Source organism: Paenirhodobacter enshiensis (assembly GCF_000740785.1).
Classification (GTDB): domain Bacteria; phylum Pseudomonadota; class Alphaproteobacteria; order Rhodobacterales; family Rhodobacteraceae; genus Rhodobacter; species Rhodobacter enshiensis.
The window spans coordinates 1-56541 of record NZ_JFZB01000025.1 but is presented as its reverse complement, the minus strand read 5'-3'; the positions used below and the strand labels follow the sequence as shown (position 1 = coordinate 56541).

General features: G+C 69.0%; 53 protein-coding genes and 1 riboswitch (1 of these 54 only partly in view). Of the genes, 20 read left to right on the top strand and 33 right to left on the bottom strand.

The features are described from left to right. The 6 genes from CG50_RS11920 to CG50_RS11895 form a co-directional block, all read right to left on the bottom strand. Positions 1-1375 carry the 5' portion of an ABC transporter substrate-binding protein gene (locus CG50_RS11920; RefSeq protein ID WP_036638653.1) on the bottom strand. Its footprint begins 227 nt before the window's first position, so 1375 of the gene's 1602 nt are visible here — the first part of the coding sequence; it begins with the start codon at positions 1373-1375; its stop codon lies beyond the left edge, outside the window. A 303-nt stretch (positions 1376-1678) separates the two neighbouring features. Continuing rightward, positions 1679-2833: an enolase C-terminal domain-like protein gene (locus tag CG50_RS11915; RefSeq protein ID WP_051909945.1), complete on the bottom strand. Its 1155-nt coding sequence runs from the start codon at positions 2831-2833 to the stop codon at positions 1679-1681. Between the two features lie 75 nt (positions 2834-2908). Continuing rightward, positions 2909-3748, bottom strand: a complete 840-nt coding sequence (locus CG50_RS11910) for a transporter substrate-binding domain-containing protein (protein ID WP_036638651.1) — start codon at positions 3746-3748, stop codon at positions 2909-2911. 197 nt (positions 3749-3945) lie between these two features. Further along, on the bottom strand, positions 3946-4704 hold the full coding sequence (locus CG50_RS11905) for an SDR family NAD(P)-dependent oxidoreductase (RefSeq protein WP_036638649.1): 759 nt from the start codon (positions 4702-4704) through the stop codon (positions 3946-3948). Further along, entirely contained in the window at positions 4701-5486 is a 786-nt protein-coding gene (locus CG50_RS11900; RefSeq protein WP_036638647.1) for an amino acid ABC transporter ATP-binding protein, read from the bottom strand. The genes CG50_RS11905 and CG50_RS11900 overlap by 4 nt, the downstream gene beginning before the upstream one ends. A gap of 19 nt (positions 5487-5505) precedes the next feature. Continuing rightward, positions 5506-6165 carry an amino acid ABC transporter permease gene (locus tag CG50_RS11895; RefSeq protein ID WP_036638645.1) on the bottom strand — a complete coding sequence of 220 codons (660 nt, stop codon included), beginning with the start codon at positions 6163-6165 and terminating at the stop codon, positions 5506-5508. Positions 6166-6369: 204 nt separating this feature from the next. On the opposite strand from CG50_RS11895, the gene CG50_RS11890 reads away from it, so the two are divergent. Beyond that, positions 6370-7371, top strand: coding sequence for an Ldh family oxidoreductase (locus CG50_RS11890; protein ID WP_245615708.1), 1002 nt, complete (start codon positions 6370-6372; stop codon positions 7369-7371). 74 nt (positions 7372-7445) lie between these two features. Here the strand turns inward: CG50_RS11890 and CG50_RS11885 are convergent, their stop codons facing one another. The 4 genes from CG50_RS11885 to CG50_RS11870 form a co-directional block, all read right to left on the bottom strand. After that, the gene (locus CG50_RS11885; protein ID WP_036638642.1) at positions 7446-8882 is read right to left on the bottom strand and encodes an NAD-dependent succinate-semialdehyde dehydrogenase; all 1437 of its coding nucleotides are present in this window, start codon (positions 8880-8882) and stop codon (positions 7446-7448) included. A 1-nt stretch (position 8883) separates the two neighbouring features. Next, complete coding sequence (locus tag CG50_RS16610) at positions 8884-10479, bottom strand: tartrate dehydrogenase (RefSeq protein ID WP_081880407.1); 1596 nt, start codon at positions 10477-10479, stop codon at positions 8884-8886. A 16-nt stretch (positions 10480-10495) separates the two neighbouring features. Next, on the bottom strand, positions 10496-11329 hold the full coding sequence (locus CG50_RS11875) for a GNAT family N-acetyltransferase (protein WP_036638639.1): 834 nt from the start codon (positions 11327-11329) through the stop codon (positions 10496-10498). Between the two features lie 135 nt (positions 11330-11464). Beyond that, on the bottom strand, positions 11465-11818 hold the full coding sequence (locus CG50_RS11870; RefSeq protein WP_036638636.1) for a cupin domain-containing protein: 354 nt from the start codon (positions 11816-11818) through the stop codon (positions 11465-11467). Between the two features lie 247 nt (positions 11819-12065). Here CG50_RS11870 and CG50_RS11865 point away from each other — a divergent pair, with 247 nt between their 5' ends. Together CG50_RS11865 and CG50_RS11860 are read left to right on the top strand one after the other, a co-directional pair. Continuing rightward, complete coding sequence (locus tag CG50_RS11865) at positions 12066-12731, top strand: haloacid dehalogenase type II (protein ID WP_036638634.1); 666 nt, start codon at positions 12066-12068, stop codon at positions 12729-12731. Between the two features lie 39 nt (positions 12732-12770). Further along, entirely contained in the window at positions 12771-14048 is a 1278-nt protein-coding gene (locus CG50_RS11860) for an NAD(P)/FAD-dependent oxidoreductase (protein WP_036638631.1), read from the top strand. Between the two features lie 46 nt (positions 14049-14094). Here the strand turns inward: CG50_RS11860 and cobF are convergent, their stop codons facing one another. From cobF to CG50_RS11835, 5 genes are read right to left on the bottom strand one after another with little or no spacing between them, the layout of a single operon-like run. Then, positions 14095-14847, bottom strand: a complete 753-nt coding sequence (gene cobF / locus CG50_RS11855; protein ID WP_036638628.1) for a precorrin-6A synthase (deacetylating) — start codon at positions 14845-14847, stop codon at positions 14095-14097. Further along, positions 14844-16163 carry a cobyrinate a,c-diamide synthase gene (locus tag CG50_RS11850; RefSeq protein WP_036638625.1) on the bottom strand — a complete coding sequence of 440 codons (1320 nt, stop codon included), beginning with the start codon at positions 16161-16163 and terminating at the stop codon, positions 14844-14846. The genes cobF and CG50_RS11850 overlap by 4 nt, the downstream gene beginning before the upstream one ends. Beyond that, on the bottom strand, positions 16160-16945 hold the full coding sequence (gene cobM, locus CG50_RS11845) for a precorrin-4 C(11)-methyltransferase (protein ID WP_036638622.1): 786 nt from the start codon (positions 16943-16945) through the stop codon (positions 16160-16162). The genes CG50_RS11850 and cobM overlap by 4 nt, the downstream gene beginning before the upstream one ends. Then, on the bottom strand, positions 16942-17316 hold the full coding sequence (locus CG50_RS11840) for a cobalamin biosynthesis protein (protein WP_036638620.1): 375 nt from the start codon (positions 17314-17316) through the stop codon (positions 16942-16944). The genes cobM and CG50_RS11840 overlap by 4 nt, the downstream gene beginning before the upstream one ends. Next, on the bottom strand, positions 17313-18500 hold the full coding sequence (locus CG50_RS11835; protein ID WP_036638618.1) for a bifunctional cobalt-precorrin-7 (C(5))-methyltransferase/cobalt-precorrin-6B (C(15))-methyltransferase: 1188 nt from the start codon (positions 18498-18500) through the stop codon (positions 17313-17315). Before CG50_RS11835 ends, CG50_RS11840 begins: the two co-directional genes overlap by 4 nt. On the opposite strand from CG50_RS11835, the gene CG50_RS11830 reads away from it, so the two are divergent. Continuing rightward, a complete protein-coding gene (locus tag CG50_RS11830) occupies positions 18499-19254 on the top strand; it encodes a cobalt-precorrin-6A reductase (protein ID WP_036638615.1) in 756 nt (251 codons plus the stop codon). The genes CG50_RS11835 and CG50_RS11830 overlap by 2 nt on opposite strands. Here the strand turns inward: CG50_RS11830 and cobJ are convergent. The 7 genes from cobJ to CG50_RS11795 are packed head-to-tail and all read right to left on the bottom strand — an operon-like array spanning position 19224 to position 27238. Next, positions 19224-19979, bottom strand: coding sequence for a precorrin-3B C(17)-methyltransferase (gene cobJ / locus CG50_RS11825; protein ID WP_036638613.1), 756 nt, complete (start codon positions 19977-19979; stop codon positions 19224-19226). The genes CG50_RS11830 and cobJ overlap by 31 nt on opposite strands. Continuing rightward, entirely contained in the window at positions 19976-20689 is a 714-nt protein-coding gene (locus CG50_RS11820) for a precorrin-2 C(20)-methyltransferase (RefSeq protein WP_036638610.1), read from the bottom strand. Before CG50_RS11820 ends, cobJ begins: the two co-directional genes overlap by 4 nt. A gap of 4 nt (positions 20690-20693) precedes the next feature. Then, positions 20694-21323 carry a precorrin-8X methylmutase gene (locus CG50_RS11815; protein WP_036638608.1) on the bottom strand — a complete coding sequence of 210 codons (630 nt, stop codon included), beginning with the start codon at positions 21321-21323 and terminating at the stop codon, positions 20694-20696. A 25-nt stretch (positions 21324-21348) separates the two neighbouring features. After that, entirely contained in the window at positions 21349-22527 is a 1179-nt protein-coding gene (locus CG50_RS11810; protein WP_036638606.1) for a precorrin-3B synthase, read from the bottom strand. Beyond that, complete coding sequence (cobN, locus tag CG50_RS11805) at positions 22524-25784, bottom strand: cobaltochelatase subunit CobN (RefSeq protein ID WP_036638604.1); 3261 nt, start codon at positions 25782-25784, stop codon at positions 22524-22526. The genes CG50_RS11810 and cobN overlap by 4 nt, the downstream gene beginning before the upstream one ends. Positions 25785-25793: 9 nt before the next feature. Further along, a complete protein-coding gene (cobW, locus tag CG50_RS11800; protein WP_036638601.1) occupies positions 25794-26828 on the bottom strand; it encodes a cobalamin biosynthesis protein CobW in 1035 nt (344 codons plus the stop codon). 35 nt (positions 26829-26863) lie between these two features. Next, the gene (locus CG50_RS11795) at positions 26864-27238 is read right to left on the bottom strand and encodes a DUF1636 family protein (protein ID WP_036638599.1); all 375 of its coding nucleotides are present in this window, start codon (positions 27236-27238) and stop codon (positions 26864-26866) included. A gap of 102 nt (positions 27239-27340) precedes the next feature. Further along, positions 27341-27549, bottom strand: a riboswitch (cobalamin riboswitch). A 65-nt stretch (positions 27550-27614) separates the two neighbouring features. Between CG50_RS11795 and cobO the strand changes: the two genes are divergently transcribed. Together cobO and CG50_RS11785 are read left to right on the top strand one after the other, a co-directional pair. After that, complete coding sequence (gene cobO, locus CG50_RS11790) at positions 27615-28235, top strand: cob(I)yrinic acid a,c-diamide adenosyltransferase (protein WP_036638596.1); 621 nt, start codon at positions 27615-27617, stop codon at positions 28233-28235. A 302-nt stretch (positions 28236-28537) separates the two neighbouring features. Then, the gene (locus tag CG50_RS11785) at positions 28538-29203 is read left to right on the top strand and encodes an energy-coupling factor ABC transporter permease (protein WP_036638594.1); all 666 of its coding nucleotides are present in this window, start codon (positions 28538-28540) and stop codon (positions 29201-29203) included. A gap of 60 nt (positions 29204-29263) precedes the next feature. Here the strand turns inward: CG50_RS11785 and CG50_RS11780 are convergent, their stop codons facing one another. Next, positions 29264-30706, bottom strand: coding sequence for a cobyric acid synthase (locus CG50_RS11780; RefSeq protein ID WP_036638593.1), 1443 nt, complete (start codon positions 30704-30706; stop codon positions 29264-29266). Between the two features lie 125 nt (positions 30707-30831). Between CG50_RS11780 and CG50_RS11775 the strand changes: the two genes are divergently transcribed. Continuing rightward, on the top strand, positions 30832-32067 hold the full coding sequence (locus tag CG50_RS11775) for an amidohydrolase family protein (RefSeq protein ID WP_036638591.1): 1236 nt from the start codon (positions 30832-30834) through the stop codon (positions 32065-32067). Positions 32068-32243: 176 nt separating this feature from the next. Here CG50_RS11775 and CG50_RS11770 read toward each other — a convergent pair whose 3' ends face one another. Beyond that, positions 32244-33134 (bottom strand): LysR family transcriptional regulator, encoded by an 891-nt coding sequence (locus CG50_RS11770; protein ID WP_036638589.1) that lies wholly within the window; start codon positions 33132-33134, stop codon positions 32244-32246. A gap of 140 nt (positions 33135-33274) precedes the next feature. Here CG50_RS11770 and lhgO point away from each other — a divergent pair, with 140 nt between their 5' ends. After that, positions 33275-34483: an L-2-hydroxyglutarate oxidase gene (lhgO, locus tag CG50_RS11765; RefSeq protein ID WP_036638587.1), complete on the top strand. Its 1209-nt coding sequence runs from the start codon at positions 33275-33277 to the stop codon at positions 34481-34483. 33 nt (positions 34484-34516) lie between these two features. Further along, complete coding sequence (locus tag CG50_RS11760; RefSeq protein ID WP_036638584.1) at positions 34517-35830, top strand: MFS transporter; 1314 nt, start codon at positions 34517-34519, stop codon at positions 35828-35830. Between the two features lie 67 nt (positions 35831-35897). On the opposite strand, the gene CG50_RS11755 is transcribed toward CG50_RS11760, so the two are convergent. The 9 genes from CG50_RS11755 to CG50_RS11715 form a co-directional block, all read right to left on the bottom strand. Further along, complete coding sequence (locus tag CG50_RS11755; protein WP_036638581.1) at positions 35898-36581, bottom strand: phosphoribosyltransferase; 684 nt, start codon at positions 36579-36581, stop codon at positions 35898-35900. Between the two features lies 1 nt (position 36582). After that, on the bottom strand, positions 36583-37776 hold the full coding sequence (locus CG50_RS11750; protein ID WP_036638579.1) for an amidohydrolase: 1194 nt from the start codon (positions 37774-37776) through the stop codon (positions 36583-36585). Between the two features lie 8 nt (positions 37777-37784). Then, on the bottom strand, positions 37785-39593 hold the full coding sequence (locus CG50_RS11745; RefSeq protein WP_036638577.1) for an adenine deaminase: 1809 nt from the start codon (positions 39591-39593) through the stop codon (positions 37785-37787). Beyond that, positions 39590-40516 carry a nucleoside hydrolase gene (locus CG50_RS11740; RefSeq protein ID WP_036638576.1) on the bottom strand — a complete coding sequence of 309 codons (927 nt, stop codon included), beginning with the start codon at positions 40514-40516 and terminating at the stop codon, positions 39590-39592. Before CG50_RS11740 ends, CG50_RS11745 begins: the two co-directional genes overlap by 4 nt. A gap of 1 nt (position 40517) precedes the next feature. Beyond that, positions 40518-41543 (bottom strand): ABC transporter ATP-binding protein, encoded by a 1026-nt coding sequence (locus CG50_RS11735; RefSeq protein WP_036638573.1) that lies wholly within the window; start codon positions 41541-41543, stop codon positions 40518-40520. Continuing rightward, positions 41536-42315 carry an ABC transporter permease gene (locus tag CG50_RS11730; protein WP_036638570.1) on the bottom strand — a complete coding sequence of 260 codons (780 nt, stop codon included), beginning with the start codon at positions 42313-42315 and terminating at the stop codon, positions 41536-41538. Before CG50_RS11730 ends, CG50_RS11735 begins: the two co-directional genes overlap by 8 nt. Then, a complete protein-coding gene (locus CG50_RS11725) occupies positions 42312-43139 on the bottom strand; it encodes an ABC transporter permease (RefSeq protein WP_036638568.1) in 828 nt (275 codons plus the stop codon). The genes CG50_RS11730 and CG50_RS11725 overlap by 4 nt, the downstream gene beginning before the upstream one ends. Positions 43140-43346: 207 nt before the next feature. Continuing rightward, positions 43347-44375: an ABC transporter substrate-binding protein gene (locus tag CG50_RS11720; protein ID WP_036638566.1), complete on the bottom strand. Its 1029-nt coding sequence runs from the start codon at positions 44373-44375 to the stop codon at positions 43347-43349. Then, entirely contained in the window at positions 44372-45442 is a 1071-nt protein-coding gene (locus CG50_RS11715) for a LacI family DNA-binding transcriptional regulator (protein WP_036638563.1), read from the bottom strand. Before CG50_RS11715 ends, CG50_RS11720 begins: the two co-directional genes overlap by 4 nt. Positions 45443-45727: 285 nt before the next feature. Between CG50_RS11715 and CG50_RS11710 the strand changes: the two genes are divergently transcribed. The 11 genes from CG50_RS11710 to CG50_RS11660 form a co-directional block, all read left to right on the top strand. Beyond that, complete coding sequence (locus CG50_RS11710; protein WP_036638560.1) at positions 45728-46537, top strand: ABC transporter substrate-binding protein; 810 nt, start codon at positions 45728-45730, stop codon at positions 46535-46537. A gap of 69 nt (positions 46538-46606) precedes the next feature. Then, complete coding sequence (locus CG50_RS11705; RefSeq protein WP_036638558.1) at positions 46607-47272, top strand: amino acid ABC transporter permease; 666 nt, start codon at positions 46607-46609, stop codon at positions 47270-47272. 10 nt (positions 47273-47282) lie between these two features. Further along, positions 47283-47936: an amino acid ABC transporter permease gene (locus tag CG50_RS11700; protein WP_036638556.1), complete on the top strand. Its 654-nt coding sequence runs from the start codon at positions 47283-47285 to the stop codon at positions 47934-47936. Next, positions 47929-48651: an amino acid ABC transporter ATP-binding protein gene (locus CG50_RS11695; RefSeq protein ID WP_036638554.1), complete on the top strand. Its 723-nt coding sequence runs from the start codon at positions 47929-47931 to the stop codon at positions 48649-48651. The genes CG50_RS11700 and CG50_RS11695 overlap by 8 nt, the downstream gene beginning before the upstream one ends. Further along, on the top strand, positions 48648-50372 hold the full coding sequence (gene lhpI, locus CG50_RS11690) for a cis-3-hydroxy-L-proline dehydratase (protein ID WP_051909939.1): 1725 nt from the start codon (positions 48648-48650) through the stop codon (positions 50370-50372). The genes CG50_RS11695 and lhpI overlap by 4 nt, the downstream gene beginning before the upstream one ends. A 124-nt stretch (positions 50373-50496) precedes the next feature. Next, positions 50497-51213 (top strand): GntR family transcriptional regulator, encoded by a 717-nt coding sequence (locus CG50_RS11685; protein ID WP_036638552.1) that lies wholly within the window; start codon positions 50497-50499, stop codon positions 51211-51213. Positions 51214-51352: 139 nt separating this feature from the next. Beyond that, on the top strand, positions 51353-52315 hold the full coding sequence (locus tag CG50_RS11680; protein WP_036638541.1) for a dihydrodipicolinate synthase family protein: 963 nt from the start codon (positions 51353-51355) through the stop codon (positions 52313-52315). 25 nt (positions 52316-52340) lie between these two features. Beyond that, positions 52341-53849: an aldehyde dehydrogenase (NADP(+)) gene (locus tag CG50_RS11675; RefSeq protein WP_036638538.1), complete on the top strand. Its 1509-nt coding sequence runs from the start codon at positions 52341-52343 to the stop codon at positions 53847-53849. Continuing rightward, the gene (locus tag CG50_RS11670; protein WP_036638533.1) at positions 53846-55096 is read left to right on the top strand and encodes an NAD(P)/FAD-dependent oxidoreductase; all 1251 of its coding nucleotides are present in this window, start codon (positions 53846-53848) and stop codon (positions 55094-55096) included. Before CG50_RS11675 ends, CG50_RS11670 begins: the two co-directional genes overlap by 4 nt. A 66-nt stretch (positions 55097-55162) precedes the next feature. After that, a complete protein-coding gene (locus tag CG50_RS11665; protein ID WP_036638531.1) occupies positions 55163-56164 on the top strand; it encodes a 4-hydroxyproline epimerase in 1002 nt (333 codons plus the stop codon). 229 nt (positions 56165-56393) lie between these two features. Next, positions 56394-56541 (top strand): transposase (locus CG50_RS11660; RefSeq protein WP_036638525.1); only part of this gene is annotated, 148 nt, incomplete at its 3' end.

Sequence of the window (56541 nt, the reverse complement as noted above, 5' to 3'; positions counted from 1 at the left end):
GACCCCAGTTGCTGGAAACCGGGGCCTTGTTCTTCGAATGGAAGAACTTCGCCAGCCAGCTCGGATCCGAGGTCGCGAAGGAGACGTTGATCGCGTTCGCCCCCATCGTCGGCGCGCTGCCCGGCGCATTGCGCAGCGCCACCAGCAGCGTGCCCCATTCCGTGGTCTCAAGGTCGATGTCGATCCCCACCTCGGCCAGATTCTGCTGGATGAATTCGTTCATCTGCACCGGCTGCATCTGCCCCGACCCCGAGGTCGAGGTCAGGATCTTCGCCTTGAGCGGATGATCGGGGCCATAGCCGGCCTCTTTCAGCAGCGCGCGCGCCTTGTCGGGATCGTAGGTATAATCGTTCTTCGGATGGCCGAACAGCGGATGGTCCGGGGTATACCAGCCCTTTGCCGGGATCGCCGTGCCGTTGAGCATCTGCACCAGACCGTCGCGGTCGATGGCATAATTCGCCGCCTGCCGCACCCGCACGTCATGGAAGGGCGAGCCCTCGGACACGTCCCATTCCCAGGGCCAGTCATGCGGATAGACGCCGGTGACCACGTTGAACCCGGCCGATTTCAGGCTGGGGATCGCGTCGGGGGGCGGCACCTCGATCCAGTCGACCTGACCGGAGCGCAGCGCGGCCAGACGCGTCGTCGCCTCCGGCATCGGCAGCAGCACCACCTTGTCGAGCTTCGGCACGCGCGCGGGGTTCCAGTAGGCGTCGTTGCGCGCGAGTTCCACCGAGACCCGCGGCGTCACCTTGGTGATCCTGAACGGCCCGGTCCCGGCCGGAGCCTGGGCGAATTTCGCCCAGTCGTTGCCGGCGGCGGCAAAGGCTGCGGGGCTTGCAATCAGCGTGTAGCAGATGATGTAGGGGAAGTAGGAGGCCGGATATTTGGTGTCGATCTCGACGGTATAGTCGTCGATCTTCTTCCAGCTCTTCATCAGCGGGTTGCGCCCGCGGGTGATCGCCGAGCCGTTCGCGTCGAACTGCGGCGACTTGTCGTCGAAGAAGCGGTCGAGGTTCCAGATCACCGCATCGGCATTGAAATCCGACCCGTCATGGAACTTCACGCCCTTGCGCAGATGAAAGGTCCAGCGGGTCTGATCGGCCGGGTCCACCTCCCAGCTTTCGGCCAGACCGGGGCGCAGATCGGCGGGTTTGCTCGGGTCGCTCAGATCCCAGTCGATCAGCGGCTCGAATACGGTATAGCCGAGGAAGCGCATCCCCTCGAAGCCGTTGTTGGGCATCCCCGTCGTGGTGGGCACATCCGCCGCCGTCATCGCGATGCGCAGCGTCCCCCCATCGGCCCAGGCCCCGCCCGAGCCGAGCATCGTCCCCAGCAGAAGCCCTGCCACCGCGCCTTTCAAGCTGAATTTCATCTGTTCGGTCCCTGTCCGGTGAGTGTTCTGCCTCAAGTGAGCGGCATCGCCGGCGGGACTGTCAAAGGTCCGGACCAAATGGATTTATGATTTGCGGCCAATGTCTGTTTTTTTGACGCGCCGCCTGCCGGATCGCGGGAATTTTAGTCGAAACACGTCGTTGTGATGGCGAATCAGGGGGTATCCGAAGCCTGAACCGGTGCGGGGCATGTCTGGAAAGGCCGCAATACGGCCTTGAAATCAAAGGAAAAGGGGCGGTCTCGTCCCTTTTCGGGGCCGCCGGGGCGGCGGTGACGATCCGTCTCAGGCGGTGGCAAGCACCCGCGCGTTGTCACGCACCGACTGCTCCGTGACAGAGATGCCGAGGCCCGGGCCCTGCGGCACGATCACATGACCGGCCTGGTTCGGGATGCGCTGTTCCAGAACGTCCTCGGTCAGCACATGGTGCGGCATGTAGAACTCGCAGCCGAGCGACATGTTCGGCATCGCCGCGATGAACTGCGTGCCGGCGGCAAGCGCGATCCCGCCCTCCCACAGCGTGCCGCCATAGCCCGGAATCCGCGCGGTCGCGGCGATGGCCAGCAGGCCCTGCGCCTTGAGCAGTCCGCCCGCCTTCATCAGCTTGACCGAGATCGCATCGGCCGCCCCCAGCCGGATCAGCTCCATCAGGTCATGGGCGTCGAAACAGCTCTCGTCGGCGAGGATCGGCACGCCGAGCGCGGTGCGGAACTCGGCAAGCGCGCGCAGCGCGTCGCGCGGCACCGGCTGTTCGATGAAGGTCGGTGCGAAGGCGGCGACATCGCGCAGCACCCTGAGCGCGCCGAACGGCTGCAACGCCTGATTGTAATCGAGCCGCAGGTCGATCGTATCGCCGAAACGCGCCCGCATCCGGCTCAGGTGATCCATGTCGGTGGCATGAGGCTTCACCCCGGTCTTCACCTTGAAGATCGTGTTGCCGGCGGGGACCATCTCCTCCATCCGGCGCATGTCGGCCTCGAAATCCGGATCGGCGATGGAGAAGCTCAGCGGGATGCGCTCGCGCACCCGCCCGCCCAGAAGCTCGGCCACCGACAGGTCCGAGCGCTTGCCGAGGATGTCGAACATCGCGGTCTCGACGGCGAGCTTCGCCTCGCCATGGCCGACCATGCGCCGGTCCATCGCCGCCATCGCGCCGCGGATGTTCGACAAGGGCCAGCCGATCGCCACCTCGCGCAGATAGATGTCGAGCGCGGCATAGGCCGCCTCGGCGGTGCCGGTGAAGACCTCCCACGGCGCCGCCTCGCCCCAGCCGGTCACGCCCTCGGCCGAGGTCAGTTGCAGCAGCACGCGCTTGACCGTGCCTTTCACGTCGCCCACGCCCTGCTGACGGGCCATCATGATCGGGCTTTCGATCAGCCAGATCTTCATCGCGGCGATGCGGTCGCCGCCGGGTGCCGTGGGGTCCACGGTGTCCGTCATCGCTGTCTCCGAAAGAAAGGCCCCGCCGTCCCGGGGAAGGCGGGGCGCAGATGTGTCACCCGGAATGCGCGCCGATCAGATGCTGAAGCCCGGCGGGAAGTCGCTTTCCTTCACGCCGACCAGCGCCATGTTGCGCACGATGGCCTCCTTGACGAAGCCGCTCTCGCGCTGCTTGCCGATCCAGTCGCTGACGAATTCCTGCCAGGACTTGTCGTCCTCGCGCCGGAAACCGGCGTTCGAGGTGGTGGCATCGAAGGGCGCGGGGATCACCAGATCGCCGATCGCCGGCACCTTGGCCTTCAGCGCCAGCGAAAGGATCAGCGCCAGACATTGCGCATCCGCCCGCCCGGCCTGAAGTGCGGTGGTGGCGTCGCTTTGCGTCTTCAGCCGGGTGATCGTCGCCTTCGGGCAGTTGCGCGTCGCCGCCGCATCGTTCGACGAGCCGGCATCGACCGAGATCCGGATTTCGGGCTTGTCGAAATCGGCCCAGGTGGTGCCCGTCAGGCCCTTGCGGGCGACCAGCGTGAAGGCGTTGTTGAACACCGGGACGGAGAAGTCGATGACCTCCTTGCGCGCGGGCGTCGGGTTCAGCCCGAAAAACACGTCGAGCTTGTTCGCCTGCAGATCCAGCACCGAGTTCCCCCAGGTGGTTTCCGCCAGCTCCATCTTCAGCCCGAGGTCGTCGGCGAGCTTCTGGCAGATGTCGACATAGAAGCCGCGCCATTTGCCGGTTGCCAGATCGCGCTGGTAATAGGGCACGCCGTCGGGCACGCCCGCGACGCGCAGCACGCCCGAGGCCTTGACCCGCTGAAGCGAGCTTTCCGCCGCGATGGCGGGCAGGCCGAGGCTGGCGGCGCCGACGGCGGCACCGGCCAGCGTGGCGAAGGTGCGGCGGGTGATCTTGCGGATGGTCATTCGTCTCTCCGTTGGAAGGGGCGGGCCGGCGAGGGTGCCGATCCCGGATCTGCCGGCCGTTTCGGCCTGTTTTTCATGGGTCTTCCCACCGTTTCGGGCAGGGATACGATGGAAAGGATGCGCTGCCTCCGGGGGAATGCAAACCGATGAAATGTGCCTCTCGCATGAATTTTCATCATGCCTGGGGCGGCGTTCCTTCAGGGCAGCATCAGCCCGCCGTCGACATGGATCACCTGCCCGGTGATGTGGCGCGCACCGGGCGAGAGCAGATGGCACACCGTGTCGGCGATATCCTCGGGCAGGCCGAGGCGGCGGTTCGGCGTGATCGCGGCCGAGCGTGCCATCGCCTCGGTCGAGGTCGCGGCATGGCCCTGCGCATCCTTGCGCACGAATCCGGGCGCCACGCAATTCACCGTCACGCCCTCGGGGCCCAGCTCGACGGCGAGCGATTTCGCCAGCGCCTCGAGCGCCGCCTTCGCCGCCGCGGTGGCCGGAAACAGCATGTCGTTCGTGCCGTAAAGATGCGCGACGAAGGAACTCAGCGCCACAACCCGCCCGCGGTCCGAGGCCCTCAGCGCCGGCAGCGCCGCCTGCGTCAGCCGGAAGAAGGCGAGCGGCATCAGCGCGAAGGCGCGGGTCAGATCCACGTCGGTCAGATCGGCATAAGCCGATTTCTGCGCCCGCCCGGCATTCGCGACGATCTGGTCGAGCCCGCCGAACCGCTCCCTCGTCGCCGCGATCAGCGCCGCGGGCACTGACGGATCGGTCAGATCGCCGAGGATCGTCTCGACCGTCGCGCCTTTCGCGCGCGCCTCGGCCGCGACGGCATCGAGCCCTTCGGCATTGCGCCCGGTGTGCAGCATGAGCGCATATCCGGGCGCGGCGAGGGCGCGCGCGATGGCCGCGCCGATGCCGCTTGCCGCGCCGGTGATCAGAACGATGGTATCGCGGCTCATGCGCCGGCTCCTGCGGCATGGTGAAAGTGGCTCAGGAAAGCGCGGGTGGCCTCTTCGGCGGGGTGGTCGATCACCTGCCGCGCCGGGCCGCTCTCGACGACATAGCCGTCGCGCATGAAGATCACCGTATCGGCGACTTCGCGGGCGAAGGCCATCTCGTGCGTGACCAGAAGCATGGTCATCCCCTCGGTCGCGAGCTGCTTCATCACCGCCAGAACCTCGGCCACGCGCTCCGGGTCGAGGGCCGAGGTCGCCTCGTCGAACAGCATCACATCGGGTTTCATGGCGAGCGCGCGGGCGATCGCCACGCGCTGCTTCTGCCCGCCCGACAGCTGCTCGGGCATCGCCTCCGCCCGGTCGGCAAGGCCCACCTTGGCCAGCAACTCGCGCGCGAGCGCCCGGGCCTCGGGCTTCTTCATGCGCTGAACGGTCACCGGCCCTTCCATCACATTCGCCTCGGCGCTCATGTGCGGGAACAGGTTGAAGTTCTGGAACACCATGCCGGTGCGGGCGCGAAACGCCGCAAGCTCGCGGTCGCGCGGCATCCGCTGCCCGGCGGTGAAGTCGATGCGGCTCGCGCCCACGCGGATATACCCGCTGTCGGGCAGCGTCAGCAGGTTGAGCGTGCGCAGCAGCGTCGACTTGCCGGACCCCGACGGCCCGATCAGCGCCACGACCCCGCCCTTCGGCACCTCGAGCGAGATGTCGCGCAACACCGCATGAGTGCCGAAGGATTTCTTCAGACCGACCACTTCGATCATCGTGGTGATGGAATTCGACATCTTACATCCTCCGGCCGGCTCAGCGGCTCATCCGCGCTTCGAGAAGCGCCGCGCCACGGGTCAGCGGCAGCAGCAAGATGAAATAGATCACCGCTACCATCGTGTAGGTTTCAAGCGGCCGATAGGTCGCCGAGGTGATCAGCTGGCCCTGATACAACAGATCGGGCACCGCCAGCACCGACAGAAGCGAGGTGTTCTTCAGCTGCAACACGGTCTGGTTGACCAGAGGCGGCACCATGCGCCGGAACGCCTGCGGCAGCACGATGCGCCGCATCAGCGCCCCGATCCGCATCCCGAGCGCGCGCCCCGCATCCCACTGCCCCGCGTCGATCGAGATGATGCCGCCGCGGATGATCTCGGCGTAGAACGATCCGCCATACATCGTCAGCGTGATGAAGGCCGCGACCGGCGGCGACAGGTTCACCCCGATCAGGATCGGCAGCGCGTAATAGCACCACACCAGCTGCACCAGAACCGGGGTGCAGCGAAACAGCTCGCTGATCGCCAGCAGCGGCCAGGCGAGCCAGCGGATCCCGCTCAGCCGCGCGAGCGCGATGATGCAGCCGACTGTCAGCCCGGACACCGCCGTCAGCACGGTGAACCCGAGCGTATACAGCGCGCCCTGCCAGATCAGCGTCTTGTATTCCAGCAAGAAGCTGAAATCCCACTGGTAGTTCACGGCACTCTCCTGTCGGTGCGCCCCTGCGGGCATTATTGTTGTATCGAGGATGACCGAAACCGGCCCCCGGGGACAATTCCGAAAACTGCGGACGGCATGAACGAAACTCATGGCGCGTGAAAACCGGGCGCGGGCGGGGCGATTTCCCCTCGCACTTCGGGTGCGAAAGGGGCAGGTCTTGGACAGATGCCGCAGGAGAGACCCGTGACCTATTCGCTCGATGACATTCGCCGCTGGACCACTGAAACCCTTATCTCGTCAAAGGTGCGGGCGGACAATGCCGCCTCGGTCGCCGAGGCGCTGGTCGCGGCCGAGGCCTCGGGGCAGGGCGGGCACGGGCTGCGCCGGATCCCGGCCTATACCGCGCAGGCGCGTGCCGGCAAGGTCGACGGTTTCGCCACGCCGGTGGCCGAGACGGTGCGTCCGGGCGTTCTGCGCATCGACGCGGGGCTTGGCTTCGCCTATCCGGCGCTCGATCTGGCGGTCGGGAAGCTGCCGGCGATGGCGCGCGAATATGGCATCGCCGCCGCCTCGATCTTCCGCTCGCATCACGCGGGCGTCATGGGGCTGACGGTCGAGCGGCTGGCCGATCAGGGGCTGGTCGCGCTGATGGTGGCCCATGCGCCCGCCTGCATGGCGCCGTGGGGCGGGCGCAAGCCGGTGTTCGGCACAAATCCCGTGGCCTTCGCCGCCCCGGTGATCGGCGAGGAGCCGATGGTGATCGACCTCGCGCTCTCGAAGGTCGCGCGCGGCAAGGTGATGGCGGCGCGCCAGAAGGGCGAGGCGATCCCGGACGACTGGGCGCTCGACATCGACGGGCAGCCGACGACGGATGCGGCGCGCGCGATGGCGGGCACGATGATGCCGCTCGGCGGCGCGAAGGGCGCGGCGCTCGCGCTGATGGTCGAGACGATGGCGACGGCGATGACGGGGGCGAATTTCTCGACCGAGGCGTCTTCGCTCTTCGACGACAAGGGCCCGGCGCCGGCGCTCGGTCAGATGCTGATCGTGATCGACCCCGAGGCGACGGGCGGCGTGCGCGCGCTCTCTCGCATCGCGGCGCTCGCCCGCACCATCGAGGACGAGCCGGGCGCGCGTCTGCCCGGCCGCCGCGGTCAGGGCCTGCGCGCGAAGGCGCTGAAAGAGGGCATCGAGATCGCCCCCGAGGTTCTCGCGATGATCCGGCCCGAAACGGCGCAGGCCTGAGTTTCAGGCCCCCCCGAACGACGAAGGGCGCCCGCGAGGGCGCCCGTTTTTCTTTGCTCGATGGCGGCGAGAGCTTACAGCCCGCCGATGTGCATCGCCTTGGTTTCGAGATATTCCTCGATCCCTTCGAGGCCGCCTTCGCGACCGAGGCCCGAGGTCTTGACCCCGCCGAAGGGCGCGACTTCGGTCGACACGCCGCCGCTGTTCAGCCCGATCAGGCCGAATTCCAGCGCTTCGCCGACGCGGAAGGCGCGGGCGAGATCGCGGGTGTAGAAATACGCCGCCAGCCCGAAGGGCGTGCTGTTGGCGACCCCGATGGCCTCTTCCTCGGTCTCGAAGCGGAAGATCGGCGCGACCGGGCCGAAGGTCTCCTCGGAGGCGAGCTGCATCGCCACCGTCGCGCCGGTCAGCACCACCGGATCGGCATATTGCCCGTCGAGGTTGCGCGCCACGGTCGCCCGTTCGGCGCCCTTCGAGATCGCGTCATCGACATGGCGGTTGATCTTGTCGAGCGCGGCCATGTTGATCATCGGCCCGATGTCGGTGTCCGCTTCCGTGCCCGGCCCGACCTTCAGCGCATCGACGCGCGCGGCCAGACGCGCGACGAAAGCGTCATGGATGCCCGACTGAACCAGCAGACGGTTGGCGCACACGCAGGTCTGCCCGCCGTTGCGGAACTTCGACGCCATCGCGCCCTCGACCGCCTGATCCAGATCGGCATCGTCGAACACGATGAACGGCGCGTTGCCGCCGAGTTCCAGCGACAGCCGCTTCACCGTCGGCGCGCACTGACCCATCAGCAGCGCGCCGACGCGGGTCGAGCCGGTGAACGACAGCTTGCGCACCGCCGGCGAGGCGGTCAGCACGCCGCCGATTTCTTCGGGGCGGCCGGTCAGGATGTTGATGACGCCCGCCGGGATCCCGGCCTTTTCCGCCAGCACGCCGAGCGCGATGGCCGAATAGGGCGTGAAATCCGAGGGCTTGATGACCACGGTGCAGCCCGCCGCCAGCGCCGGGGCGACCTTGCGGGTGATCATCGCGTTCGGGAAGTTCCACGGCGTGATGATCGCGCACACGCCGACCGGCTGCTTCATCGTCAGGATGCGGCGGTCCGGGGTCGGCGAGGGGATGGTGCGGCCATAGATCCGGCGCGCTTCCTCGGCGAACCATTTGACGAAGCTCGCGCCATAGCGGATCTCGCCCACGGCTTCGGAGAGGGGCTTGCCCTGTTCCTCGGTCAGGATGGCGGCGAGGTCGGCCTCGTGCTCGACCATCAGGTCGAACCAGCGCATCAGCATCTGGGCGCGCTCGGCGTGGGTGCGCGCCTTCCAGGCGAGCATCGCGGTTTCCGCGGCGGCGATGGCGGCTTCGGTCTCGGCGGCGGTGCAATCGGGCATGTGGCCCATGATCGCGCCGGTCGCGGGATTGGTCACGCCCATGTCGGGGCGCGCGATCCACTGGCCGTCGATCAGAGCGGCCTCGCGGAACAGGGTGGGATCGGACAGTTTCATCTCAGGCCTCCAGCGCGGTCAGGACCGCGGTCGTGATGGCATCGGTGGAATGGCTGCCGGGGCGGGTGCCGACGCCGGTGGCGGTGGCGGCCTCGATCGCGGTCAGGATCGCTTCGGCGGCGGCTTTCTCGCCCAGATGGTCGAGCATCATCGCCACCGACCAGATCGCGGCGATCGGGTTGGCGATGTTCTTGCCCGCGATGTCGGGGGCGGAACCGTGCACCGGCTCGAACATCGAGGGCGCCGAGCGATCGGGGCAGATATTGGCCGAGGCCGCGAAGCCAAGCCCCCCCTGGATCGCCGCGCCGAGGTCGGTCAGGATGTCGCCGAACAGGTTCGAGGCGACGATCACGTCGAGGCTTTCGGGCGCCATCACCATCTTCGCGGCCATCGCGTCGATATGGGTGTGGGTCACCTCGACCTCGGGATATTCCTTCGCGAGCTGATCGGTCACCTCGTCCCAGAACACCATCGAATATTTCTGCGCGTTCGACTTGGTGACCGAGGTCAGCTTCCTGCGCCGGCGCATCGCGCTCTCGAAGCCGAAGCGCAGGATGCGCTCGACGCCCGCGCGGGTGAAGATCGCGGTCTCGACGGCGACTTCATCGGGCGTGCCCTGATGCACGCGGCCGCCGGCGCCGGAATATTCGCCCTCGGTGTTCTCGCGGATGCACAGGATGTCGAAGCCCCCGGCCTTCAGCGGGCCTTCGACGCCCTTGAGCAAGCGATGCGGGCGGATGTTGGCATATTGGCGGAACGCCTTGCGGATCGGCAGCAGCAGACCGTGCAGCGAGACCGAATCCGGCACCGTCTTCGGCCAGCCCACGGCGCCGAGGTAGATCGCATCGAACGGGCGCAGCTGCGCGATGCCGTCGGCGGGCATCATCTCGCCGGTCTTCAGGTAATAGTCGCACGACCAGGGGAATTCCGTCGTCTTCAGCGCGAAGCCGAAGCGCGCCGCGGCCGCATCGGCGACCCTGGCCTTCAGCTCGGCGACCGAGGCGGCGATGATCGCGGCCGGATCCTGGCCCACCGGGTTGCGGTAGACGTAATGCGACGAGATCTTGTGCTGCCAGTCGAACGGCACGCCGAAGCCGGTGTGAAAGCCCGGCAGCGCCGTCAGGCCCGAAGCGGCCGTGGTCGAACCGTGATAGCCTTCCTGCATCGAGATGAACTGATCGCGCTTCGGCTGGCCCTTCGCATACCAGTAGTAGCGCACGAAGCGGATCGAGCTGTCGACCGAATCCGACCCGCCGAGGGCGAAATACACATGGTTCAGATCGCCCGGGGCGCGCTCGGTCAGCGCGACGGCCAGACGGATCGGCGCCTCGGCGCCCATGTCGAAATACCCCGTCGCATAGGGCAGGGTGCGCATCTGCTCGGCCGCGGCCTGAACCACGCTCTCGTGACCGTAACCGGCGTTGACGCACCACAGGCCGGCGAAACCGTCGATCAGCTCCTTGCCGGTCGCGTCGACCACCGTCGCGCCTTTGGCCGATTTCAGGATCTTCACACCCCGGGCCTCGTGGCCGCGCCAGGACGACACGGGATGGACGAGGTGCGCCTTGTCCAGTTCTTGCAGCGAATTTGACAACATCTTTGTTCTCCGGATGTCAGCCCAGGGCCTGGGAGGTCAGGGCACAGGTCATGAACTCTTTCGCCGCGGGCCGCGCCGGTCCGCAGTGCATGGTGATCCCGCCGCCGACCGGGGAAAGCCCCATGGCGGTCAGGAAATCGCTCAGCCCGCAGTCGGGCCGGGTATCGAGGCGCAGGAACCCGCCCGTCGCGGCCGAGGCCGCGATCAGCCCCCGCGCCGTCATGGCGTCGCGCGCCACCACCGGCCCGACGGTGCGGCCGCGGCCGAAATCGCGCACCGCGGCAAAGCCGGTGTCGCAGATGCGGATCGTGGCGATGTCGAACAGATTGCCCAGCATCGCAGAACGATCGGCGCCGGATGCGTCACGATCCATCGCCACGATCGCGGCCAGATCGTCGCGGGTAGCGATGCGCGGCGTGGCGAAACCCTCGGGCAGTGCCGGCACCTCGGTGACGATGCCCTGATGCTGCACGACCTCGCCGGTCGCGCGAAAGCCGAGCTTTTCGTAAAGCGGCAGCCCGTCCGCGGTGGCGACGAGGCTCATGCCCCGCCCGTTCGCCGCCGCGATCACCCGATCCATCATCCGCCGGCCAAGCCCGCGACCGCGCATCGCGGCATCGACGATGATCATGTTGATGGTGCAGAAATCGCCGAATTCGGAACAGAAGGCGGTGGCGACCACCTCGCCGTTCTCGATCCCGACGAAGCCCTTCGAGACCGCCGCGGTGAAGGCCCAGTCCCCGGGCCGATGCGGCCAGCCCGCCTGTTGCGACAGCCGCACCGCGCCCGGCAGATACTGCTGCGCGAAGGCTTCGATCCGGAGGGTCTGGTCTTGAGTTCGTTCGGTCATGGGCGGTGGTTCCTTGTCTTGCGGAAACGCTAGGACCGGAGGGCCGGCATAATGCACCGCATCCCCGGTCCGCGCGCTATTTCGCCCTGCGCCGCGTCCTGCGCACCGCAGGAAGTTGCGCGGCAGGGGGCCGCCTCAGGCGACGATGACGAAGATCTTGCGCAGCGTCTCGACCGTGCGCCAGGTGCCGGTGAAGCCCGGCTTCATCACGAAACTGTCGCCCGCGCGAAAGGTCAGGGTCTCGCCGCCGTCTTCGGCGATCTCCGCAACCCCTTCGAGGATATGGCAGAATTCAAAGCTCTCGCCCTTGATCGAGCGGGTGGTGCCGGGCGTCGCGCTCCAGATGCCGGTGCGGACCTCGCCCTCGCGCGAAACGTCGAGATCCCAGGTCCGGAACGAGGGATCGCCGGCGATCAGCTTCTCGGGCGCGGCTTTCGATTCGCGCGGCGCGAAGGCGGGAAGGGTGTCGATGCGAAGGATATTGGCCATGGAACTCTCCTGTTCTGGGCGGTGTGGGGCCGGGGGACGGCAGATCGTGCCATCCTCGCCGCCGCGCCCGCGCCGCGGCGGCCGAATGCGGCCGGCTTCCGGCAGGGAGTGCCGCACATGCCGCGAGATACGCAATTTCATGCGTCCGGAACGCGAAACCCGGCAACGATCGTCGGCGACACGGGTTCAGGATGGACCCCGACACGACCCATTCGACCGGCGCCGCCGGCACCCTACGGAGACAGACATGACCTTTCGCCCGAAATTCGTGACCTTCGATTGCCACGGCACGCTCATCAACTACGACATGGCCGGCGCCGCGCGTCGGATCTATGGCGAGATGCTCGACGACGCGAAGATGACGCAGTTCATCAGGAACTTCGCCGCCTACCGCCTCGACGAGGTTCTGGGCGCCTGGAAACCCTATGCCGATGTGGTGGCGAATTCGCTCGAACGCACCTGCAAGGCGAATGGCGTGACCTTCCGCGAGGAAGACGCGCTGCGCATCTATGAAGAGGTGCCGACCTGGGGCCCGCATCCGGACGTGCCCGCCGGCCTTGCGAAGGTCGCGAAGGAAATCCCGCTGGTCATCTTGTCGAACGCGATGAACAGTCAGATCATGTCGAACGTCGAAAAGCTGGGCGCGCCGTTCTGCAAGGTCATCACCGCCGAGGAAACCGGCACCTACAAGCCGCAGATGAACGGGTTCGAATACATGCTCGACGTGCTCGGCTGCGGCCCCGAGGACATCACGCATTGCTCCTCGTCGTTCCGCTACGACCTGATGACCGCCTACGATCTGGGCATCAAGTCGAAGGTCTGGGTGAACCGCGGCCACGAGCCGGCGAATCCCTACTACGAATACACCGAAATCAAGGATATCGGTGGCCTCGCGGGGGTGTTCGGCCTGTAAGCCGGACCTGAAGCCAAGAACGCCTTGGAGGGCGGAACGATGGAATTCACCTCTTACTGGCACGCCACGTCGACCCCCTTCGCGCATGGCGCCGAAGGCCCGGTCGAGGGCGCGTTCGATATCGCCATCGTCGGCGGCGGGTTCACCGGGCTGTCGGCGGCGCGGGTGCTGGCGAAGGCCGGCGCAAAGGTCGCGCTGCTCGAGGCCGAGACCGTGGGCTTCGGCGGCTCGGGTCGCAACGGGGGGCATCTGAACAACGGCCTCGCCCACAGCTACGGCGAGGCGAAGGCGCATCTGGGCGAAGAGATGGCGCGCCGGCTGTATCGCGCGCTCGACGATGCCGTCGACACGGTCGAGCAGATCGTGACCGAGGAAGGGATCGACTGCTCGTTCCGCCGCGCGGGCAAGCTGAAACTCGCCTCGAAACCCGGCCATGTCGCCGCTCTGCGCGCGAATTACGAGCTGGTGCATCGCGAGGTCGACCCCGACACCGCCTTCCTCGACCCCGAGGAGCTGCGCGCCGAGGTCGGCGAGGCGACGTTCCACGGCGCCATGCTGTCGAAGAAGGCCGGCATGATGCACATGGGCCGCTATGTGAACGGGCTGGCCGAGGCGGGTCACCGCTACGGCGCGACGATCTGGGAGCACGCCCCGGTCACCGGCCGGCACCGCGACGGGCAGGGCTGGCGCCTGACGACGCCGCGCGGCTCGCTCAAGGCGAAACAGGTCATTCTGGCGACCGGCGCCTATACCGCGGGCCCGTTCAGCTGGTTTCGCCGCCGTATCCTGTCGGTCGGCTCGTTCATCGTCGCAACCCGCCCCCTGACCGAGGCCGAGATCGCGATGACCATGCCGGGCAACCGCACCTGCGTGACCACGATGAACATCGGCAATTACTTCCGCCTCGCGCCCGACAACCGGCTGATCTGGGGCGGGCGGGCGCGGTTCTCGGCGAGTTCCGACCAGCGTTCGGACGCGAAATCGGGCGCGATCCTGCGCCGGTCGCTGGCGCAGACCTTCCCGCATCTCGCCGATGTGCCGCTGGATTACTGCTGGGGCGGCCTCGTCGACATGACCAAGGACCGCTATCCGCGCGCCGGCAGCCATGACGGGATGCTGTATTCCATGGGCTATTCCGGCCATGGCGCGCAGATGGCGAACCACATGGGGGTGATCCTCGCGAAGATGGCGATGGGCGATCAGAAGGCGAACCCGCTCGCCGGGCTCGACTGGCCGTCGATCCCGCTTTACTCGGGCAAGCCCTGGTTCCTGCCGATGGTGGGGATGTATTTCGAGCTCAAGGACATGGTGTCCTGACGGGCTCTCGGAACCGCCCCCCGGAGCCCGGGGGCGGTTCCCGCTTTCAGGCAGCGTCGCGGCGCAACAGATAGATGTCCATGATCCAGCCGTGGCGCGCGCGGGCCTCGGCGCGGGTGGCGACGATGCGCGGAGCGGTCTCGGAGAGCGGGCCGGAGAGGCGGATCTCCCCTTCCATGCCGGCGAAGGCCGACCACCAGATGCTTACCCCCTCGGGCGCGATGGCGCGAAAGGCGCAATCGCCGTCGAGCATGACGACCACGGTTTCCGCCCCCTCGGGCCAGCCGTCTTCGCGCAGCCGCCGCCCGGTGGTGACGGTGAAGGACCCGCCGACGGTGTTCAGCGCGATGCCATGGCCCGCGGTCAGCGCGGCGATGGCGGTGATGCCGGGGATCACCCGCACCGAGACCGGGCCGGGCAGCCGGCGCGCGATGCGCAGCGTGGAATCGTAAAGCGCGGGATCGCCCCAGACCAGAAACCCGGCCTTGCCGCCGCCGGGCAGGGCATCCGTCAGCACCCGTTGCCAGCACAGGGCGATGGCGTCGTGCCAGGCCTCGACGCCCGCACGGTAATCGGGCGCGGCGGCATCGCGCACCGGCAGGTCGAATTCGACGATGCGGGTTTCGGTCCCGCGCAGATGCTCGGCGCAGATCGCGCGGCGCAGCTCGGCCAGATCGTCCTTCGCGGCGCCCTTGCGCGGGATCGCGATCACGTCCTGCGCCCGCATCGCGTCGATCGCCTGCAAGCTCAGCGCCCGCGGGTTCCCCGGTCCGATGCCGATCAGGCTGAGTTCGATCATCGCATGTCCTCCGCGATCAGGTGAAAGAAGGTGCCGCTGGCTCGGCCGCGCACCGATCCGGTTTCGGCGACCGTCCGGCCCCCGGCGTCGGTGACCCGGGCGAGGGGGGCATCGGGTTGTTCGATGACGGTCGAGTAATGGAATTCGTGGCCGCGCAGCGCCGATCCCGCCGCCAGCCCCGGCATCGGGCTCAGCAGGTCGGCCACGCGATACCCGAGGTGCATCCGGCGCGCGGCGTAGGATGTGACCAGTCCAAGGAGCCCCGCCATCTCGTGCGCCACGCCCTCGGCGTCGATCAGCGCCGCGCCCATCGCCATATAGCCGCCGCATTCGCCATGCACCGGGCGGGTCTCGGCGAAATGGCGCAGGCCGGCCCTGAACCGCCCGGCCGCGGCAAGACGACCGGCGTGCAGCTCGGGATAGCCGCCGGGCAGCCAGCAGGCATCGGCGGCCGGGTCGGGCGCCTCGTCGGCCAAGGGCGAGAACGGCACGATCTCGGCCCCCGCGGCGCGCCAGCCGGCAAGGACATGCGGATAGGCGAAGGAAAACGCCGCGTCCTGCGCCAGCGCCACCCGCTGGCCGGGCGGTGGAAGCGCGCGGTGCGGGGTGTCGCCCGCCCGCGTCGGCCCGGCGGCCGCGACGAGCGCGTCGAGGTCCAGATGTTCGGCGATGAAATCGCCCGCCTCGCGGATCAGCGCCGCGATCTCGCTGTGTTCGCCCGCCTGAACGAGGCCAAGGTGCCGCTCGGGCAGCGCAATCCCGGCGCGGCGCGGCAGCGCGCCCAGAACCGGGATGCCGGCCTCGCTCATGCCGGCGCGCAACAGCGCCTCGTGCCGGGGCGAGGCGACGCGGTTCAGCACCACGCCCGCGATCGTCACCCCGGGCCGCAGGCGCGCGAAGCCAAGCGCCACCGCCGCCGCCGATTGCGCCTGCCCGCGGGTGTCGAGGACCAGAACCACCGGCCAGCCGAAGCGCGCGGCGATCTCGGCACTCGCGCCGGTGCCGGTGGCGCCGGGCCGCGCCACCCCGTCGAACAGCCCCATCGAGCCCTCGGCGAGCACCAGATCCGCGCCCGCGGCACCCCGCACCAGCGCGTCGAGCTGCCCCCCCGCCATCGCCCAGCCGTCGAGATTGACCGACGCCCGCCCCGAGGCCGCCAGATGAAACCCCGGGTCGATGTAATCCGGCCCGCATTTGAACGGCTGCACCGCGATCCCCCGCCGCCCGAGCGCATCGAGAAGACCGAGCATCACCGTGGTCTTGCCGCTGCCCGAAGCCGGGGCGGAGATCACCAGACCGGGGGGCAGCGCGCTCATTCGGTGCCTGCCGGGAAGCGCGGATCGGTGCCGACCGGGCGGAACCGGCGGTCGTAATCGCCGGCATACAGGCGGCTTTCGTCGAACCCCTCGGCGGCGAGCGCGCGGCCCACCACGATCAGCGCGGTGCGGCCGCGCTCGGCCCCGCAGGCCCCGGCGATGGTGTCGAGGGTGGCGCGCACCACGCGCTGATCGGGCCAGCTCGCGCGCCAGACCACCGCCACCGGGCAATCGCCGCCGAGGATCGGGGCGAGCCGCGCGACCACATCGTCGAGCACATGCACCGACAGATGCACCGCAAGCGTCGCCCCGGTCGCCGCGAAGGCTTCGAGCGTCTCGCCCCCGGGCATGGCGGAGGCCCGCCCGCCGGTGCGCGTCAGCACCAGCGATTGCGCGACGCCGGGCAAGGTCATCTCGGCCGCAAGCGCCGCACTCGCGGCGGCGAAGGCGGGCACGCCGGGCGTCACGTCGAAGGGGATCCCTTCGGCGCGCAGGCGGCGCAGCTGCTCTCCCATCGCCGACCAGACCGACAGATCGCCCGAATGCAGCCGCGCGACATCCTGACCGGCGGTATGCGCGGCGCGGATCTCGGCCACGATCTCGTCAAGCGACAGGGGCGCGGTGTTGACGATCCGCGCGCCCGGCGGGCAATGGGCGAGCAGCGCCTCGGGCACCAGCGATCCGGCGTAAAGGCAGACCGGCGAGGCCGCGATCAGGTCGCGCCCGCGCAGGGTGATGAGGTCGGCGGCGCCGGGGCCCGCACCGATGAAATGAACGGTCATGAGGGGTCTCCGATGGCGATGGCGGCGGTTGCGGTGCGGTCGGTCGAGGACAGGCGCGCGACGGTAAGCCGCGCGCCCGGGCCCGCGGCGGCAAGCGCCGCGGCCTCGGCGACCGATCCGGTGCCGTAGCGGGCTTCGACGCGGGGCGAGCGGGTGGGCGTGTCGATGCCGGCCAGCGCCGCGGCCGCCACCGCGATCAGCGGCAGGCCGAGGCTCGCGACCAGCGCGCGGATCTGCACCGCCTGCGCCTTGTCCGCGGGGGTGGCGAGCGCGTCGACCGACGCGCCGGCGGCGGCCTCGGCGCGCGTCAGAACCTCGGCCAGCGCGGCGATGGGGGCGAGGGCGCGAAATCCGATCCCGGCGACGATCATCGGGCGAGGCTCCATTGCACGATCGGGCGGGCGCGCTGCCAGCCGGTCAGCCGGCCGAGAGGGGCGGCCGAGGCGATCTCGATCCGCTCAAGCGTGCCGCCGTGGCGCAGATAGAGAGCACTCAGCAGCGCTTCGCTTTCGAGCGTCACGGCATTCGCGACAAGCCGCCCGCCCGGCCGCAGCCTGGCGAGCGCGGCGGCGATGGTCGCCTCGGACCCGCCGCCGCCGATGAACACGGCATCGGGATCGGGCAGATCCGCCAGCGCCTCGGGGGCGGTGCCGGCGACGGGCGCGATCCGGTCGCTCAGCCCGAATTTCGCGGCATTGCGGCGGATGAACCCGAGCCGCTCCGCCTTCGGTTCCAGCGCGATGGCCCGCGCGCCCGGTGCCATCCGCGCCCATTCGACGGCCACCGTGCCCGATCCCGCGCCGATGTCCCACAGGAGTTCGTTCGGCCGCGGCGCCAGCGCCGAAACGGTCAGCGCCCGCACCACGCGCTTGGTCATCGTGCCGTCGCTTTCGAACAGATCGTCGGCGAGGCCGGCAGAGGCGGGGATCGCCGCATGACCAGACAGCGCCACGGCAACCGCGACCGGGGCGGCGATGTCCCCGGGCAGGGGGGCATCGGCGCGCGCCTCGCGCAGGCGCTCGCGCGGGCCGCCAAGCGCCTCCATGATCCACAGGGTCGAGGCGCCGAAGCCCTGCGCGCTCAGCCAATGCGCAAGCTCCGCGGGCGCATGGCCGTCGCGCATCAGGCAGATCGCGCGCACCCCCCGGCCGAGATGCGGCAACAGACGCTCGAACGGAGCGGCATGAAGGCCGAGGCAGACGGTTTCCTCGATCCGCCAGCCAAGTCGCGCCGCCGCAAGGGAAAATGTCGAGACGGCCGGAAAGGCGCGCCATTCGCCGGGCGCCAGATGGCGCGCGAGCGAGCCGCCCGCCCCATGCCAGAACGGATCTCCCGAGGCCAGAACCGCCACCTTGCGGCCGCGCAGGGCCAGCACCGGCTGCACCGAGAACGGCACCGGCCAGTCGCGCCCGCGCGCGCCGACGGCCGCCAGCGCCAGATGCCGCGGCGCGCCGAACACCGTTTCCGCGGCGTCAAGCGCGGTACGGCTTGCGGCCGGCAGCCCGTTGGGGCCATCTTCGCCCAGACCGATGATCGACAACCAGGGATCAGCCATGACGCGCACCCTTCTTCTCGGCGGCACCAGCGAGGCAAGCCGCCTCGCCGAGGCGCTCGCCGCCCGCGGCGCAGATGCCGTATTCTCCTATGCGGGCCGCGTCGCCACCCCCGCGCCGCAGCCCCTGCCCACCCGCATCGGCGGTTTCGGCGGGGTCGAGGGGCTCGTCGATTACATCCGGCGCGAAGGCATCACCCGGATCGTCGACGCAACGCATCCGTTCGCCGCCTCGATCAGCCGCAACGCCATCGCGGCCGCAGCGCTGACCCATACGCCGCTGATCGGGCTGGAGCGCGCGCCCTGGGTGCCCGAGCCCGCCGATCTGTGGCTGAGTATGCCCGACCTCGCCGCGGCCGCCGCCTATCTGCCGCAGGCTTCGCAGCGGGTGTTTCTGGCGATCGGGCGCCAGCACCTCGACGCTTTCGCCGTCGCGCCGCAGCACAGCTATCTTCTGCGCCTCGTCGATCCGCCCGAAGGGCCCTTGCCGCTGGCCACTGCCGAAGCGGTGATCGCGCGCGGGCCGTTCACCCTCGAAGGCGACCGCGATCTGCTGATCCGCCACCGCATCGACTGGATCGTGACGAAGAACTCGGGCGGCGAGGGCGCGCGCGCGAAGCTGATGGCGGCGCGCGAATTGCGCCTGCCGGTGCTGATGGTGCAGCGCCCCGAGCTGCCGCCCCGCAAGGTTCTGGGCAGCGTGCGCGAGGTTCTCGACTGGCTCGATCATTCCGCCCCTCTCACACCCGGCACCTGACGCGGGGTGTAGACGAAGCGACCGACCTGCCGCGTCATCGAATTGCCGACGATCACCACGGTGCGCATGTCGGCCATCCCGGCCCGCGCCTCGGCGAGCGGCAGCGTCAGCAACTGCTCTCCGGGCTTCGAGACGTCGCGCGCGAAGGAGATCGGCCGTTCGCCCCCCAGTTCCTCACGCAGCACATCGAGGACGCGGCCGAAGCCCTCGGGGCGCGCGCGCGAGCGGGGATTGTAGAAAGCCATCGCGAAATCGCCGCGCGCCGCCATGCGAAGGCGATGCTCGATCACCGCCCAGGGCTTCAGATTGTCGCTCAGGTTGATCGCGCAGAAATCGTGACCGAGCGGCGCGCCGAGCCGCGCGGCCGCCGCCAGCATCGCCGTGATGCCGGGCAGGATGCGGATGTCGAGGTCGTGCCATTCGGCCGGCCCGTCCTCCAGTGCCTCGAACAGGGCCGAGGCCATGGCGAAGACCCCCGGATCGCCCGAGGACACCACCGCCACCTTGCGCCCCCGCGCCGCGAGGTCGAGCGCGAAGCTCGCCCGTTCGACCTCGACCCGGTTGTCGGAGCCATGCAGCCGCTGGCCCGCGCGCAGGGCCACGCGGGCGACATAGGGGCCGTAACCGACGATATCCGTCGCCTCGATCAGCGCCGCCGTCACCTCGGGGGTGATGAGTTCTTCCGCGCCGGGGCCGAGGCCCGCGACGACAAGCTGCCCGCTCATGGCCGCCGCCCCTGGCCGTGGATCACGGCGGTCGAGAAATAGGGGGCCTCGCTCACCTCGGCGAGGCGGTGGATCTGCTGCTCGGGCATGGTGCCGCGCACGATCAGCCAGGCGGCATCGAGCTTGCCGGCCGCCGCCAGCGCGCGTTTCAGCTTCGCCAGATTGCGGCCGATCTTCATCACCACCAGCGCATCGGTATCGCGCGCGCGCCGGGTCAGCTCGTCCTCGGTCAGCGTCGCGGGCAGCACGGTCAGCACGTCGTCCCCCCAGGTGATCGGCGTGCCCGTCGCGGTCCAGCACCCCGACATGCCGGAGATGCCGGGGATCACCTCGACCTCGGCGCGCCCGTTCAGCCGGCTGTGCAGGTGCATGAAAGAGCCGTAGAGGAAGGGGTCGCCCTCGCACAGCACGGCGACATCCTCGGTCTCGGCGAGGGTGGCGAGGCGGTCGCTCCACGCGTCGTAGAACTGCGCCAGAAGCCGGGAATATTCCGGGTCGGACAGCGGGATCTCGGTCGTGACGGGGTATTCCATCGGGTATTCGGCGGCGCCCTCGGCAAGCAACCCCTCGACGATGCGGCGCGCATTGCCACGCGCGCCGCGCTTGCAGAAATAGGCGACGTGGCGCGTGCGGCCAAGCGTGCGCCAGGCCTCGACGCTCATCAGCCGCGGATCGCCGGGCCCGAGGCCGACGCAGATCACCCTGGCCATCGTCTCACTCCTTCCGGCTGGCAAGCGCGTTGATCGCCGCCACCGTGATCGCAGAACCGCCGAGCCGCCCTTTGACGATCAGCGACGGCGCGGGCAGCGCGGCGATCAGCGCATCCTTCGATTCCGCCGCACCGACGAAGCCGACCGGGCAACCGACGATCGCCGCCGGGCGCGGGCAGGCCGGGTCTTCGAGCATTTCAAGGAGGTGAAACAGCGCCGTCGGCGCATTGCCGATGGCGACCACGGCACCTTCGAGGTCGGGGCGCCACAGCTCCAGCGCGGCGGCCGAGCGCGTGGTGCCAAGCCGCGCGGCCAGCGCCGGAACCCCGGGATCGGACAGCGTGCAGATCACCCGGTTGCCGGCGGGCAGGCGGGCGCGGGTGATGCCCTCGGACACCATGCGCGCATCGCACAGCACCGGGGCGCCGGCGATCAGCGCGCCGCGCGCCGCCGCCGCCATGCCCGGCGAGAAGACGATATCGCGCTCCAGCCCGACCATCCCGGCGGCATGGATCATCCGCACCGCGACGGGTTCCTCGTCCGGCGAGAACCGGCCGAGATCGGCCTCGGCGCGGATCGTGGCGAAGCTCTGCCGGTAGATCGCGGCGCCGTCCTTTTCATAATCGTAGGGCATCGAAGGGGCTTTCACTCAACAGGAGTCAGAAATGGGTCAACAGGCGCGGATCGGCGAGAAGCGCGGCGGGGCTGAGCCCGCGGCGGAGCGGCGGGTCCGCGGCGCGGCCCCCGGCGATCAGATCGAAGCGGTCGGGCGCGGTGGCGGTCAGCGTCAGCGCCTCGGGCGCGGGATGGGCGCAACCCTTGGCGCAGCCCGAGACATGCAGCCCCCGCCCGGCCGGGACCATCGGCGCCAGCGCGCGGGCGAGGTCTCGGGTCGCGGCGCGGGCCTGCGGGCATTCGGGCGCACCCGGACAGACCGAGACCCGCAGCCGCGGATCGGCCGGATCGCGGATCAGCCGCTCGTTCAGCGCGCGGCCGAGATCGGGGATCGCGCGCACCCCCGCGATCAGCACCATCCGCCAGGGCGTCAGCCGCAGCGACCCGAGCGCCGCCAGCGCGTCGAGCGCATCGGCGCTCAGCCGGCCGAACTCGGGCGCGATCAGGAAGCCTTCGGCACAGGGACCGGGCGGCGGCACCGGGCGCGAAGGGGCGGCGGGGGCGCTGCGCCACTCCTCGGGCGGCAGCACGCCGCGCGCGATCAGCGCCGCCATCCGGCCGCGATGGCCCTGAACGCCCCCCGCCGCGATGAACCACCGCGCGAGGTCGAGCGCCGCCCCGGCAGCGGTCTCGGCGCTGACCGGGCGGCCCATGCTCAGCCCCTCGGCGCGGCAGATCGGGCCGGCGGGCGTCGCCTCGATCCGGATGTCGGCGGGCGCGGCGCCGAGCACCGGCCGCCCCCCGCCGCAATCGACCGCGAAGCCGAACTTGCCGGGCAGATCGGGGGCGTCGGGGGCACGCAGCCGCGCGGCGAGATCGGCCGCGATCCGGGCGGAAATGTCGTCGCTATATATATAAGGAGTGACGAGGATGTTGCGCCGCGCCTCTGCCTCGGGCGTGGGGTCGAGAAGCGCCAGCGCCTGAAGCGCGGCGATCAGGGGGGGATGCGCCTCGGGGCGGACGCCGCGCAGTTGCAGATTGGCCCGCGCGGAAAGGTCGATCAGCCCGTTGCCGTAGCGGCGCGACAGATCGGCGATGGCATGGGCGGTCTCGGGCGACAGCCGCCCGGCGGGCAGGCGCAGCCGCACCACCAGCCCATCGCCCGATGCCATCGGACGCAAAGCACCGGGGCACCAGCCGCGCACGGCGAAATCCGGGGTCATGTCCTGTCCTCCGCCGCGAGCGCATCGAGCTGCGCGCCGGTCGAGTTGCGCCGGCTGGCCCACAGCCCGGCCGCGCGCAGCTGCTGAAACCGGGCGATCATCGCGGCAAGCGCGGCGGGGTTCTCGCGGCCGAGGAACGCGCGCAGATCGTCGCGCGCCAGCGTCGCCTGAAAGAACGCGTCGAACAGATGCGGGCCGACGACGCCGCCCAGATGCGCGAAGGCCGCGAGGTGATCGAGGGTCGCGGCGATCTCGGCCCCGCCGCGAAAGCCGTGGCGCATCATCGCCTCGATCCAGTCCGGATTGGCGGCGCGGGCATGAAGGGTGCGGGCGACCTCCTCGGCGAGCGTGCGGGCGCGCGGCGCCTCGGGCCGGGTGGCGTCGAGGTGGTAAAGCGCGGGCGCCGGCCGGCCGATCCGCGCCATCGCGGCGGCGAAACCGGCCTCATGCGCGGCATAGTCGGACGCCATCAACAGATCGGACTCGGGCAGATCCTGCGGATGGATGAAACCGTCGGCGGCCGAGAGCTGGCGTTCCAGCGCCGCCCGATCCGCCGCGATGGAGCCATCGGCCGCGATGGCATGGGCGGAGGCGGCGAGCCAGGCCTCGCCGGCGGCAAGGCGCGCCTCGGGGGTGAAATCGTCGGTCTCGGGCATCGCGAGGCCGTAACTGCCCGGGCGCGGCCCGAACACCCGCGGGCCCGCGCGGCGATAGGGGTTATCGGCCTCGTCACGTTCGGCGAGCGCCGCGACAGCCTGCCCGAACATCTGCGCCAGCCCCGGGAACACGTCGCGAAACAGCCCCGACACCCGCAGCGTCACGTCGATCCGCGGCCGGTTCAGCAGGGCCGGCGGGATGATCTCGAACCCGGTCACGCGCGCGCCATCGTCCTGCCAGCGCGGGCTGAGACCGGCGAGATGCAGCGCCATCGCGAATTCCTCGCCCGCCGTGCGCATCGTGGCCGAGCCCCACAGATCGACGACCAGCCCCTTCGGCCAGTCGCCATGATCTTGCAGATGCCGGCGCAACAGCTCTTCGGCCAGACGCACGCCCTGCGCGTGCGCCGCGCGCGAGGGCACGGCGCGCGGATCGGTGGTGAACAGGTTCCTCCCCGTCGGCATCACATCCGTCCGGCCGCGATTGGGTGAACCAGAGGGGCCCGCCGCGACGCGCCGCCCGGCAAGCGCGCGGTGCAGCCCCGCCCGTTCCTCGGCGCCGCAAGCGCCGGTGCCGAAGACATGCAGCCCGTCGGGGTAATGCGATTCCTTGATGTCGCAGACGAAACGGTCGATGCGCGGGATCGCCTCGGCGGCGCTGGCACCGGGGGGGATGTCGAGATCGGCCTCGACGCCGCGGCCCTGCGCCTCGGCGCGGATCGCGGCGATCAGCCGGTCGCGCCGCGCGGGATCGAGCCCGTCCGCCGTCGAATATTCATCGAGCAACCGTTCGAGCGCCCCGAAATCCTCGGGCAGCCGGCTTTGCCCGAGCGGCGGCGGCATGTGGCCGAGCGTCACCGCCCCGATCCGGCGCTTGGCCTGCGCGGCCTCGCCGGGGTCGTTGACGATGAACGGATAGATCACCGGAAGGGCGCCGGTCAGCGCCTCGGGCCAGCAGGCGTCCGACAGCGCCACCGCCTTGCCCGGCAGCCATTCGAGCGTGCCATGCGCGCCCACATGCACCAGCGCATCGGCCTGCGTCTGCAACCACAGGTAGAACGCGACATAGGCATGACGCGGCACGCGCGAAAGGTCGTGATAGTCGTCGCCGCGGGTCTTCGGCCGGCCGCGCTCGGGCTGCAGCGCGACGAGGCCCGCGCGACTTTTCAGGGCGCGAAACCGGAAGGTGCCGTCCGGGCAATCGGGGTCGTCCTCGGGGGCGCCCCAGGCGGTTGCCAGATCGTCGCGCAGGGCCCGGGGCAGGCGCGACAGGGCGGCATGATATTCGCCCGCCGGCCAGCGCAGATCGGCCGAGATCAGCCGCTGTGCAAGCCCGGCCTCCGGCCCGATGGGATAGCCTGCGGCGGAAAGATCGGCGAGCATCGCCTCGGCCGAAGCAAGGGCATCGAGACCCACGGCATGGGCGATCTGATCGTCGCGGCCGGGATAGGTCGAGAGCACCAGCGCCACGCGCCGGCCGGCCGGTGGCAGGGCGGAGAGCCGGTGCCAGCCCGCGATGCGGGCGGCGATGGCGGCGATGCGCTCGGGCTCGGCCGCGTGGATCTGGCGCGCGATCTGCAGCTGCGGATCGCGCGGAGTGGCGGCTTTGAAACTTGCCACGCCGACGAAGATGCGGCCGTCGACCTCGGGCAAAACCACGTGCATCGCGAGATCGGCGGGCGAAAGGCCGCGGCTGCTTTCGGCCCAGGCCGGGCGCGGCGCGGTCGAAAGCGCCACCTGAAACACCGGGCAGCCGGGCGCGTCGAGGGGCGATGTGCCCCCGTCCCCCTGCGCCGAGAAGGCGGTCAGATTGACGATGGCCGCGGGCGCGAGACGGGTAAGTTCCTCCGCGATCCAGCGTGCAGCCGCCGGATGCTTCAGCGAGGGCGCGAACAGGCCGATGGCCGAGAACCCCTGCGCCTCAAGCGCCGCGATCAGCGCATCGACCGGGGCGAGGTCCGCCGCCGCGAGATAGGCGCGGTAGAACGCCACCACGGCAAGCGGCCGGCCCGGCGCGGCCGCGGGCGGGGCACAGGGGCCGGTGCAGGGACGGTAGAAACCGAACTCGGGGAGCGCGGGCGGCAGATCCGGGGCGGAAAGCGGCACACCGGCGGCCTCGGCCAGAAGGCACAGCGCGGCCTCGGCCGCCGCGGCGCCGCCCGCATCGCACAGCGTGGACAGACGGCGCAACAGCGCCACCGGCACCGTCGAGGCGGCATCGAGGCGTGCATCGACCCGCCCGTCGGCCGGCAGAACGGCCAGCGCGATGCCCTGCCGGCGCGCCAGATCCTGCACGCTCGCCAGCCCATAGGGCCAGTAGCTCTCGCCGCCGATCAGCCGCAGCAGAATGCCCTTCGCCCGCGGCAGGGTGCGGTCGAGATAGGTATCGACCGACAGCGGATGGCGCAGCGCCGCGAGGTTCGCCAGCCGCACCTGCGGCAGATCGCCCCCGCGCGCCCGCAGCCGGTTCCAGCCCGCCGCGAAAGCCCCGAGATCGCTGTCCGAGAACGACAGCACCGCGAGATCCGCGCCATCCTGCCCCAGATCCTGCGGCACGTCGGCCTCTTCGAGCCCGTGGCTTTCGCGGAAGACGATGTGCATCGCGCCGCCTCAGGCCCCCAGAACGGCGCGGATCGCCGGTTCGTCGAGGCGGTCATGCTCGGCGATCACCACGAGTTCGGTAACGCGCGGACGCGCGCCCCAGGGCTCGTCATACTGGCTGCGCAGACGCGGGCCCACGGCTTGCAGCAGCATCCGCATCGGCTTGCCGGTCACCGCGACATAGCCCTTCACCCGCAGCACGTCCTGCTCGCGCGCCAGACGCTCGATGGCGGCCTCCAGCGCCTTCGGGTCGTCCACCTCGCCGAGCGTCACCGTCATCGAGGCGAAATCGTCATGGTGATGATCGGCCAGCCCGTCGTGATGCGAGGGGCGGGCGGCGAGATCGTCCTCGGCCGCGGCCTCGAGCCCGAGGATCACCCGCGCGTCGACCGCACCGTCGACCACCGACAGGACCGGGATCGGGCGCGGCGCCTCGGCACGGACTGCGGCGCGGGCGCGGTCGAGATCGGCGGCGCCGACCAGATCGGCCTTGGTCAGCAGCACGAGATCGGCACAGGCGATCTGATCCTCGAACACCTCGGAGAGCGGGGTCTCGTGGTCGAGGCTGCCATCGGCGGCGCGCTGCGCATCGACGGCGGCCGGGTCCGGGGCGAAACGGCCTGCGGCCACCGCCTCGGCATCGGCGAGCGCGATCACCCCGTCGACCGTCACCCGAGAGCGGATCGGCGGCCAGTCGAAGGCCTTCAGCAGCGGCTTCGGCAGCGCGAGGCCCGAGGTCTCGACCAGGATGTGATCGGGCGGGACGGGCAGCGCCAGAAGCTGCTCGATCGCCGGGATGAACTCGTCGGCGACGGTGCAGCAGATGCAGCCGTTCGCCAGTTCCACGATGCCCTCGACCGGGCAGTTCTCGTCGGCGCAGGATTTCAGGATCGCGCCGTCGACGCCGGTGGTGCCGAATTCGTTGACCAGCACGGCGAGGCGGCGGCCCTTCGGATGGGCCATCAGATGGCGGATCAGCGTGGTCTTGCCAGAGCCCAGAAAGCCGGTGATGACGGTGACGGGGATTTTCTTCAGATCGGACATCGGAGGTTCCTTCAGCTTTCGGACGGGCGCGGGGATCAGACGGCTTGCGGCGGCAGCCGCGCGACGGAGCGTTTTCGGAAGATCTCGGGGCGTTCGCGCCAGGGCACGAGCCCGTCCGCGGTCGCGCCGTAGCGCGCCGCCCCGGCGAGGATCTCGGGCGCGTCGACGGCCGGGTCCATTTCGGCGTAAACGTAGCTCCACCGCTCTGCCCCGCCCGACAGCGCCACGGCGCAGCCGCGCGAACAGGCCGAGAGGCATTCGACCGGGCGCAGCGTGACGCCTTCGGGGCAAGGGAGCGCAGACAACGCCGCGTAAAGCCGCGCGCCCGGACAGGCGTCCGGCCCGGAAACCTCCGGTTCGCCGGCCACGCGCCGGCAGGTGGTGCAGATCATCAGGGACACCCCGCCCATCGTCGTCTTCCCGCTCGGGGACGCACAGGGGGAGGACAGGCGAGTGCACGGGGGCCGCGAACGGCAGGGTGCGCAAGCCGGCCGCGACACACCCCGTTCGCCCGTTACATCATCGTGCTGGCAGGTCTCCCGGCTTGCGGAGTCGAGGGCCTGAGGCCCCTGCGCCCCGCCCGCCTTCCCGGCCCCGAAGGGTCAGTGGCATCGGACGGAACTCTCCGGTCACGGTCGCGGGGGCGGCTGCTTGGGGCCTTGACGGCCTGTCGCATTCCCTTTTCACCTGTCATCGACAGGAACCAGCGAGGCCCAAGTGACGTCACGCTCACCGCCTTGTCAAGTCTGCCGCCACGGCACCCGCTTTCCGACCCCGAGGACCCCGATGAGCCAGACCGACCCCTCCGAAGACGCCCGCCACGCCGCGAAAATGGTGAAAATCAAGGCCGCGCGTGACCGGATGATGGCGACGAAACAGGGCGAGAAGGGGCTGATCATCGTCCATACCGGCAAGGGCAAGGGCAAGAGTTCGTCAGGCTTCGGGATGATCCTGCGCGCCATCGCGCATCAGATGCCCTGCGCCGTCGTGCAGTTCATCAAGGGCGGCTGGGACACCGGCGAACGGCGCCTGATCGAGGCGCATTTCCCCGATCTGTGCCAGTTCCACGCCATGGGCGAGGGCTTCACCTGGGAGACGCAGGACCGCGCCCGCGACATCGCCGCCGCCGGACGCGGCTGGGAAATGGCGAAACGGCTGATCCGCGACGAGGCGATTCGGATGGTTCTGCTCGACGAGATCAACATCGCGCTGCGCTACGGCTACCTCGATGCGGAGGCGGTTCTGAGCTTCCTCAGGGACGAAAAACCGCCCCTGACGCATGTCATTCTGACCGGGCGCAACGCCTTGCCGGAATTGATCGAATTGGCCGATCTGGTGACCGAGATGACGCTGGTGAAACACCCGTTCCGCGACGGCATCAAGGCACAACCGGGGGTTGAGTTCTGACCGATCTGCTTCAGGCCCTCGCGGAAAAAAATTTTCTGCCACCGCAGATCATTGAAATAAAACGATAAAAATATCGTCCGGAAATACCGATTCTGGCGCCGCATCGGGGGGCAACTGAGCGGCGGGCTTGATTTAGTGCGAATCCTCTCCGACAAATCCGGCCGGGGAGGACCGTCAGAACCCGCGTCGCGACCCCGTGACCGGGCCCGGATTTGGGCTGAGAAACGTTCTGACCGGCAGGGCTTTGGCCCGGTCCGCGATCCCGCCAACCGCCGTCCGCGCGACGGCAAGGAGAACGCGACATGCACATCGAACCCGGCATCGTTTCCGGTGCCAAGATCTTCCTGAGCTATGCCACAGCCGCCGGCGCCGGACTGGTCACGCTGAAGGCCGCGGTCGAGGCGGTGCGGGTGCAGGGCCTCGGCTCGCTGGTGGCGCGCTCGGCCATCGCGACCGCGGCGGTGTTCAGCTTTTTCGAGCTGATGCCGCACTATCCGGTCGGCGTGTCCGAGGTGCATCTGATCCTCGGCTCGACGCTGTTTCTGATCCTCGGGCTGGCGCCGGCGGCGATCGGGCTGGCGATGGGGCTGCTGATTCAGGGGCTGTTCTTCGCGCCCTTCGATCTGCCGCAATACGGGATGAACGTGACCACGTTGCTGATGCCGCTGTTCGGGCTGCGGCTGCTGGCGGGGCGCCTGATCGCGCCGGGCACCGCCTATGTCGATCTGAAATACCGTCAGGCGCTGGCGCTTTCGACGGCCTATCAGGGCGGCATCGTCGCCTGGGTGGCGTTCTGGGCGATCTACGGTCAGGGCCTGGCCGAAGTCACGCAGGTGATGACCTTCGGCGCGGCCTACATGACGGTCATTCTGCTCGAACCGCTGGTCGATCTGGCGGTGCTGGCGGTGGCGAAGCGTGCCCATGCGCTGAAGGGCTCGGGGCTGGTGACGCGGCGCCTTTACGTCTGATCCGACCAATCTGCCGGGCAACCGATTTCCCGGCAGATTTTCATTTTACGCCAATGGCTTCTATAGATTGAGCAAGCCCTCGACATCCAGATGCGCGGCCAGATGCGCGGCCAGCCGGTCGAGGGTATCGTCCACGCCCTGCGCATAGGACTGAGGGCCCGCCTGCACGCCGAAGCCCGCCAGGAAGGCGCGCCGGAAATCGTCTTCGGCGAACATGCCGTGCAGGTAACTGCCGGTCACCTTGCCATCGGCCGAAACCGCGCCTTCGGGCGCCGGGCCGATGCGGGCGAAGGGGCGGGCGCGGTCCGGTCCGTCGCTGCGGCCGATGTGGATCTCGTAGCCGCGGATCGGCGCGCCGGTCGCGACATGGGTGCCCTCGATCCGGGTCAGGCGCTTGTCGGCGACCATCACCGTCTCGATGTCGAGAAGGCCGAGGCCGGCCTCCTCGCCCGCCGGGCCTTCGAGGCCCTCCGGATCGCGGATCACCCGGCCAAGCATCTGATATCCTCCGCAAATTCCCAGCACGTGCCCACCGCGCCGCAGATGCGCCGCAAGGTCGATGTCCCAGCCCTGCGCACGCAGGAACGCCAGATCGCCGCGCGTCGATTTCGTGCCCGGCACGATGACCAGATCGGCATCTCCCGGAACCGGCTGACCGGGCACGATCATGCTCAGATCGACGCCCGGATCGGCGTGCAACGGGTCCAGATCGTCGAAATTCGCGATCCGCGACAGCGTCAGGCACACCACCTTCAGCCCCCGTCCCGCGCTGCGCCGCGGCAGGTCGAGCGCATCCTCGGCCGGCAGAAGCGCGGCTTGCGGGAAATACGGCACCACGCCGAAACCGCGCCAGCCGGTGCGCTCGGCGATCAGCCGATAGCCATCGTCGAACAATCGCGGATCGCCGCGGAACTTGTTGACGATGAAGCCTTTTATCAGCGCCGCATCGGCGGGGTCCAGCACCGCCTGCGTGCCGACGAGCTGCGCGATCACGCCGCCGCGGTCGATGTCGCCGGCCAGAACCACCGGCACGCCCGCCGCGCGGGCAAAGCCCATGTTGGCGATGTCGCCCGCGCGCAGGTTGACTTCGGCCGGGCTGCCCGCGCCCTCGACGATCACCAGATCGTGGCGCGCCGAAAGCCTCGCGAAACTCTCCAGAACCGCGCCCATCAGCTTCGGTTTCAGCGCGACGTAATCGCGCGCCCCGGTCGTCGCGACGCGCCGGCCCTGCACCACGACCTGCGAACCCGTGTCGGTCTCGGGCTTCAGCAGCACGGGGTTCATGTCGCACAGGGGCTCGATCCCGGCGGCCAGCGCCTGCAACGCCTGCGCCCGGCCGATCTCGCCGCCATCGGCGGTGACGGCGGCATTGTTCGACATGTTCTGCGGCTTGAACGGCGCGACGGAGAGCCCGCGGTTGCGCGCCCACCGGCACAGCCCCGCCACCAGCAGCGACTTGCCCACATTCGAGCCCGTCCCCTGAATCATCACCGCGCGCGCCATCCGTCCCCCCGGGTCGTCTTGCCCAAGACCTAAGGCAGCGCGGCGCGCCCGGCCAGCCCCGCTTTCGCGCTTGATCCCGCCGGGGCGCTGCCGCACGCTTCGGCCGAAACCTTCGGGAGGGCGCGATGGACCTGATCTTGCGCAATGTCCGCATCGGACATCAGGGAACGGTGGCGGATATCGCGCTCGACGCCGGGCGGATCGCGGCCATCGGGCCGGGGCTGTCGCTGCCCGCGACGGCCGAGCATGACGGCGAGGGGCTGTTCGCCTGCGCCGGGTTCTCGGACAGCCATGTTCACCTCGACAAGGCCTGTATTCTGGACCGCTGCACCATCCATGACGGCACCTTGTCCGAGGCCATCCGCGAGACCGCCCGCGCCAAGGCCGGTTTCACCGAGGCAGACGTTCACACCCGCGCGCGCAGCGTGATCGAACGGGCGATCTCGCATGGCACGATGCGGATGCGCAGCTTCGTCGAGGTCGATCCGCGCGCCGGGCTGCGCAGCCTGACGGCGCTGTTGCGGCTGCGCGAGGAGTATCGCTTCGCCCTAGATCTGCAGCTGTGCGCCTTCGCCCAGGAAGGCCTGACGCAGGAGCCAGAGACCCTGACCCTGCTGCACCAAGCGCTGGAGATGGGCGCGGATCTGGTCGGCGGTTGCCCCTATGCCGACCCCGACCCCGTGGCGCATGTGAAGGCGATCTTCGATCTGGCGCAGGCGTTCGACGTGGACGCGGATTTCCACCTCGATTTCGACCTCGACCCCGCGCATACCGACCTTCCCGCCGTGCTGCGCGAGACCGAGGCGCGCGGCTGGGGCGGGCGGGTGACGATCGGCCATGTGACCAACCTGTCGGCGATGGGGCCCGAGCGTCTGGCCGAGGTCGCGGCCGATCTCGCGCGCGCGGGCATCGCGGTGACGGCACTGCCGGCGACGGATCTGTTCCTGAACGGGCGCGGCGCGGACCGTCTGGTGCCGCGCGGCGTCGCGCCGGTGCATCGGCTGCATCAGGCCGGCGTGCGCACCGCGCTGGCCACGAACAACGTGATGAACCCGTTCACGCCCTATGGCGATGCCTCGCTGCTGCGGATGGCCAATCTCTATGCCAATGTCGCGCAGCTCTCGCGCCCCGAGGATCTGGCGGCCGCCTTCGCCATGGTCTCGGACGGGGCGGCGGCGGCGATGGGGATGAGCGCCGCGCTGACGACCGGCGCGCCCGCCGACATCGTGCTGATCGAGGCCGCATCGCCCGCCGATGCCATCGCCCGGATCGGGCGGGTGCGCTGCGGCTGGAAGCGCGGGCGGATGAGCTTCGACAACGGCCGCAGCCGGATCTTCGCCCCCGATGCCGGGACCCCATGATCGCGCTGCAAGATGACCGGATCGGCGGTCTTTCTCACGACTTCCGGAAGCTCGACAGGACGTTCACCGGGCTGGATCGCCACAAGGCCAGGATTTCCGTCTCCGCGCATTGAGACAAGGGCGGCCCGCCCGTGGCGGGCCGCGACGGTGGCGATTTCCCGATCCGGGCCGCCCGGTCAGAGGACCGGTGTGTCGAGATCGGCCGAGGTCCTGGCATGGGCCAGCATACTCGCGATCAGCGGGCGGGTGTCGCCGCGCCGGCTCTGGAAGGAATAGGCCATCGGGGTCAGCGCGATGGCCTCCTTTGCGGGGCGCAGCAGGCCGCGCCGGAAATAGCTTTCGGCAATCGCGCAGGGCAGGATGCCGACCCCGACCGACAGCACCAGCATTCCCGCGATCGACCACCAGTTGTTGCAATCGAGCCGCTGCACCTGCGTCACCTGCGCCGCGGTCAGCCAGTCGTCGATCAGCCGCGTGGTTCCGGCCGAAGGCGGCAGCGCGACCAGAGGAACCCCGGCCGACAGCAGCCCGGCGATGCTCCGCCCCGGCTCGAACCCCGGCGCGCGGGCCCAGACGAACCGGCCCTCGGTGATCTTCTGCGACACGATGCTGCTGCGCGACGAGCGCCCCGCCACCACCGCGAAATCGAGTTCGCCGCGCCCGATGCGCTCTTCGAGGACATTGCCCACGCTGATGAACGGCGCGAGCTGAAGTTTCGGATGCGCCGCCTTCACCCGCGCGATGAAGGCGGGCAGCCATGTCACCGCCCCGAGTTCGCCCACCCCGAACACGCAACGCCCGGTCAGCACCGCCTCGGCCGAGACCTCGCGGCGCAGCGTGGTGGACAGCTCCAGCAATTCGACCGCGCGCGGCAGCAGCCGTTCGCCGGCCTCGGTCAGCACCGCCTTCTGGCCCGAGCGGTCGAACAGCACGACCCCGAGCGAAGCCTCGAGTTCGCCGATCCGCTTCGACAGCGACGACAGCGCCAGATGCAGCCGCTCGGCCGCGATCGCGAAACTGGCGCTGGTGGCGCAAAGGTAAAAGGCTTCGAGCTGCTTCAGCGTCATCGGCGGAACTCCGGGCGGGGGCTGTTTCATCTTCGCTTTTAGCGAATATCACGCTTCGATATATCTCTCTTTTTTTCAATATGTATCTCTGGCACTGCCATTTTCCGGGGCATCCGTCGGTGGGATGCGAAGGAGGGATCATGGCAATCAGGCGTGTCGCCGTCGTCGGCGGCGGGATCAACGGGCTGGCGGTGGCGCGGCAGATGCTGCTCGATCATCCGGGGATCGCACTCACGGTCTTCGAGAAGGAAGAGGCCGTCGCCCGGCATCAGTCGAGCCACAATTCGGGCGTCGTTCATGCCGGTCTGTATTACGAGCCGGGTGGCCTGAAGGCGCGCCTGTGCACCCGCGGGGCGCAGCTCGTGCGCAGCTATTGCGCCGAGAACGATCTGCCGTTCGACGAATGCGGCAAGGTTGTGGTGGCCCTCGGGGCCGAGGAAATTCCGCGCCTCGAAGCGATCTTCGCCAAGGCGACGGCCAATGGCGTTCCCGATGTGCGGCTGATCGGGCCCGAGGAGCTGCGCGAGATCGAGCCGAACAGCGTCGGGATCCGGGCGCTGCATTCGCCGCATACCGCCATCGTCTCTTATGGTGCCATCGCCGGCAAGATCGCCGAAGAGGTGATCCGGCGCGGCGGGATCATCCGCACCTCGGCAGCGGTCACCCGCCTCGACGAGCGGCCGCAGGGCGTGTTCGTGATGGGCCGCGACGGGGCGTTCGACGACCGGCCCTTCGATCTGGTGGTCACCTGTTCGGGGCTGCAGTCCGACCGCCTGGCCGAGGCCTCGGGGGACGAGGCAGACCCGCGCATCGTGCCCTTCTTCGGCCAGTATTACGTGATCGACCCGGCCTTCCGCAGCCATGTGCGGGGCCTGATCTACCCGGTCCCGGACCCGAAATTCCCGTTTCTCGGCGTGCATTTCACCAAGCGGATCGACGGCGAGATGACCATCGGGCCGAATGCCTTCATCTCGTTCGGGCGCGAGAATTACTCGGGCCGGGCGGTCGATCTGCGCGACGTTCTCGACTTCGCGACTTATCCGGGGCTGTGGAAATTCGCCGCCCGCAACGGCGCGGCGACGCTGCGCGAGCTGAAGACGGTGATGAGCGCGAAGGTCTTCGTCGGCGAGGCGGCGAAATACGTGCCCTCGCTGGCGGCGGTGGGCGTGAAGCCCGCGGTGCGCGGGATCCGGGCGCAGGCGATGACCCGGGACGGCAGGCTGGTGGACGATTTCGTGATCCGCCGCCGCGGCCGGGTGACCCATATCCGCAACGCGCCCTCGCCCGGGGCCACGTCATCGCTGGCCATCGCCGAATACATCGTGCGCGAGGTTCTCGCGCTCGAATGACCGACAAGATCAACTGGAGGAGGATTGATCGTCATGACCGTTGATACCCCGTCGCCGGAAACGGCCGCCGAGGCGAAAAAGCGCAACCGCAAGGTGGCCCTCGCCACGGTGGTGGGCTCCATGCTCGAATGGTACGATTTCTATCTTTACGCCACGATGGCTTCCATCGTGTTCTCGAAGGTGTTCTTCGACAAGAGCGACCCGAAGACCGCGACGCTCGCGGCGTTCTCGACCTTTGCCATCGGTTTCGTCGCCCGTCCGGTCGGCGGCATCCTGTTCGGCTATCTGGGCGACCGTCTGGGCCGCAAGAAGATGCTGGCCGTGACCTTCACGCTGATGGGCGTGTGCACGGCGGCAATCGGGCTGATCCCGGGCTATGAGACCATCGGGGTGCTGGCGCCCGCCCTGCTGGTGGTGCTGCGCATCGTGCAGGGTCTGGGGGCGGGGGCGGAACTCGCGGGGGCTGCCGTCACCTCTTACGAACACGCCAGCGAGGGACGCAAGGGACGGCAGGGGGCCTGGCCGGCACTCGGTCTCAATCTCGGTCTGCTGCTGTCGTCGCTGACGATCTACCTGCTGACCTGGGGGGGCGATACGTTCTTGCAAAACGGCGGCTGGCGGATTCCGTTCCTGCTGAGCTTCGCGCTGGTCTTCGTCGGGATCTGGGTGCGCACCAGCCTGCCCGAGACCCCGGAATATGCCCGCAAGGCCCAAACCGAGGCGCGCCGGGCCTCGCTGAAAGAGCTGTTCCGCACCTGCTGGCGCAGTGTCCTCGTCGTGTTCGTGCTGGCGATCGGCTACAATTCGGTGAGCTATATCTTCAAGACCTTCTCGCTCGCCTATCTGACCCAGTTCAAGGGGGTGACGGCGCATGTCACCTCGCTGTCGGTGACGCTGGCGAGCATGGTGGCGATTTTCGCGGTGCCCACCTTCGGCTGGCTGTGCGACCGGTTCAGCAGCCGCAAGGTGCTGATCGTCGGCGGCATCCTGTCGGCGCTGTTCGCGCAGCCGTTCCTGACGCTGCTCGGGACGGCGCAGACAGGTTATATCTATCTGGCGCTGATCGTCGGGACGGGCCTTCTGGCGCCGATGATGTTCGCGCCGCAGGGATCGTTCCTCAGCCGTCAGTTCCCGGTGCATGTGCGCTCGACCGGCGTCGGCACCTCGCGCGAGATAGGGACGGCGATCGCCGGCGGTCTGGCGCCGCTCGGAGCGCTGGCGATGGTGGCGCAGTCGCCGACCCACGCGACCGGGGGCGTCGTGGCGATCCTGGTGATCTCGGGGCTTCTGGTCAGCGTGGCCGCGCTTTTCGATCAGGGGCGCCGGTTCACGTCGGGCAAGAACTGATCGCTGCACCTGCCATCTGACCCGCCTGCCATGCAATCCGCGGGCCGCCGGACGATCCGGCGGCCGGCTAGGCCGGTCGATACCAGCGCCCGTCCGCGCCCTTGTTCAGGATCGGCGTCGCGAAGCAGCCCAGAACCGTGTCCGTCCAGCCGCGATAGGGGGTCTCGGGATCGTCGCGCCAGCGCTCGGATTGCAGCATCGCCGCCGCCGTCGCGACCGGGCGCACGCCGATACCGTCAAGCAGCGACAACCCCGCCCGGATCGACCGGCCCGAGGAAATCACGTCGTCGATCAGCACCACGCGCCGTCCCTGCAACAGGGGCAACATGCGCGGATCGACGTAAAGCCGTTTCGCCTGCCCGGGCGTGGTGATCGACGACAAGGGCACCGAAAGCGCCTCGTCATACCAGAACTTGCGCGAGGTGCCGAGCGGCACATACCGCCCATGCCCCAGCCGCCGCGCCACCGCCGAGGCCAGCGTCAACCCGAGCGTCGGCAACCCGGCGATAACATCCGCCTGAAACGGCCGGAGTTTTTCCACCAGCGTCTCGACCAGCGCGTCGAGCACCGCGAAACTCGCCTGATTGACGATCAGCGAGGCGAGCGCATGTTCCCCATCGCCGAGCGGGCGGATCGGCAACAGGATCTGCCGCCCGTCGGGCAGCGCGGCGGGGTAGAAGCCGTCGTGACCGCCCCCGGTCGGGAACTGGCCGGCGGGGAAGATCTCTTGCCAGAAATCGTGCGGTTGCATGTCAGGCCTCGGTTTTCTCGGGCGCCAGCTCGCGCTCGACCAGACGGGTCCAGTAGCGCACGCCCGGCCCGATGGCGGCATCGTTGAAATCATAGGCGCCATTGTGGTGCAGCGCGCCCTCGACCGCCGGCCCGTTGCCGAGCCAGACATAGCAGCCCGGCGCCTCGGCCGCGAAATCGGCGAAATCGTCGCCCGCGGTCGAGGGCGGAAAGGCCGTGCGCACCTTCGCGCCGAACACGTCGCGCGCCGCGCCGAGCGCGCGCGCCGTCGCGTCCGGGTCGTTGATGACCGGCGGGATGCGGCGGATGTAGGTGTATTCGGCCGCGATGCCGGCCATCGCCGCAGCACCATGGGCCAGACGGCCGATCCCGGCCTCCAGCTGGTCGCGGACATGGGGGTCATAGGCGCGGGCGGTGCCGCCGATCTCGATGGTTTCGGGGATGACGTTCAGCGCCTCGGGGTTGCCGGCGCGGATCGCGCAGGCGCTGACCACGGCGGGTTGCAACGGATCGACATCGCGGCCCGGAATGGTCTGCAACGCCGCCAGAAACGCCGCCAGCGCCGGCATCGGATCGTGGCCCAGATGCGGCTTCGCGCCATGGGTGCCGGTGCCCTTCAGCGTCACCCGCCAGCTGTCCGAGGACGCAAGCTGCGGCCCCTCGACCACGGCGATCTCGTCGGTGGCAAGGCCCGGCATGTTGTGCAGACCGTAGACCGCATCGCAGGGAAACAGCTTGAACAGCCCGTCCTTCACCATGCGGCGCGCGCCGCCCCGGCCTTCCTCGGCCGGCTGGAAGATGAAATGCACCGTGCCCGAGAAGCTGCGCGATTTCGCCAAGGCCCGCGCCGCGCCGATCAGCAAGGCGGTGTGCCCGTCATGGCCGCAGGCGTGCATCTTGCCCGGCGCGGTCGAGCGGTAGGGCCGATCGACCAGTTCCGGCATCGCCAGCGCATCCATGTCGGCGCGCAGCCCGATCCGGCGCGTGCCATTGCCGATCTGCAAGGTGCCGACGACGCCGGTGCCGCCAAGGCCGCGATGGACCTCGATCCCGGCTTCGGCCAGCAGGCCCGCCACGATGTCAGAGGTGCGCTCTTCCTCGAAGCCAAGCTCGGGATGGGCATGGAGATCGTGGCGCAGCGCGGTCAGGAATGCCAGATCGTCGTCGATGAAATTCTCTGCGATGCTGTCGCTCATGTCGGCTCTCAGCCCTTTCGATGATCGGTGTCGGGATAGACCGCGAGGATGGGCGAAGCGAGAAGCGTGCCCCTCTCCACATCCGCGATGCCGCGGTCGGTCTGATGGGGGCCGGCGTTGCACGCGAGCGTCGCGCCGAAGCAGGCCTTGAAGATCAGGTAAGGCGGCTGCCAGTCGACGATGCGGTCCATCGCGGCGCGCAGTTTTGCGAAATCATGCGCGACATCGGCCAGCGCCGCGTCCGACACGAGGCCCGAGACAGGGAGTGCCAGCCGTGCCAGCACCTCGCCGCCCGAGACCGCCGCCATGCCGCCGCCCATCGCGATGACGGTGTTGGCGGCCAGCGCCAGATCCTCGGGCGTGGCGCCGAACAGCGTCAGGTTGTGGCTGTCATGCGAGACCGTGGTGGCGAAGCCGCCGCGCCACGCGCCCCAGCCGCGCAGGAACCCGACCCGCGGGCGCGGATCGGCGAGGCCGTGGCGGTGGATGACGGAGATCAGCGTCGCGCCCTCGGGGGGCATGACGCGGCCGTCGCGGATTTCGGTTTCGGCCTCGCCCCAGCGGGTGAAGCGGGGCTGGTCGATGGTGGCGACGCGGGCGCGCGCGCCCTCGGCCGGAAGGGTGAAATCGTCAGGGCTCAGCGGGGCGAGGTGAACCGAGCGGGTGAAGCCCGCAGGCGGGGGCAGGTCGGGGACAGGGCGGGCCAGCGCGCCATCTTCGGCCACCACCGCGCCATTCGCGATGACGAGATCGGCGGCGAAGCCGCTCAGATCGGCGAAGACGGCAATGTCCGCGCGCCGCCCCGCCGCGATCAGGCCGAGGTCGTCGCGCCCGAGCCGGCGCGCACCGTTCAGCGTCGCCGCCTGCAACGCCCATTCGGGCGCCATCCCGTAGCGCACCAGCCGGCGCACCACATCGTCGAGCCCGCCTGCGCTCAGCAGATCGTCGGGGAACACGTCGTCGGTGCACAGCGTCACCGTCTGCGGCAACCGGCCGAGGCGGTTCAGCGCCGCGACGAATTCGGGCAGCAGATGATCGTGCGAGCCGCGCATCTCGATGGTCAGACCGGCGCGCAGCTTCTCCATCAGATCCCCGGCCGAGGTCAGCTCGTGATCCGAACTGACCCCCGCCGCCATGAAGGCCTGAAGGTCCGGCCCGCTCAGCCCGCGGGCATGACCGCAGACGGGCTTTCCGGCCTGAAGCCCGGCGTGGACGATGCCGCTCATCCGCGGCCTGCCGTCGATCACGTCGCGCATGGTCATGACCTCGGCGATGCCGCCGATCTCGGGGCGGGCGAGGATCTGCGCGACGGTCGCGGCGTCGAAATCCGCCCCGCCCCGTTCGAGACCGGGGGCCGAGGGCACGCAGGACGGCGCCAGCACCACGAAGCGCAGACCGAGATCGCGGGTCGCCGCGATGGCGTAATCGACGCCCGCCAGCCCGTGGACATTGCCGAATTCATGCGGATCCCAGGCGACCGTGGTCACCCCGCGCGCCAGCACCGCACGGGCATAGGTCGCGGGCGTCACCATCGAGCTTTCGACATGCATATGCGTGTCGATCAGCCCGGGAGACACGAAGGCGCCGGCCAGGTCGATCGCCCGCGCGGCATCCGCGCGCGTGCCCGGCGTGTGGACCGAGGCGATCAGCGCGCCGCAGATGCCGATGTCGGCGGGGCGGCGTTCGCCCGTCGCCATGTCGATGACAATGCCGTTCGTCAGCAGCAGATCGAAGGGCGCCGCGCCCCGGGCGGCGGCCGTCGCGCGCAGCCGCAGCGCCGGATCGGCGAGGTCCATCGGTTGGGAGAGCGCGCTCATTTGGCGGCCTCGGCGCTCAGGGTGTCAAGGATCAGCGCGCGGATCGCCGCCATGTCGCCGCCCTCGGCGAAGCGGGCGTTGAACGGCGCGCGGCCGGGGCGGGTCTCGACCACGGTGCGGCCGCGGGTCAGCGTGCCGGCGCATTCGACGTCGATGCGCGCCTCGCGCAGGGTGACGAGGTCGGGGCGCATGAACACCGCCGCCGCCGCCGGGTCGTAAAGCGCCATCGCCGGCCGGCCGCGCGACAGCGCGATGTCGACGAAACCGCCGAACAGATCGGCGAGAAGCGCGGCGTTGCGCCCGCCCGCGCGGGCGATGGGCGCGACGGTCTCGGACCCGGCCAAAATCCGGCGGCAGAAGTCGAGATCGACCATCACCGCGCCTTTCACGCGGGCGAAGACGATGGCCGCGGCCTCGGGGTCGGCAAGGGCGTTGAACTCGGCCGAGGCGGTGTGATTGCCCATGCCGAGCCCGCCGCCCATCCACACCAGATCGTCGATCCGCGCCGCGAGATCGGGGCGCGCCAGAACCAGCGTGGCGATATTGGTCAGCGGCCCGAGCGCGAGGATCCGGCGCGGCGCAGACGCCGTTTCAAGCCAGCGGCACAGCGCAAGAAACGCGTTGCCCGTGGCGACGGCAGGGGCGTCGGGCAGCGTCGCGCCGCGCGTCGGGATGCCGGTTTCGCCGAGGATCGCCTGTGCCGTTTCCGTCCGGCCGAGCACCGGACCCGCCGCGCCCAGGTGCATCGGCATCCGCCAGGCGAAGGCCCGCGCCGCCCCGGCCGCGTTACGCGCGACCTGCGCAAGCGGCGCATTGCCGAACACCAGCGAAATGCCGTCGACATCCGCGCCCTGATGCAGCGTCACCAGAACGGCGGCGATGTCGTCAAAGCCCATGTCGGTGTCGATCCAGATCCCGCTCATGTCACTCGGCCCGGCGCAGCGCGGCCGCCGTCGCGACCGGCAGATCGAAGCGCACCGTCGCGCCCAGATCATGGGCCGGCAAGGCGGCGTCGACCTCGGCCTTCACCGGGCCGAGGGGGGTGTCGAGCAGATACTCCCGCGCGCTGCCGGCGAAGGACGAGGACAGCACCGTGCCCTCGAACCGCCCCTCGCCGAAGGTCACGGCGCGCGGCCGCCAGGCGAGCGCCGCCGCCCCCGCGGGCGCATCCGGCACCGGCACGGGTTCGCCCTTCGTCACCATCGCGCCGTCCTTCAGCGCGAAGATCGTCTCGAAGCCGACGAAATCCGCGACGAAGGCGGATTCGGGGCGGTTGTAGATGTCCTCGGGCGTGCCGATCTGCTCGATCGCGCCGTTGCGCATCACGACGATGCGGTCGGCCAAGGCCAGCGCCTCGATCTGGTCATGGGTCACGAAGATCATCGTCAGCCCGGTCTTCTTCTGCACGCGCTGGAGCTCGGTCCGCATCTCCAGCCGCAACCGCGCGTCGAGGTTGGACAAGGGCTCGTCCAGCATCAGAACCTTCGGCTCCATCACCATGGACCGCGCGAGCGCCACGCGCTGCTGCTGCCCGCCCGACATGTCGGGCGTCTTGCGCTGCGCGAAAGGCGTCAGCCCGACCGAGGCGATGGCCGCCATCACCTTGTCTTCGAGCGCCTTGCCCGACATCCCCTTGAGCCGCAGCCCGAAGGCCACGTTCTCGAACACCGTCAGATGCGGGAACAGCGCATAGGACTGGAACACCAGACCGACCTCGCGCCGGTTCGCGGCGACGCGGGTGATGTCGCGCCCGTCGAGCGTGATCTGACCCGCGCGCACCGGCATCAGCCCGGCGATGGCGCGCATCGTCGTGGTCTTGCCGCAGCCCGAGGGGCCGAGCAGCGCGATCAGCTCGCCGCGGTGGATGTCGAGGTTCAGCCCCTCGACGGCGGGGGTCTTGCCATAGGCGAGCGTCAGCCCGTCGAGGCGCAGGAAGGACATGTCAGACATAGCGGGAGAACCCCAGAAAACGTTCGGCCAGAAGCACGATGCCGATGGACAGGAAGGCGAGAAGCGAGGACAGCGCCGCGATGGAAGGATCGAACACGATCTCCATGTAACCGAGCATGTCGATGGGCAGCGTGCGCACCCCCGGACCCGACAGGAACAGCGACACCGGCACCTGATTGAAGCTGGTGACGAAGCCGAGGATGAAGGCCGCGAGGATCCCGCCGCGGATATTGGGCAGCACCACCCGCACGAAGGCCCCGATCCGCGAGGCGCCGAGGATCACCGCCGCCTCCTCCATGTCGGAACGCAGGTTCGCGAGGCTCGCCGAGACGACGCGCACCGCATAGGGCAGGATCAGCGCGGTATGGGCGAGAAACAGCGCGAGCAGGATCGGCACCCCGGCCGGAATGACGAAGTAGCGCAGCAGCGCGAGGCCCACCACGATGCCCGGCACCACGATCGGCAGCGAGACCATGAAGCGCACGGTTTCCGCGCCGGGCAGCCGGTAGCGCGACATCGCATAGGCCGCCGGAATACCGAGGATCAGCGCCGCCAGCGTGCCGCCGATGGCGAGAAACAGCGAGGTGCCGAAACTTTGCCGGAAGCTCTCGACGGTGAAGACCTTGGCGATCCATTTGAACGAGAAGCCCTGCGGCGGGAAGGCCAGCGTCTCGCCCGCCGAGAAGGAGGCCGCGACGATGATGATGAACGGCCCGATCAGGAACAGCAGCACGAGGCCGAGGGTGAGGGGGGCAAGAATGTTCCGGGTCATTTTCCGCTCCTCGCGGTGGCGATGCGGCGCAGCAGGATATTCGCCGAGAAGCTCATCGCGATCAGCAGGAAGGCGATGACCGAGGCGGCGGGGAAGTTGCTGGCGACGGTGACCTGCTGGTAAAGCAGCGTCTCCAGCATCAGCACCTTGGAACCGCCGAGGATCGCGGGCGTGATATAGGCGGTGAGCGATCCGGTGAACACCAGCGTGCCGCCCACGATCAGCCCCTCGCGCGTCAAGGGCAGGATGATCTTGACGAAGACCTGCAACCAGTTCGCCCCGAGGATGCGCGCCGCCGGCACCGCGTCCTTCGGCAGGTTCTCCAGCGCGCTGACCAGCGAGATGATCATCAGCGGCAGGAACAGTTGCAACAGCCCGAGGAACACCGCCGTCTCGGTGAACAGGAAGCGGATCGGCGCGTCGGTCAGCCCGACGAATTTCAGCGCCTCGTTGACGATGCCGGTGCGCCCGAGGATCACGATCCAGGCATAGGTGCGCGCCACCGGCGAAATCATCATCGGCAACACCACGAGGCCGATCATCCGCCCCTTCGTGCCCGCGGGCATCGAGACGATGGCATAGGCCGTCGCGTAACCGATCACCGCCGCCGTCGCCGTGACCATAAGCCCGAGCTTCAGCGTGCGCAGAAAGATCTTCTGGTTCAGCGGCTCGGAAAAGAACTGCACATAGGCCGAGAGCGACCAGCCGCCCGGGCCATGCAGCCCCTCGGAGAGCAGCAGGCCCACCGGCACCAGAAAGACGATGGCGGCGAAGACCGCCGCCGGAAGGGCAAGCGCATAGGCTTCGGCCCGGTTGTGGAACATGTGCCAACCTTTCGGTCTGGAGCTTTCGGTCCGGGGTGCGGGACGGGCCCCGCACGGATCATGTCGGTTGTCCGTTTCCGCCCGTTCCGTGATGGAAGAACGGGCGGAAACGGATGCCGCCGTCCGGACGGGGAGGTTTCCGGGCAGCGGCAGGCCGGAGCCCGGAGAGGGCGCCGGCTTTGGGCAGGGCGTCGCGGACCGGGCCGGTTACTGGCCGACCTTGGCGTTCCACTCGGCAAGCCAGGCGTCGCGGTTGTCGAGCGCCACGGCCGCGGGGATCAGCTTCAGGTTCTTCGCGGTGTCCTCGCCATAGGTGATGTTGTTCGCCACCGCGTCCGAAACCTTGACTTCGGCGTTGGCGGGGCTGTCGATCATCGCCTCGGCGATCTTGGTCTGCACCTCGGTCGAGAGCCAGTAATCCATGAACTGAAGCGCCAGATCCCGGTTCTTGCCGCCCTTGGTCAGCACCATCACGTTCATGCCGCCGGTCTGGCCTTCCTTCGGCGTCGCCCAGCCAAGCGGCAGATCGAGCTTCGCGAACGGCGCCCAGGAGAACCGCCCGATCGGCGCGGCCCAGATCTCTTCTTGCTGCATCAGCTGCACGAGCTGCGAGGACTTCACGTAGAAGGTGACGATGTCGTCCTTCTTGTCGGCGATGGCGGCGATGGGCGCCTTCAGATCCGGCGCGGTCTGGCCGAGCGCGGTGCCCAGCATGAACAGCGCGGGCGGGCCCTGATTGGTGGTGATGTTCGGCCAGGCCACGTGCGAGGCATATTCCGGCTTCAGCAGATCCGCCCAGGAGGTGATCTTCATCTTGTCGGTGCGGTAGACGATGGAGGTCGCGTAGAACGTGTAACCCACGCTCTTGCCGTCGCCGTTCGGATCCTTGGCGATGTCGTAAAGCTTGCCGTAGTTCGACAATTTCGAGGTGTCGATGGTGTCGATCAGCCCGGCGCGGCTTGCCTGAAGGGCGTCGGTCGTCGAGATCACCGCCATGTCGACCACCGGGGCGGCCTTGTTGGCCTCCATCTTGGCCAGACGCTCGACGCTGTTGCCGGTCTCGACGACCAGCTTGCAGCCGCATTTCTCCTCGAAGGGCTTGTAGAGGATCTGGTTATACTCGTCCTGCGCGAAGGCGTAGACCGAGATCGTCAGCGTCTTCTCCTGAGCCTGAGCCGCGCCGCCGACCCCGAGGGTCAGCGCCATGGCCGAGCTGAGCACGGTGTGCCATTTCATGTGGGGAAACCTCCGTTGGAATCGTTCTGGTTCGGACCGGTCCGCGCCGGGACCGGATGGGCAGGCTGCGCGTTGGCGGCATCGGGGCGGGCGGTGCTCTGGCGCGCGATCAGGCGCATCGGCACGCGGTCGGGGCGGCCCGGCAGCGGGCGCACCGGGCCGCGCGGGCCGCTGTCGGTGCCGATGGCGGCGACCAGCGCCTCGACCGCGACGGTCGCGATGGTCGCCATGTCCATCTGGAGCGTGGTCAGCGACGGACGCACCACCGCCGACCAGACCAGATCGTCGAAGCCGGTCACGCTCATCGCCTCGGGCACCGCGATGCCGGCGCCAAGAACCTCGGTCAGGGCGCGCAACGCCGTCAGATCTGAGACCGTCGCGCAGGCGGTGAACCCGCGCCGGGCATAGTCCGCCAGGCCGAGCGCGCAGCCCTTGCCATGCGCGGCCTCGATCTTCTCGACCCAGATCACCTCGCTGTGCACTTCCGCACCGAGGCACGACCGCATCCCTCCGATCCGATCATTCTGCACATTCGAGGCCGGGTTGTTGCCGACGATCAGGATCTTGCGATGCCCGAGGGACAGCAGATGCTCCATCACCAGTTGCCCGCCCTGCCAGTGGTCGGCCGAGACCGTGTTGCCCGGCGTCGAGGGCGAGTCGATCACCGCGACCGGAATGCCGATGTCGGCCACCCGCGTGCCGCGGCGCAGCACGATGGCCACCCCGTCGACGCCGCGTTCCAGAAGCCGGCCAATCACCTGCGTCTGGGTGGCGACGTCATTGCGCGAATCGGCGATGAGAATGCCGTAGCCCGCCGCCGCCGCCGCACTTTCGATGGCCTGGGCGATCTGCGGAAACAACGGGTTGGCGATGTCGGGCAGCACCAGCCCCAGCACCTGCGAGCGCCCCGTGCGCAGCGCGCGCCCCGCCATGCGCGGCACGTAACCCACTTCCGCCGCCACCTCGCGGATACGTCCGGCCAGCTCGGGCGAGACCCGGCCCTTGCCCGCCAGCGCATTCGACACCGAGGCAACCGACACGCCAAGCCGGGTGGCAATCAGACTCATGCTGGGTCGGAAATGGGTCATGCCGGACGGGAGAAAAGTTGATTAAACGTTTAATCTCGATTTAGGCGATCGCTGCCGGCTTGTCGATGGGGTTTCGTCGCCTTATCCGGTCGCCATCCCGGCGAAACCCGCCGCAATCCCCTGCACCCGACCTGCCCGCGGGCCCCGCTCACCGAAAACACGCTTTGTATAATCTTTGTATTTGCCGTTTCGGGCCGAGCGTGTAGGCTGCCCGAATAATCAGATTCGAATCGCAATCGAGCCGATCAACCAAGGGAGATATCCATGAAATTCACCGTCGCTTTCAGCGGCCTGGTTCTTGCTGCCGGCCTCGCGCTGCCCGCCCATGCGGATATGCTCGACGATGTGATCTCGTCGGGCACGCTGCGCTGTGCGGTGGTCCTCGACTTCCCGCCGATGGGGATGCGCGACAAGGACAACAAGCCCGCGGGCTTCGATGTCGACTATTGCAACGACCTCGCAAAGGCGCTCGGCGTGAAGGCCGAGATGGTCGAGACCACCTTCCCCGAGCGTATCCCCGCACTGATGTCGGGCAAGGTCGATGTCGGTGTCGCCTCCACCTCGGACACGCTCGAACGCGCCAAGACCGTCGGCATGTCGGTTCCCTATTACGCCTTTGAAGATGCCGTCGTCGCCAACGAGAAATCGGGCATCAAGACCTGGGAAGACATGAAGGGCAAGACCGTCGGCGCGACCGCCGGCACCTATGAGGCGATCTGGCTCGAGGGCAAGGTCAAGGAATGGGGCACCGGCACCTTCCGCCCGTATCAGTCGCAGGCGGATGTGTTCCTCGCGCTCAGCCAGGGGCAGATCGACGCCACCGTCGCCACCACCGAAGTCGCCAATTCGAACATCAAGTCGGGCAACTTCCCCGGTCTGGTGAACGCCGGCAAGACCCCGATGGTGCCCGATTACGTGTCGCTGTTCACCCGTCGCGACGAATACGGCTTCATCAATTACATGAACCTGTTCATCAACCAGCAGGTCCGCACCGGCCGCTATGCCGAGCTGTATCACAAGTGGATCGGCGACGGCGAGCCGGCCGATCTGACGATCCACGGCGTCTATCGCTGAGCCCCGGACCCGCGGCGCCGCCTGAACGGGCGGCGCCGTTTCCGGGCTGACGCCAGACACGGGGCGATCATGTTTCATTACACATTCCACTGGAACCAGGCGTTCCAGAAGCTGCCGCAGATGCTGGACGGCGCGCTGGTCACGGTCGAGATCGCACTGGCGTCGATGGTGCTCGGCATCGTGTTCGCGGTGCTGCTGACGGGGGCGCGGCTGTCGGGATGGCGCACGCTGTCCGCACTCGCCACCGGCTGGGTCGAGATCGCGCGCAACACCCCGGCACTGTTCCAGATCTACATGGCGCATTTCGGGCTGGGCAGCTTCGGCATCCATCTGAGCCCGTTCACCTCGCTGCTGATCGGCATCACCTTCAACAACGCCGGCTATCTGGCCGAGAACTTCCGCGGCGCGCTGAAGGCGATCCCCGAGACCCAGACCCGCGCCGGGCGCTCGCTCGGGATGACGGGGGTGCAGGCGTTCGGCTGGATCGTGCTGCCGCAGATGCTGCGCATCTCGTTCCTGCCGATGACCAATCAGATGGTCTGGGCGGTTCTGATGACCTCGCTCGGGGTGACGGTGGGGATGAACACCGACCTTTACGGCGTGACCCAGGCGCTGAACGCCATCAGCTTCCGCACCTTCGAGCTGTTCGCCATCGCCGCGGCGATCTTCTACGCGATCACCAAGATCATCACCTTCGGCGCCCGGCTTTTGGCCGCGCGGCTGTTCCGTTACTGAGGGGGCAGACATGTTCAACACATCCCTCGGGATCGACGATCTGATCTTTCTCGCGCAGGGCGCGGGGATGACGATCCTCGTCACCGCCATCGCGGTGGCGATCGGCACGGTGCTCGGCATCGCGTTTGGCATCTTCCGCTATCAGGCGGGGCCGGTTCTCGCGGCGCCGGTGACCTTCGTGCTGGATCTGTTCCGTTCGATCCCGCTGCTGATCCAGCTGGTGCTGGCCAATGCCTTCATCGGCACGGTGCTGCGGCTGAAGATGTCGGGCTTCACCGTCGCCTGTGCGGTGCTGTCGCTTTACACCGCCGCCTATTGCGCCGAGATCGTGCGCGGCGGCATTCAGGCGGTGCCGTCGAACACGCGCCGCGCCGCGCGCTCTCTGGGCATGAGCTGGTTTCAGGACATGACCCATATCGTGCTGCCGCTGGCGACGCGGATCGCGCTGCCGTCATGGATCGGGCTCGCGCTCGGCGTGATGAAGGATTCGGCGCTGGTCTATGTGGTGCAGGTGACGGAGCTGCTGAAATCGACGCAGATCCTCATCACCCGCCTGCAGGAGCCGCTGTTCCTGCTGCTGATCTGCGGCGCGTTCTACTTCATCATCAGCTTCCCCATCGCCCGGTTCGGCGGGTATCTCGAAAAACGGTGGTCCAATGATTGAGATCGAGAAAGTCCGGAAATCCTTCGGCCAGCTCGAGGTGCTGAAAGGCATCGACCTGACGGTGAAGAACGGCGAGGTCGTCACCATCATCGGCGGCTCGGGTTCCGGCAAGTCGACGCTGCTGACCTGCATCAACGGTCTAGAGCCGATCGATTCCGGTTCCATCAAGGTCGACGGCCAGGATGTGCATGACAAGCGCACCAACCTCAACAAGCTGCGCGAGAAGATCGGCATCGTGTTCCAGCAGTGGAACGCCTTCCCGCATCTGACGGTGCTGGAAAACGTCACCCTCGCGCCGCGCAAGGTGCTGAAGATGAGCAAGGCCGAAGCCGAGGAGATCGCCGTGCGCCAGCTGCGTCACGTCGGTCTGGGCGAGAAGCTGTCGACCTATCCCGGCCGGCTGTCGGGGGGCCAGCAACAGCGCATGGCGATCGCCCGCGCGCTGGCGATGTCGCCCGAATACATGCTGTTCGACGAGGTGACCTCGGCGCTCGATCCGCAGCTGGTGGGCGAGGTGCTCGACACGCTGCGGATGCTGGCCTCCGAGGGGATGACCATGATCTGCGTCACCCACGAGATGAAGTTCGCCCGCGAGGTCTCGGACCGGGTGGCGTTCTTCCACAAGGGCGTCATGGCCGAGATCGCCCCCCCCGAAGAGCTGTTCGGCGCCCCGAAGACGGCCGAGCTGCAGCAGTTCCTGGCGGCGACGCATTGACCCCGGCGCCGGGCGAGGGCACTGCGCAGGGGGCGGGGGTCTCGGTGCTGCCCGGCACCGCGGCGGGGCCGGTGATCGCCAGCCCCGAACCGCTGAGCTTCTGGGGCGGCGTCGATCCCGCGACGGCACGGGTGATCGACGTGCACCACCCGTTGCGGGGCCGCTGCCTGAGCGGGGCGGTGCTGGCGATGCCGTCGTCGCGGGGGTCGTGCACCGGCTCGGGGGTGCTTCTCGACATGGTGCTGAACGGGCGCGGCCCGGCGGCACTGGTGTTTTGCGAGGGGGAGGACGTCCTCACCCTCGGTGCGCTGATCGCGGCCGAGATGTTCGGCCAGCGGCTGGCGGTGGTGCGGCTGACGCCCGATGTCTTCGCCCGGCTGAGCGCCGCCCCCGAGGCCCGCATCACGCCGGACGAAATCGCCTTCGGGTCCGAAGTCTGGCCGCTGCACAGACCCGACAGCCTCCCGCTCTGGCTGAGCGACGCCGACCGCGCGATGCACGACGGGGCGCAGGGTGCGGCGACGGCGCAGGCGATGCGCATCGTCTGCGCGATGGCGCGCCAGCAGGGCGCGCGCCGGCTGATCGACGTCACTCAGGGCCATGTCGACGGCTGCATCTATGCCAGCCCCGCAAATCTGACCTTCGCCGAGACGATGGCCGGCCTCGGCGCCCGGGTGCGGGTGCCGACGACGATGAACGCGATCTCGGTCGACCGGCGCAACTGGCAGGCACAGGGCGTGGCGCCCGATTTCTGCGGCCCGGCGGCGCGGCTCGCGGATGCGTATGTTCGCATGGGCTGCCAGCCCAGTTTCACCTGCGCGCCCTATCTTCTCGACACCGCACCGGCCGAGGGCGAGGCCATCGCCTGGGCGGAATCGAATGCGGTGATCTATGCCAACAGCGTTCTGGGGGCGCGCACGGCGAAGCACCCGGATTTCCTCGATCTGTGCATCGCGATCACCGGGCGCGCCCCGCTGTCGGGGGTCTACCTCGACGAGAACCGCGACGCGACGCGGATCGTGACGGTCGAGGCCCCCGAAACGGTGGACGACGCGTTCTGGCCGCTGGTGGGCTATCTCGCGGGCAAGGCGGCGCCCGACCGCATCCCGCTGCTGCGCGGGCTGGCGCATCTGTCGCCCTCGCGCGACGATCTGAAAGCGCTGTGCGCGGCGTTCGGCACCACCTCGGCCGCGCCGATGCTGCATGTCGAGGGCGTCACCCCCGAGGCCCAGCTTCTGTCGCCCGCCGCCGATACCGCGGTCCTCGACCGCGCGGCGATGCGGGCCGGCTGGCACAGCCTGAACGCCGAAACAGAGACCGTCGATCTGATCGCCATCGGCAGCCCGCACGCCGCGCTCGCCGAGTGCCGGGCGCTGGCGCGGGCGCTCGACGGGCGGCGCGTCGCGGTGTCGACCATCGTCACCGCCGGGCGTGCGGTGATCGCCCAGGCTCAGGCCGAGGGCACGCTCGGCGCACTGGAACGTTCGGGCGTGCAGGTGCTGCCCGATCTGTGCTGGTGCTCGATCTCGGAGCCGCTGTTCCCGCCCGGGGCGCGCGCGCTGATGACCAATTCCGGCAAATATGCCCATTACGGCCCCGGCCTGTCCGGGCGCGCGGTGCGCTTCGGCCCGATCGCCGCCTGCGCCGAGGCCGCGCTGAGCGGCCGCGCGCCACACCGCCTGCCGGACTGGCTGACGGCGGAGCGGACAACACAGCAATAGCCGAGCCGGCTGGATCAACGCCCGGCATCCCCCTATGGTCGCCCGAAAGCGACCCACCCGGCCGACCGACGAAACCGCGCGCACCCCCCCCCTCGCGCGCATCGCGCAAAGGAAACACGCGACCATGGCGAAGCGCAGCGACACCCCCGCGGAGGAAACCCAGCCCGAGCGCAAGCGCGGCTCCGGTGCCCAGCATGTCTACGAGGTGTTGCGCCGCGATATCCTGAACCTGACCCTGCCGCCGGGCAGCCTGATCGACGAGGTGCAGCTGTCCGAGCGGCTGAACATGTCGCGCACCCCGATCCGCGAGGCGCTGGTGCGGCTGGCGAGCGAGGGGCTGGTCAGCACGCTGCCGAACCGCTCGACCGTGGTGTCGAACATCGACTTTCTGAACCTGCACACCTTCTTCGACGCGCTGACGCTGATGTATCGCGTCACTACCCGGCTGGCGGCGGAAAACCACACCGAAGCCGACATGGCGAAGATCCGGGCCTGTCAGGCGGCGTTCTCGCACGCCGTCGACACCCAGGACGCGCAGGAGATGATCTCGACCAACCGCGACTTCCACGCCGCCATCGCCGAGGCCGGCCGCAACCCCTATTTCACCGGCCTGTTCTGCCGGCTGCTGGACGAGGGGCGGCGCCTGCTGCGGCTGTATTACCTGTCGTTCGACGACCGGCTGCCGCATCGCTACGTGGTCGAACATGACGAGATGATCGCCGCCATCGAGGCACGCGATGTCGCGCTGTGCGACCGGCTCGGGCGCACCCATGCCGACCAGATCGTCGCCCAGATCCAGCAGATGATCGCCCGCGACCGGCGCCACGACATCCCCCTCTGAACGCGCGAAACGAGGGGTCGCGAAACCGGCATCGGGCGGCGCGGAATTTTTGTCGACAACTAAAATACAAGTGATATTAAATCAGCAGACACAAGATTCGAACGGCCCCCCACGCGGCCCTTCCCAACAGGAGAACATCATGGATTCGACGATCTTCACCGGCTGCATCCCGGCGCTGATGACCCCGTGCAAGGCCGACCGCACCCCCGATTTCGACGCTCTCGTCAGCAAGGCACGCGAACTGGTCGCGGCGGGCATGTCGGCGGTGGTCTACTGCGGCTCGATGGGCGACTGGCCGCTGCTGACCGATGCCGAGCGGATGCAGGGCGTCGAGGCGCTGGTGAACGCCGGGATCAAGGTGATCGTCGGCACCGGCGCGATCAACACGAAATCCGCCGTGGCGCTGGCCGCCCATGCGCAGAAGGTCGGCGCGAAGGGTCTGATGGTGATCCCGCGGGTTCTGTCGCGCGGTCCCGTGATCGCGGCGCAGAAGGCGCATTTCGAGGCCATCCTCGCCGCCGCGCCGGACCTTCCGGCGGTGATCTACAACAGCCCCTATTACGGCTTCGCCACCCGCGCCGATCTGTTCTTCGCGCTGCGCGCGAAGCATCCGAACCTGATCGGCTTCAAGGAATTCGGCGGCGCCGACGACATGACCTACGCGGCGCAGGCGATCACCTCGCGCGATGACGAGGTGTCGCTGATGATCGGCGTCGACACCTGCGTGTTCCACGGCTTCGTCAACTGCGGCGCGGCCGGCGCGATCACCGGCATCGGCAACGTCCTGCCGGCCGAGGTGCTGCATCTGTGCGCCCTGTGCGAGGCCGCCGCGAAGGGCGATGTCGACGCCCGCGTGCGCGCGCAGGAACTGGAAGCCGCGCTCGCGGTGCTGTCGGCGGTCGATGCCGGTCCGGATCTTGTCTTGTATTTCAAATACATGATGGTTCTGAAGGGCGATGCCGAATACACGCTGCACTTCAACGAGACCGACGTTCTCAGCGACAGCCAGAAGGGCTTCATCGCCAAGCAGCTGGCGCTGTTCGACACCTGGTATGCCAGCTGGAGCAAGCTGCCGGGCGCCGTTCAGGCCTGCAAGCGCTGATCGCGGCCACCGGGGGAGACAGACCATGCTGAACGGACAACACCTGATCGCGGGAACCTGGGTCGGTGCCGGGGACAGCTTTCTGTCCTCCCCCGCCACCGGCCCGGCGCAGCGCTTCGCCGAGGGCACGCCCGCGCTGATCGCTGAGGCCTGCGAGGCGGCCGAGGACGCCTTCTGGAGCTATGCCGACACCGCGCGCAGCACCCGCGCCACCTTCCTGCGCACCATCGCCGAAGAGATCGAGGCCCGGGGCCCCGCCCTGACCGAAATCGCGCATGACGAATCCGGCCTGCCGGTGGCCCGCCTCGAAGGCGAGCGCGGCCGCACCACGGCTCAGTTGCGCCTGTTCGCCGACGAGATCGAGGCGGGCGATTACCTCGACCGCCGCACCGATCCGGCGCTGCCCGACCGCAAGCCCCTGCCCCGCCCGGAACTGCGGCTGATCCAGCGTCCCATCGGCCCGGTCGCGGTATTCGGCGCGTCGAACTTCCCGCTCGCCTTCTCGGTGGCGGGGGGCGATACGGCCTCGGCGCTGGCGGCGGGCTGCCCGGTCGTCGTCAAGGGCCACCCCGCCCATCCCGGCACCGGCGAGATCGTCGCCGACGCGATCCGCGCCGCGGTGGTGCGTTGCGGCCTGCATCCCGGGGTGTTCTCGATGGTGCAGGGCAGCACGACGGCCATCGGCGCGGCGCTGGTCACCCATCCGCTGATCCGCGCCGTCGGCTTCACCGGCAGCCTCGCCGGCGGCCGGGCGCTGTTCGATCTGTGCATGAAACGCCCCGAGCCGATCCCGTTCTTCGGCGAGCTCGGCTCCGTCAACCCGATGTTCCTGCTGCCCGGCGCGCTCGCCGGTGACGGGGCGCAGACGCTCGGTTCCGGCTGGGCGGCCTCGCTCACCGCCGGGGCGGGGCAGTTCTGCACCAATCCCGGCATCGCCGTCGTGCCCGAGGGCGATGCGGGCGATGCCTTCGTCGCCGCCTCCGTGGCCGCGCTGGCCGGGGTCGGGCCGCAGGTCATGCTGACCGACGGCATAGCCGCCGCCTGCCGCGCCGGCATCGACCGGCTGGCCCACAGCAACGCCGCGCGCACCCTGATGGCGCCGCAGACCGCCGGGCGCAACGCGCTGCCCGCGCTGTTCGAAACCGACTGCGCCGGCTTCCTCGCCGATGCGACGCTTGGCCACGAGGTGTTCGGCCCCGTCGGTCTCGTCGTGCGGGTGCGCGACGAGGCGGAAATGCTGAATCTCGCGCGCGGGCTGGAAGGTCAGCTGACCGCCACGATGCACATGACGCAGGCAGATACCGCGCAGGCCGGCCAGCTGCGCCGGATTCTGGAGCGCAAGGCCGGTCGCGTGCTGGTCAACGGCTTCCCGACGGGGGTAGAAGTGGCCTCGGCCATGGTTCACGGCGGGCCCTATCCGGCCTCGACGAATTTCGGGGCGACCTCGGTGGGGACGATGGCGATCCGTCGTTTCCTGCGCCCGGTCTGCTACCAGAACATGCCGGCCGCCATTCTGCCAGAGGATCTGCAATGAGCGATGTTGTCACCACCGATGTGCTTGTGATCGGGGCCGGGGTCATCGGACTTTCGGCCGCGCTCGCGGCCCAGGAACGCGGGTTTTCGGTGACGGTGGTCGACCGCGAGGGGCCGGCCGCCGGCGCCTCGGCGGGCAATGCCGGCGCCTTCGCTTTCACCGACATCTTCCCCCTCGCCTCGCCGAAGATCTTCCTGAAGGCGCCGAAATGGCTGCTCGATCCGCTCGGACCGCTGAGCCTGCCGCCGGCCTATGCGGTGCAGATGCTGCCATGGCTGATGCGCTTCGTGCGCGCCTGCGCGCCCGACCGGGTAGCGGCCTCGGCGAAGGCGCAGACCGCGATGATGGATCTGTCGAAAGCGGAACTCGAGGGCTTCCTGTCCAGCACCGGCACGCTCGGGATGCTGCGCAAGGATGGCAACCTCGAGGTCTACGAGGGCGAGGCGCAGTTCCGCGCAAGCCTTCCGGGCTGGGAGGCCCGCGCCCGCCACGGCATCGAGTTCACCCATATGAGCGCGGCCGAGATGGAAGCGGTGCAGCCCGGCATCGCGCCGCGCTTCACCCACGGCACCTTCACCCCCGGATGGTATTCCATCGCCGATCCGAAGCTTTACACTCTCGCGCTGGCCGAGCGGTTCCGCGCGCAGGGCGGCCAGCTGCTCACCGCCGAGATCGGCGCCCTGAAACCGACCGAAACCGGGGTCGAGGCGATCGCCGCCGACCGGGTGCTGCTGCGCGCCTCGAAGGTCGTTCTGGCGGCGGGGGCGTTCTCGCACCGCATCGCGCGCAGTCTGGGCGAGAAGATCCCGCTTCAGACCGAACGGGGCTACAACACCACGCTGCCCGCGGATGCCTTCGATCTGCGCTGTCAGGTGACCTTCGGCGGCCATGGCTTCGTGGTGTCGCGGCTTTCCACCGGGGTGCGCGTCGGCGGTGCGGTCGAACTCGGCGGGCTGGAGCTGAAACCGAACTTCAAACGCTCCGAGGCGATGCTGACAAAGGCCGCGGCCTTCCTGCCGGGGCTGAAGACCGGAGGCGGCGTGCAGTGGATGGGGTTCCGTCCGTCGCTGCCCGACAGCCTGCCCGCACTCGGGTTCGCCAAGGCGAGCCGGCGGGTGGTCTATGCTTTCGGGCACGGCCACCTCGGGCTGACGCAATCGGCGGGCACCGCACGGGTGGTGGCAGATCTGCTCAGCGGTGCGACGCCGCCCATCGACCTTTCCCCGTTCTCGCCGCAGCGCTTCTGAACCGCGCTTCCGAGCCCCGATCCCTTCCCTGTTCTGAGCGGGCCGACGCCCGCGGAGGTATATCCGATGTCCGTTCACACCTTCACCTGCATTGACGGCCACACCTGCGGCAATCCGGTGCGTCTGGTCGCCGGCGGCGGCCCGCTGCTCGCCGGCGCGACGATGCTGGAAAAGCGCGCCCATTTCCTGCGCGAATTCGACTGGATCCGCACCGGCCTGATGTTCGAGCCGCGCGGCCATGACATGATGTCGGGCACCATCCTTTACCCGCCGACCCGGCCCGACTGTCAGGTTGCCGTGCTGTTCATCGAGACCTCGGGTTGCCTGCCGATGTGCGGTCACGGCACCATCGGCACCATCACCATGGGCATCGAGAACGGGCTGATCACGCCGCGCGAACCGGGCAAGCTGTCGATCGAGGTGCCGGCCGGCAAGGTCGATATCGAATACCGTCAGGAGGGCCGCTTCGTCGAGGAAGTGCGTCTGACCAACGTGCCGGCCTATCTGGCGGCCGAGGGGCTGACCGCCGAGGTCGAGGGGATGGGCGAGATCGTCTTCGATGTCGCCTATGGCGGCAATTTCTATGCCATCGTCGAGGAGCAGAAGAATTATCGCGACATGGCCGATTACACCGCGGCCGAGCTGATCGAATACGGCAACCGGCTGCGCGACGCCATCGCGGCGAAATACGAGTTCGTCCACCCGCTCTACCCCGAGATCAACGGCGTCCACCACATCCAGTGGACCGGCAAGCCGACGCAGCCGGGCGCGCACGGGCGCAACGCGGTTCTGTATGGCGACAAGGCCATCGACCGCAGCCCCTGCGGCACCGGCACCTCGGCCCGGATCGCGCAGCGTGCGGCCAAGGGGCTGCTCTCGGTGGGCGAAGAGTTCTGGCACGAATCGATCATCGGCTCGGTGTTCAAGGGCCGGGTCGAGGCGGCGGTGACGGTGGGCGATTTCGCCGGCGTCATCCCCTCGGTCGCCGGATGGGCGCGCCAGACCGGGTTCAACACCATCATGATCGACGACCGCGACCCCTTCGCCCATGGCTTCGTGGTGAAGTGATCCGGGCCGGGGGTTATCCCACGGTTTGATGGTGCGTGAGCTCCTCCCCGGAAATCGGACCGTGACGGAAACTGCGATCTGACGTTTTCCTGGTCTCCGGGGACAAGGAGATCAGGAATGCGGAGCTGTATCGACCCAGCGGAAAGAGCTGGCTGCGGAAATCTGAACAGCCGGGATAAGTGGATTTTCTGCGCAACAGCGGCATGATGCTGCGAGCGAGGAGAAGACTATGGCAAGACGACCGCGCCGGAACCACAGCCCGGCATTCAAGGCGAAAGTGGCGGTGGCTGCGATCAAGGGCGAGAAGACGCTGATCGAGCTGGCGCAGGATTTCGACGTTCATCCGAACCAGATCAAGCAGTGGCGGGACCAGTTGC

Coding starts and splice junctions, on each gene's coding strand:
- CG50_RS11915 (WP_051909945.1), bottom strand. CDS start 2,833: ATGACGGACACCGTGGACCCCACGGCACCCGGCGGCGACCGCATCGCC.
- CG50_RS11910 (WP_036638651.1), bottom strand. CDS start 3,748: ATGACCATCCGCAAGATCACCCGCCGCACCTTCGCCACGCTGGCCGGT.
- CG50_RS11905 (WP_036638649.1), bottom strand. CDS start 4,704: ATGAGCCGCGATACCATCGTTCTGATCACCGGCGCGGCAAGCGGCATC.
- CG50_RS11900 (WP_036638647.1), bottom strand. CDS start 5,486: ATGTCGAATTCCATCACCACGATGATCGAAGTGGTCGGTCTGAAGAAA.
- CG50_RS11885 (WP_036638642.1), bottom strand. CDS start 8,882: ATGAAACTGTCCGATCCCACCCTGTTCCGCGAGGCCGCTCTGATCGAC.
- CG50_RS16610 (WP_081880407.1), bottom strand. CDS start 10,479: ATGTTGTCAAATTCGCTGCAAGAACTGGACAAGGCGCACCTCGTCCAT.
- CG50_RS11875 (WP_036638639.1), bottom strand. CDS start 11,329: ATGACCGAACGAACTCAAGACCAGACCCTCCGGATCGAAGCCTTCGCG.
- CG50_RS11870 (WP_036638636.1), bottom strand. CDS start 11,818: ATGGCCAATATCCTTCGCATCGACACCCTTCCCGCCTTCGCGCCGCGC.
- CG50_RS11865 (WP_036638634.1), top strand. CDS start 12,066: ATGACCTTTCGCCCGAAATTCGTGACCTTCGATTGCCACGGCACGCTC.
- CG50_RS11860 (WP_036638631.1), top strand. CDS start 12,771: ATGGAATTCACCTCTTACTGGCACGCCACGTCGACCCCCTTCGCGCAT.
- cobF (WP_036638628.1), bottom strand. CDS start 14,847: ATGATCGAACTCAGCCTGATCGGCATCGGACCGGGGAACCCGCGGGCG.
- CG50_RS11850 (WP_036638625.1), bottom strand. CDS start 16,163: ATGAGCGCGCTGCCCCCCGGTCTGGTGATCTCCGCCCCGGCTTCGGGC.
- cobM (WP_036638622.1), bottom strand. CDS start 16,945: ATGACCGTTCATTTCATCGGTGCGGGCCCCGGCGCCGCCGACCTCATC.
- CG50_RS11840 (WP_036638620.1), bottom strand. CDS start 17,316: ATGATCGTCGCCGGGATCGGATTTCGCGCCCTCGCCCCCATCGCCGCG.
- CG50_RS11830 (WP_036638615.1), top strand. CDS start 18,499: ATGACGCGCACCCTTCTTCTCGGCGGCACCAGCGAGGCAAGCCGCCTC.
- CG50_RS11835 (WP_036638618.1), bottom strand. CDS start 18,500: ATGGCTGATCCCTGGTTGTCGATCATCGGTCTGGGCGAAGATGGCCCC.
- cobJ (WP_036638613.1), bottom strand. CDS start 19,979: ATGAGCGGGCAGCTTGTCGTCGCGGGCCTCGGCCCCGGCGCGGAAGAA.
- CG50_RS11820 (WP_036638610.1), bottom strand. CDS start 20,689: ATGGCCAGGGTGATCTGCGTCGGCCTCGGGCCCGGCGATCCGCGGCTG.
- CG50_RS11815 (WP_036638608.1), bottom strand. CDS start 21,323: ATGCCCTACGATTATGAAAAGGACGGCGCCGCGATCTACCGGCAGAGC.
- CG50_RS11810 (WP_036638606.1), bottom strand. CDS start 22,527: ATGACCCCGGATTTCGCCGTGCGCGGCTGGTGCCCCGGTGCTTTGCGT.
- cobN (WP_036638604.1), bottom strand. CDS start 25,784: ATGCACATCGTCTTCCGCGAAAGCCACGGGCTCGAAGAGGCCGACGTG.
- cobW (WP_036638601.1), bottom strand. CDS start 26,828: ATGTCCGATCTGAAGAAAATCCCCGTCACCGTCATCACCGGCTTTCTG.
- CG50_RS11795 (WP_036638599.1), bottom strand. CDS start 27,238: ATGGGCGGGGTGTCCCTGATGATCTGCACCACCTGCCGGCGCGTGGCC.
- cobO (WP_036638596.1), top strand. CDS start 27,615: ATGAGCCAGACCGACCCCTCCGAAGACGCCCGCCACGCCGCGAAAATG.
- CG50_RS11785 (WP_036638594.1), top strand. CDS start 28,538: ATGCACATCGAACCCGGCATCGTTTCCGGTGCCAAGATCTTCCTGAGC.
- CG50_RS11780 (WP_036638593.1), bottom strand. CDS start 30,706: ATGGCGCGCGCGGTGATGATTCAGGGGACGGGCTCGAATGTGGGCAAG.
- CG50_RS11775 (WP_036638591.1), top strand. CDS start 30,832: ATGGACCTGATCTTGCGCAATGTCCGCATCGGACATCAGGGAACGGTG.
- CG50_RS11770 (WP_036638589.1), bottom strand. CDS start 33,134: ATGACGCTGAAGCAGCTCGAAGCCTTTTACCTTTGCGCCACCAGCGCC.
- lhgO (WP_036638587.1), top strand. CDS start 33,275: ATGGCAATCAGGCGTGTCGCCGTCGTCGGCGGCGGGATCAACGGGCTG.
- CG50_RS11760 (WP_036638584.1), top strand. CDS start 34,517: ATGACCGTTGATACCCCGTCGCCGGAAACGGCCGCCGAGGCGAAAAAG.
- CG50_RS11755 (WP_036638581.1), bottom strand. CDS start 36,581: ATGCAACCGCACGATTTCTGGCAAGAGATCTTCCCCGCCGGCCAGTTC.
- CG50_RS11750 (WP_036638579.1), bottom strand. CDS start 37,776: ATGAGCGACAGCATCGCAGAGAATTTCATCGACGACGATCTGGCATTC.
- CG50_RS11745 (WP_036638577.1), bottom strand. CDS start 39,593: ATGAGCGCGCTCTCCCAACCGATGGACCTCGCCGATCCGGCGCTGCGG.
- CG50_RS11740 (WP_036638576.1), bottom strand. CDS start 40,516: ATGAGCGGGATCTGGATCGACACCGACATGGGCTTTGACGACATCGCC.
- CG50_RS11735 (WP_036638573.1), bottom strand. CDS start 41,543: ATGTCTGACATGTCCTTCCTGCGCCTCGACGGGCTGACGCTCGCCTAT.
- CG50_RS11730 (WP_036638570.1), bottom strand. CDS start 42,315: ATGACCCGGAACATTCTTGCCCCCCTCACCCTCGGCCTCGTGCTGCTG.
- CG50_RS11725 (WP_036638568.1), bottom strand. CDS start 43,139: ATGTTCCACAACCGGGCCGAAGCCTATGCGCTTGCCCTTCCGGCGGCG.
- CG50_RS11720 (WP_036638566.1), bottom strand. CDS start 44,375: ATGAAATGGCACACCGTGCTCAGCTCGGCCATGGCGCTGACCCTCGGG.
- CG50_RS11715 (WP_036638563.1), bottom strand. CDS start 45,442: ATGAGTCTGATTGCCACCCGGCTTGGCGTGTCGGTTGCCTCGGTGTCG.
- CG50_RS11710 (WP_036638560.1), top strand. CDS start 45,728: ATGAAATTCACCGTCGCTTTCAGCGGCCTGGTTCTTGCTGCCGGCCTC.
- CG50_RS11705 (WP_036638558.1), top strand. CDS start 46,607: ATGTTTCATTACACATTCCACTGGAACCAGGCGTTCCAGAAGCTGCCG.
- CG50_RS11700 (WP_036638556.1), top strand. CDS start 47,283: ATGTTCAACACATCCCTCGGGATCGACGATCTGATCTTTCTCGCGCAG.
- CG50_RS11695 (WP_036638554.1), top strand. CDS start 47,929: ATGATTGAGATCGAGAAAGTCCGGAAATCCTTCGGCCAGCTCGAGGTG.
- CG50_RS11685 (WP_036638552.1), top strand. CDS start 50,497: ATGGCGAAGCGCAGCGACACCCCCGCGGAGGAAACCCAGCCCGAGCGC.
- CG50_RS11680 (WP_036638541.1), top strand. CDS start 51,353: ATGGATTCGACGATCTTCACCGGCTGCATCCCGGCGCTGATGACCCCG.
- CG50_RS11675 (WP_036638538.1), top strand. CDS start 52,341: ATGCTGAACGGACAACACCTGATCGCGGGAACCTGGGTCGGTGCCGGG.
- CG50_RS11670 (WP_036638533.1), top strand. CDS start 53,846: ATGAGCGATGTTGTCACCACCGATGTGCTTGTGATCGGGGCCGGGGTC.
- CG50_RS11665 (WP_036638531.1), top strand. CDS start 55,163: ATGTCCGTTCACACCTTCACCTGCATTGACGGCCACACCTGCGGCAAT.